The organism is Kitasatospora sp. NPDC054939, assembly GCF_053610105.1.
This window is the reverse complement of sequence record NZ_JBSGXP010000015.1, coordinates 1-56,008: the sequence shown is the minus strand read 5'-3', so window position 1 is coordinate 56,008 and position 56,008 is coordinate 1. Positions and strand designations below refer to the sequence as shown.

Genomic DNA, 56,008 nt, shown 5'->3' with positions numbered 1-56,008 from the left:
GGCCAGGCCGCCGCCGACGATCACGGTGGACGGGTCGAGCAGGCTCTGGGCGAGCACGATGCCGTCCGCGAGGGCGTCCACCGCGCCCTGCCAGACCGCGGCCGCGCGGGGGTCCCCGGCGTCCACCGCGGCGGCGCAGGATGCCGCGTCGGCGTCGGGGTCCCCGCAGGCCGCGGCCCAGGCGCGGGAGACGGCGGAGGCGGAGGCCAGGGTCTCCAGACAGCCCCGGGCGCCGCAGCCGCACTGCGGGCCGCCGGGGCGGACCACGACGTGGCCGATCTCGCCGCCGTAGCCGTGGGCGCCGGCCTCGATCCGGCCGTCGATGCCGATGGCGCCGGCGATGCCGGTGCCCAGGGCGATGAACAGGAAGCGCCCGACACCGCGCCCGGCCCCGATCCGGCCCTCGGCGAGGCCGCCGGACCGGACGTCGTGGCCCAGCGCGACCGGCATCGCGCTGCCGTCCGCCCGGGCCAGGCGCGCGCCCAGCAGCGCGCGCAGCGGCAGGTCCCGCCAGCCCAGGTTGGCCGAGAAGACCGCGACGCCGTTCCTCTCGTCGATCGTCCCCGGCACGGCGACGCCCGCCGCCACGGGGGCGGCGCCGAAGCGGGCGCGGCCCTCGTCCGCCAGGTCGGCGGCGAAGTCGAGGATGGCGGCGACGACGGCGTCCGTGCCGTGCTCCCGCCCGGTCGGTCGGCGTGCTTCGAACAGCACGGAGCCGTCCTGGGCGAGCAGCGCGGCCTTCATGCCGGTGCCGCCTACATCGAGTGCGATGACGTGCTTCACGGAGGACAGTTTCCCTTGGTCGTTCGGAGAGGTCTAGTCCAGTTGCTCGATTGGTCTGGTCCAAATGGGGTGAGCTTTGTCGCAGAAGCTTGCGGTAGGTGGCCATTTGTGCGGTGCACTTCCATTGCGCATCGTGCAACGTCTTCCGCACTTCGATAACTACCCTCCCCGGACGACCCCAGAGGTATGGACCACTGTGCACTGTTTTTGCCAGTGTTGCCGCCTCCCCCGAGCCGGACGCGCCCGTCCGGCCCACCCGACGCTTCACCCCCAGGAAGCACGACGAAGGCGGTACCCGCGTGAAGAGGCGCGCCCAGGCCCCCACCCGGCTGCTCGGCACCGCACTGGCCGGCACCCTGCTGCTCACCGGCTGCAGCGGCCAGGACGGCGACCGCGTCACCCTCCGGTTCGTCGCCGCCGACTACGGCGAGTCCGCGGACACGGGCTCGAAGCCGTACTGGGACGACATCGCCCGGCGCTTCGAGGCCGCCAACCCGGACATCCGGGTCGAGGTCGAGGTCGTCAACTGGACCGACATCGGCAAGCGCGTCGACGACCTGATCCACTCCGGCAAGTCCCCCGACCTGCTGCAGACCGGCGGCTTCGCCGACCACGCCGCGGCCGGCCGGCTCTACACCGCCTCCGACGTCCTCGCGCTCGACACCCAGGCCAACTTCATCGACTACCTCGCGCACGCCGGCCGGGTGCTCGGCACCCAGTACGGAATCCCGTTCGTCTCGTCCTCGCGGGTGCTCTTCTACAACAAGGCGGTCTTCCAGAAGGCCGGCATCGCCCACCCGCCCGCCACCTGGAACGAGCTCAGGCAGGCCGCCGAGAAGATCAAGGCCAAGGTACCCGGCGTCACCCCGTACGGCCTGCCGCTCGGGCCGGAGGAGGCCCAGGCCGAGTCGATGCTGTGGACGATCAGCGGCGGCAGCAGCCTCTCCGACGACGTCGGCAACTACACCATCGACAGCGCGCAGAACCAGACCACCTTCTCCTGGCTCAAGACCAATCTGGTCGACACCCGGCTCACCTACGCCGACCCGGGCAGCGTCAACCGCACCCCGGCCTTCCAGGACTTCGCCTCCGGCAAGGTCGCCATGCTCAACGGCCACCCCACCCTGCTGCGGATGGCTGCCGCCGGGAGGATCGACTTCGGGACGGTGCCGGTCCCGCGCAAGGACGGCCTGGCCAAGGCGGGCAGCCTCGGGGTGGCCGACTGGATGATGGCGTTCAAGGCCAACGGGCACAAGAACGAGATCAAGAAGTTCCTGAGCTTCGTCTACGCCAAGGACAACCAGCTCGCCTTCGACGAGAAGTACAACCTGCTGCCCGTCACCCAGGACACCCTCGACGAGATGACCCGCGGCGGGAAGCACGAGAACCTCAAGCAGTTCGCCGTCGGCCTCGGCAACGCCAGCTTCTACCCCTTCGGCGACCCGGCCTGGGCCGAGGTCAGCAAGCGGATCAAGGCGGACATCGGCAAGGCCGTCACCGGCGACGCCAAGCAGGTGCTCGCGGACCTGCAGACCGCCGCCGGGCAGGAGGCCCAGCGCGCCCGCAAGTGACGGAGAATGGCCGTCTCGGCAGGAGCACTCGGCAGGAGAGGTGGTGGCGTCGGCCGTGGACGGACTCGGCGAGCGCGAGCTGGCGGTGCTGGAGCTGGAGGGCCGGCAGTGGCGGACGGCCGGCGCCAAGGAGCGGGCCATCCGCGAGGAGCTCGGCCTCTCCGGCACGCGGTACTACCAGCTGCTGAACGCCCTGCTGGACCGGCCGGAGGCCCTGGCGCACGCGCCGGTGCTGGTCAACCGCCTGCGCCGGGTGCGGGAGGCCCGGCGGGCGGCACGGTAGGGGCGTACCGGGCCTACCGGGCGGGCCCCGGCGGAGGCGGGGCATCCCGGCGGAGGTTGGTGGGTACGGTCCGGGCATGGGTGACTTGCGTGGGACGGAGCCGTTGACGGAGGCCGGCCGGGCCGGATGGGCGGCGCTGCTCGGTGCGCCCGGGGACGCCGTGGTCGCGCTGGACTTCGACGGGACGCTGGCGCCGATCGTCGCCGATCCGGCGGCGGCGCGGGCGCACCCCGGAGCGGTGGGGGCGCTGCGGGCGCTGGCCCCGCGGGTGGGCGCGGTGGTCGTGGTGACCGGCCGCCCGGCCGCGCTGGCGGCGGAGTACGGCGGCTTCGCGGGGGTGCCGGACCTGTCCGGGCTGGTCGTACTGGGCCACTACGGCGCCGAGCGCTGGGAGGCCGCGACCGGCGCGGTGACCGCCCCGCCGGTGCACCCCGGGGTGGCTGCGGTCCGGGCGGTGCTGCCGGACGCGCTGGCGGCGGCCGGGGCGCCGGAGGGCACCTGGACCGAGGACAAGGGCCGCTCGCTGGCCGTCCACACCCGTCGGGCGGAGCGGCCGCAGGAGGCGCTGGAACTGCTGCGCGGCCCCGTCGGGGAGCTGGCGGCCGAGCACGGGCTGATGGTGGAGCCGGGCCGGCTGGTGCTGGAGCTGCGGCCCCCGGGCGTCGACAAGGGCGCCGCGCTGGAGGGCTTCCTGCGCGAGCGGGGTGCCCGGTCGGTGCTGTACGCCGGGGACGACCTGGGGGACGTCGCGGCCTTCGCGCTGGTCGAGAAGCTGCGGGCGGCGGAGGGCCTGGCCGGGCTGCTGGTGTGCAGCGGCACGGTGGACGGCGACGCCCCGGTGCGCGAACTCGCCGACCGGGCGGACCTGGTGGTGCCCGGCCCGGCCGGCGTGGTGGACCTGCTCGCCCGACTGGCCGCCGAACTCGCGGAGCAGCCCGGAGCAGCGCAGTAGCCAGGAGCGCAGTGGCCCGGAGCCGCGCTCGCGGTCGCCGGCGCGGCCGGGGTCGGCGCGGCTCCGTGGTCGGCGCGGCGCGGGAGGGGCTCAGCCGAGGGCGTCCAGCTGGTCCAGGAACCACTGCTGCGGCGGCAGCGCCGTCGCCGCGTCGGCCAGCCGCTTGGTGCGCCCGGCGCGTTCGTCGGCGGGCATGGTGAGCGCCGCGTGCAGGGCGTCGGCGGTGGCGATCACGTCGAACGGGTTGACCGGCAGCGCGTCCGCGCCGAGCTCCGCGTACGCCCCCGCCTCGCGGGAGAGGACGAGCGCGCAGCCGGCGTCGGAGACCACCGGGACCTCCTTGGCGACCAGGTTCATGCCGTCGCGGATCGGGTTGACCAGGGCGACGTCGGCCAGCCGGTAGGCGGCCAGCGAGCGCGGGAAGTCGTCGTCGACGTGCAGGATCAGGGGCCGCCACCCGTCGGTGGCGAACTCGGCGTCGATCTCCTCGGCGAGCCGCAGCACGGTGTCGGTGTAGTCGCGGTACTCGGCGAGGTCGGTGCGCGAGGGGTAGGCGAAGGCGATGTGGACCACCCGGTCGTGCCATTCGGGCCGGGTCCGCAGCAGGTGCCGGTAGGCGAGCAGGCCGCGGACGATGTTCTTGCTCAGCTCGGTGCGGTCCACCCGGACGATCGTCCTGCGGTCGCCGACGGCCGTGCGCAGGGTGGCGAGCCGTTCGTCGACGTCGGGGCGGTGGGCGCGCTCGCGCAGGAAGCCGGCGTCGGCGCCGAGGGCGTGCACCCCGAGGCGGGTGGTGCGGCCGCCGGGGAGGGTGACGGTCAGTGCCTCGCGGTCCACCTCGGCGCCGAGCAGGGCCTCGCAGCAGTCGGCGAAGGCGAGGGCCCAGCGCCGGGTCAGGAAGCCGGCCCGGTCGGCGCCCAGGATGCCGGTGAGGACGGCCTCGGCGACGTCGTCGGGCAGCAGCCGGTAGTACTCGGGCGGGGCCCACGGGGTGTGCGAGAAGTGGCCGATCCGCAGGTCGGGGCGGGCGGCCCGGAGCAGCGCGGGGACGAGCGAGAGGTGGTAGTCCTGCACCAGGACGGCCGCGCCGGGGGCGGCCTCGGCGGCCAGCGCCTCGGCGAAGGCGGCGTTGTACTCCCGGTAGGCGGCCCATTCGGTGCGGAAGCCGGCGTCGAAGGCGGGCGCGGTCGGGGTGGCGTACAGCAGGTGGTGGACGAACCAGAGGGTGGAGTTGGCGACGCCGTTGTAGGCCCGGGCGAAGGTCTCCGGGGCGATATCCAGCATCCGGACGGCCTGTCCGCCGACGTCGTGCCCGGCCCGGTCGAGCCGGCCGTCGGGGGCCTCCCGGGCGGCTCTGCGGTCGGCGTCGCCGAGGGCGGCGCAGACCCAGACGGCGTTCGGGTCGTCGATGGCGGAGAGCCCGGAGACCAGCCCGCCGCCGCCGCGCCTGAGGGTCAGCCCGCCGTCGTCGGCGAGGCCGAAGGACACCGGTCCCCGATTGGAGGCCACCAGGACGGGGGCGGTGCCGGTCGCACTCGAACGTTCGGTCGTGAGATCGCCCATGGTTGGTACGTTGCCGGGGGCCCGGGTCGGCAAACCCCGCCCCTCAGATCACCGGCCGACGGGCGGCGTACTCCGGCACGGTGTGCATGGGGGGCCGCTCCAGTGCGGTGACCGGATGGGTGTGGGCGGTGAAGGCGCGGCTGTCGGGGTCGCGGGTGAACTGGGTGAGCAGCGGGTGCACCAGGTCGGCGGACGCCTTGAGGCGGTGGGTGCGGTCGAGGCGTTCGAGGGCGGTGCGGTAGATGGTGGCCGCCATCCGGCCGAGCGCCTGGCCGTCCTGGTGGCGGTGGTGGCGGACCCCGACGTCCACCTGGGCCAGCGCGTCCAGGCCGACCGCCTCCAGGGCGTCGACCAGCAGGCCCAGCTCGACGCCGTAGCCGGTCGGGAACGGCAGCCGTTCGAGGAGGGAGCGGCGGGCCGCGTACTCGCCGCCGAGCGGCTGGACGAAACCGGCGAGTTCCGGCCAGTGCAGGTTGAGCAGCGGGCGGGCGACGAGTTCGGTGACCCGGCCGCCGCCGGCCGGGACGACCGCGCCGTCCGTCTCCAGCGGGCGGTCGTACATCGCCTTGACCAGCTGGATGCCGGGGTCGGTCAGCAGCGGGCCGACGGTGCCGGAGACCAGCGCGGGGTCGAACTCGCGCAGGTCGGCGTCCACGAAGCAGACGATCTCCCCGCGGGTGGCCAGCAGCGAGCGCCACAGCACCTCGCCCTTGCCCGGCACGGCCGGCAGCCGGGGCAGCAGGGAGTCCCGGTGCACCACCCGGGCGCCGGCCCGGGCGGCGACGGCGGCGGTGGCGTCGGCCGAGCCGGAGTCGACCACCACCAGTTCGTCGACCAGCGGCAGCCGCTCCATCAGCTCGCGCCGGATCACCTCGACGATCCCGCCGACGGTGGCCTCCTCGTCGAGCGCGGGCAGCACCACGCTGACGGTGCCGGCCCGGCCCGCCGCGCGCTTGGCCTCCAGCAGGGCGCCCACCGGACGGTCGGCCGCGCTCCACGCACGGCGCCGCAGCCAGGACGCCACCTCCGGGAGGAGCTCGGGTGTCGGTTCGTCGGGCAGGGGCACTCTCACTCCTGGGGTCGGGGGGTTCCTCGGATCCGGATCTTTCCTGCCCGGATCCTCGGTGGGACGCGCCATCTCGCGTGGCGGACGGTCCCTTTCGCGGTTGGCGCCTTCGGATACAGTCTTCGTACAGCGGCCGGACCTTCGCACGCCGGGGTCGCCGCTGAGCACGACCACAACTTCACAGAGCTCATCCAGAGGGACTGAGGGAACGGCCCGTTGACGTCCCGGCAACCTTCTCGCGCGGCTGTCGTACAGGCCCCGGCGGGACAGGTGCCAATTCCGGCCCGTGGCGCGCCCGCCTCACGGGGAAGATGAGGAGAGAGGCCTCCGCCATCATGGCTATCGACACCGCCGCACCCACCACCACCGTGGACCTCGGCCCCGCCGCCGCGCTGTCCTGTCGCGAGTGCGGCACCCGCTTCCCGCTCGGTCCCAGCTTCGCCTGTGTGGAGTGCTTCGGCCCGCTGGAGATCGCGTACGAGTTCGGCTCCGCGGCGGCCGAGGAGCTGCGCAAGCGGATCGAAGCCGGTCCGGCCTCCATCTGGCGCTACGCCCCGCTGCTGCCGGTGCCCGCCGACGTCGCCTCCAAGCCCAACCTGAACCCCGGCTGGACCCCGCTGGTCAAGGCCGACAACCTGGGCCGCGAGCTGGGCTTCACCGCCCAGCTGCACATCAAGGACGACTCCGGCAACCCGACCCACTCCTTCAAGGACCGCGTGGTGGCCTGCGCCATCGAGGCCGCGCGGGCCTTCGGCTTCACCACCCTCTCCTGCTCCTCGACCGGCAACCTGGCCGGCGCGGTCGGCGCGGCGGCGGCCCGGGCCGGCTTCAAGTCCTGCGTGTTCATCCCGCACGACCTGGAGCAGGGCAAGGTCGTCATGGCCGGCGTCTACGGCGGCGAGCTGGTCGGCATCGACGGCAACTACGACGACGTGAACCGCTTCTGCTCCGAGCTGATCGGCGACCCGGCCGGCGAGGGCTGGGGCTTCGTCAACGTCAACCTCCGCCCGTACTACGGCGAGGGCTCCAAGACCCTGGCGTACGAGATCTGCGAGCAGCTCGGCTGGCGGCTGCCCGAGCAGATCGTCATCCCGATCGCGTCCGGCTCCCAGCTGACGAAGATCGACAAGGGCCTGCAGGAGCTGATCAAGCTCGGGCTGGTCGAGGACCGCCCGTACAAGATCTTCGGCGCCCAGGCGGCCGGCTGCTCCCCGGTGTCGGCGGCGTACAAGGCCGGCCATGACGTGATCCGCCCGGTCAAGCCGGACACCATCGCCAAGTCGCTGGCCATCGGCAACCCGGCCGACGGCCCGTACGTGCTGGACATCGCCCGCCGCACCGGCGGCGCCGTCGAGGACGTCACCGACGCCGAGGTGGTGGCCGCGATCAAGCTGCTGGCCCGCACCGAGGGCATCTTCGCCGAGACCGCCGGCGGGGTGACCGTCGGCGTGCTGAAGAAGCTGGTCGAGACCGGTCAGCTGGACCCGGCCAAGGAGACCGTCGCGATCAACACCGGCGACGGCCTGAAGACCCTGGACGCCGTCTCCGACGCCGGGATGACCGCCGTCATCCGGCCCACCCTGGACGCCTTCCGCGCGGCCGGCCTCGCCTCCGCCTGACCCGCCCCCCACCCGCCGCTCAGCCCCGCTAGGAGAGCCACGTCATGAGCGCCAACGTCCGCATCCCCACCATCCTGCGCACCTACACCGGCGGTGCCGCCGAGGTCACCGCCGAGGGCGCCACCCTCGCCGAGGTCGTCGCCGACCTGGAGAAGAACCACGCGGGCATCGCCGCCCGCCTCCTGGACGACACCGGCAAGCTGCGCCGCTTCGTGAACGTGTACGTCAACGACGACGACGTGCGCTTCGCCGAGGGCCTGGCCACGGAGATCAAGGACGGCGCGAACGTGTCGATCATCCCGGCGGTGGCCGGCGGCTGCTGAGCCCCGGCGCGCCCGCGCGCTTCCGCGCGCCGGCCCTTGTATGCGCACCGGCCCTTGCATGCGCACCGGCTTCCGTGCCGCGGCGCGGAAGGCCACTTCGGCGGCGAGCCGCCTCACCCGTTCGGAATTCGGTTCTGTGCGGGGGAGGCGGCTCGCCGCCGTATTGCGGCGGGAATATTTGTCGCCCGAGTCGGAGTAGAGTTTCGCTCAACGGGGAACGGGGTGCGCCCGCCGCCGTCCGGCGACTGAGACCGCAGTCCTCGCGGGCGGTGAAACATGTCAGGCGGATGTCAGAATTCCCGAGGAGATTTTGGGTAATTCGTCCGCCATGTCCGGCGTGGAATGCCGACTTCCTTCCCTTTTGGTCCGACCTGTCCCTTGCGGGGGCGAGGGAATTCCCGTCCGTTGGCCCTGTTGCAGAGGGCGTCTATCCGGATACATTCAGCCGCGGTCGACGCAATCGCCCGTTCATCGGAGTCCGTCCGGGGGTCCGGTTGGGGGATTGCGGCGCGCACGGCTGCGCCCAGGGGGGGTCCCCGGGCAGGCCGCAACCAGACCCGGGCCCGCAGACCTGCGGGCGCGTGAAGGGCCAGCACAGCACTAGGGGAGTTCGGAATGGCTCAGGGCACCGTCAAGTGGTTCAACGCGGAGAAGGGCTACGGCTTCATCGCGGTCGACGGTGGTGCGGACGTCTTCGTCCACTACAGCGCGATCCAGATGGATGGCTACCGCACCCTTGAGGAGGGCCAGCGGGTCGAGTTCGAGATCTCCCAGGGACAGAAGGGCCCGCAGGCGGACATGGTCCGCGCGGCGGTCTGACCCTTCCGGCTCCCGGGAGTCCGGCTCGGCCTTCGGCTGGTGGACCTCTCGCTTGCAACGGGCCCGCACGCATCGGCGTGCGGGCCCGTCGGCGTGTCCGGGGCCGGCGGGTGCGTTCCGCCCCGCAGGCGCGGCCGGTGCCGTCGGTGCCCGGCGCGGCTCGCGGGATGCCCGGTTGGGCTTGCACTCACCCACCCAGAGTGCTAATCATTGGCGTTAGCACTCACAGCGTGAGAGTGACAGCGGACCGGGTCGGTGAGGCCCCCGGGAGCGGTAGGGGAAGGGACCCCCGCACACCAGGGCCGTCCGTCGCGGGCACCCCTTGGTCCGAGCAGTCGACCGTGTCCCGGAGGACCACTTCAGATGGCCAAGATCATCGCCTTTGATGAGGAAGCTCGCCGCGGCCTTGAGCGTGGCATGAACCAGCTCGCCGACGCAGTGAAGGTCACGCTCGGCCCCAAGGGTCGCAACGTCGTTCTGGAGAAGAAGTGGGGCGCCCCCACGATCACCAACGACGGTGTCTCCATCGCCAAGGAGATCGAGCTGGAGGACCCGTACGAGAAGATCGGTGCGGAGCTCGTCAAGGAGGTCGCCAAGAAGACGGACGACGTCGCGGGTGACGGCACCACCACCGCCACCGTGCTCGCCCAGGCGCTCGTCCGCGAGGGTCTGCGCAACGTCGCCGCCGGCGCCAACCCGATGGCCCTGAAGCGCGGCATCGAGAAGGCCGTCTCCGCGGTCTCCGACCAGCTGCTGGCCCAGGCCAAGGACGTGGAGACCAAGGAGCAGATCGCCTCCACCGCCTCCATCTCGGCCGCCGACACCCAGATCGGCGAGCTCATCGCCGAGGCCATGGACAAGGTCGGCAAGGAAGGCGTCATCACCGTCGAGGAGAGCAACACCTTCGGTCTGGAGCTTGAGCTCACCGAGGGCATGCGCTTCGACAAGGGCTACATCTCCGCCTACTTCGCGACCGACCTGGAGCGCATGGAGGCGACCTTCGAGGACCCGTACATCCTCATCGCCAACTCCAAGATCGGCTCGGTCAAGGACCTGCTCCCGCTGCTGGAGAAGGTCATGCAGAGCGGCAAGCCGCTCGTCATCATCGCCGAGGACGTCGAGGGCGAGGCCCTGTCGACCCTGGTCGTGAACAAGATCCGCGGCACCTTCAAGTCCGTCGCCGTCAAGGCCCCGGGCTTCGGCGACCGCCGCAAGGCCATGCTCGGCGACATCGCCATCCTCACCGGTGGCACCGTGATCTCCGAGGAGGTCGGCCTCAAGCTGGAGAACGCCGGCATCGACCTGCTGGGCACCGCCCGCAAGGTGGTCATCACCAAGGACGAGACCACCATCGTCGACGGTGGCGGTGACAGCGAGCAGGTCGCCGGCCGCGTGAACCAGATCCGTGCCGAGATCGAGAACAGCGACTCGGACTACGACCGCGAGAAGCTCCAGGAGCGCCTCGCCAAGCTGGCCGGCGGCGTGGCCGTCATCAAGGCCGGCGCGGCCACCGAGGTGGAGCTCAAGGAGCGCAAGCACCGCATCGAGGACGCCGTCCGCAACGCCAAGGCCGCCGTCGAGGAGGGCATCGTCGCCGGTGGTGGCGTCGCGCTGCTGCAGGCCGCTGTCGCCTTCGACAAGCTGGAGCTGGAGGGCGACGAGGCCACCGGTGCCAACATCGTCAAGGTCGCGCTGGAGGCCCCGATCAAGCAGATCGCGACCAACGCCGGCCTGGAGGGTGGCGTCGTGGTGGAGAAGGTGCGCAACCTCCCCGCCGGTCACGGCCTGAACGCCGCCACCAACGAGTACGTCGACCTGGTCGCCGAGGGCATCATCGACCCGGCCAAGGTCACCCGCTCCGCGCTGCAGAACGCCGCCTCCATCGCGGCGCTGTTCCTCACCACCGAGGCCGTCATCGCCGACAAGCCGGAGAAGGCCGCTGCGGCCGCCGGCGGCGGCATGCCGGGCGGTGACATGGACTTCTGATCCCTCGCCGGATCGGGCAGTCTTTCGCTCGCACGGGCGGTTCCCTTCGGGGAGCCGCCCGTGCGGCGTTTCCGGGTGCGGCGTAACGGGCGGGTTCGGGGGTCACAGGCGGGTGGGTGCGCGGGTGCGCGGGGCTCACGGGCTCAGGGGCTCAGGGGCTCGCCGGTGGGTGCGCGGGGCGGCCGGGTGCGGCGGCGGGGTTTGGGACAATGGGCGGATGGCTTCCCCTGACGACACCCCCGGCGGCGGCACGCCGTCCGGAGACACCCCCGCCGACGGCATCGAGGCCGCGCTGCACCACGCGCGGGCGCTGATCCTGGCCGACCTGACCGCCCGGGACGTGGCGGACGCCGCCGTGGTGTCCCTCGTGGAGCAGGCCGTGACGCACCGCCGCTGGTGGCTGGAGCAGTGGCCGGACGGCACCGAGTACGTGCTCGGGCTGGTCGCCCAGGACGTCCAGGACGCGCTGCTGGAGGGGTACGGCCGCTGGCCGCTGTGCACCGACTGTGCGGCCGACGGCGACCCGCACGCGCTGGGCGTGGAGCCCGAACTCGGGCCGGATCCGCACTGGGTGTGCGGCAAGGAGGGGCGGGTCGTCGCCCCCGTCGGCGGGCTGGCGTAACCCCGCTTCTCCCTGCGTTCGCGCAGTCCTCGCAGCCGCCGTACCCCTCGGGGTGCGGCGGCTTTCTGCTGCCTCTGCGCGGTGTGCGGGCTGGTCTGGGGCCAGGGTCGGGCGGGGGTCTTCTGCGGGTGTGCGGGCAGGTGCGGAGGCTGTCGTTTTCCAGTATATGTAGTCGAGCGACTTATGTCGTCCACTTGAGTCTCGCCCCGTGCCTCGGTATACATACTCGGTATGCAATGCGATGCGCACGACGTGCACCGCGATCGAGGGGGAGAGCCATGTCCCAGTCACAACCGGCCGCCGGGAGCGGCGCCGAGCCCGCCCTGCACCTGGAGGACGTCTCCCGGGTGCACGGGCAGGGCGCGTCCGAGGTGCACGCGCTGAGCGGGGTCGAACTGGCGGTGCGACCGGGGGAGTTCGTCGCCGTGATGGGGCCCTCCGGCTCCGGCAAGTCCACCCTGCTCGCGCTCGCCGGCGGCCTGGACACCCCGAGCGGGGGCCGGGTCCTGGTCGAGGGCACCCCGCTCGGCGGTCTGAGCCGCGGGCGGCTGGCCGCGGTCCGCCGGCGCGCCGTCGGCTACGTCTTCCAGGACTACAACCTGATCCCGGCGCTCACCGCAGCCGAGAACACCGCCCTGCCGCGCGAACTGGACGGCGTCTCCGGCCGGGTCGCCCGCCGGGAGGCCCTCGCCGCCCTGGAGGAGCTCGGCATCCTCGACCTCGCCGACCGCTTCCCCGACGAGATGTCCGGTGGCCAGCAGCAGCGGGTCGCCATCGCCCGCGCCCTGATCGGCGAGCGGCGGCTCGTCCTCGCCGACGAGCCGACCGGCGCCCTGGACTCGGCGGCCGGCGAGGCCGTCCTCGGGGTGCTGCGGGCCCGCTGCGACGCCGGTGCGGCCGCCATGATGGTCACCCACGAGGCCCGGCACGCCGTCTGGGCCGACCGGGTGGTGTTCCTGCGCGACGGCCGGATGGTCGACGAGGCCGCCGGCCAGCGCGAGGACACCCTGCTGCGGATCGCGGCCCGGCACGGCCGGACGGAGGCGGTCCGATGAGGCGCTCCGGGATGCAGGACGACCGGGCGCGGGGGCGGCGGGGCCTCGGCCTCCTCGGGAGGGTCCCGCTGCGGATCGCCCGTCGGGACGCCCTGCGCGCGAAGGGCCGCAGCGCCCTGATCATCGCCATGGTCGCGCTCCCCGTCCTCGGCGTCGCCGGGGCCGACGTGGTGCACCGCAGCAGCCGGCCCGCCCCCGCCGAACGGGTGGAGCGGCTGATGGGCGGCGCGGACGCGCTGATCAGCGCCCACCTGCCCGGCCGGGCCGTCGAGCAGGCGCCCTTCGCCGACGACGGCGCCGTGGTGCTCCCGCAGGCCGGGGGAGCGGCCACCCCCGAACAGCGCCGGGCCGCCGACACCGAACCGGCCGCCCTGGTCGCCGGGCTGCTGCCGCCCGGCACCGTCCTCACCGCCGCCCGGCCCGGTCCCGACGTCAGCGCCGGATCCCGCGCGGGGCTGCTGCGGACCGGGACGACCGAGGCCGACCTCACCGGGCCGCTCTGGTCCGGCCGGATCGTCCTGGTCGGCGGCCGCGCCCCCGCCGCGCCCCGCGAGATCGCGGCCACCCGGGCGTTCCTGGAGGAGTCCGGACTGCGCCTCGGCGACACCACCGCCCTCAAGGGGCTGGAGGCGACGCCGTTCACGCTGACCGGCGCCGTGGAGTACCCCGGGGACCTGCGCAAGGTCCAGCTGGTCGGCCGGCCCGGCGAACTCCTCGCCCCGCTGGCCGCCGCACTCGCACCCGCACCCGCACCCGACGCGGGCCGGCCGGGCGCGGCGGCCGGTGCCGCGGCGGGCGACCAGGGTCCGCCCAAGGACGCCTGGCTGGTGCGGCTGCCCGCCGGGGCCGCGCTCGACTGGGCCAAGGTCCAGGAGTTCAACCGGTACGGCTACACCGTCACCTCGCGCAACGTCGCCCTCGACCCGCCCGCCCGCGCGGACGTCCCGTACCACCGCAACGCCCACCGGTACGACGGGCCCGACAGCGCCACCACCACGACCGTCGTGCTGGCCACCGTCATCGGCATGGCGCTGCTGGAGGTCGCGCTGCTGGCCGGCCCCGCCTTCGCGGTCGGTGCCCAGCGCTCGCGGCGCCAACTCGCCCTGCTCGCCGCCGCCGGCGGGCACCGCGGCCACGTGCGCGCCGTCGTCCTCGGCTCCGGGCTGGTCCTCGGGACCACCGGAGCGGCCGTCGGCATCCTGCTCGGCACCGGGCTCGTCGCCCTGCTCCGGCCCTGGATCGAGGAGGCCGGCGGCAGCCGCTTCGGCCACTTCGCGATCGTGCCGCTCGACCTGCTCGCCATCGCCGGCGTCGGGATCGCCACCGCGCTGCTCGCGGCGGTGCTGCCCGCCGTCCAGGCCGGCAGGCGCGACGTGGTCGCCGGGCTCAGCGGACGCGACACCGTGGGCACGCCGAGCCGCTGGGTGCCCGTTCTGGGCCTGCTGATGGTGGGCGCCGGTGCCGCCGGGGCGCTGTTCGGCGCGACCACCCAGGAAGGCGGCGGCATGCCCGTCGCCGGAGGGTTCAGCATCCGTACGCTCTCGGTGCTGGCCGGGGCGGTCACCGCCGAACTCGGCCTGCTGCTCCTCACCCCGCTGCTGCTCGTGCTCTGCGGACGGCTCGCCCGCCGGCTCCCGCTCGCGCCGCGGCTCGCCCTGCGCGACGCCGCCCGCCACCGGGCCCGTACCGCGCCGGCCGTCGCCGCCGTGCTCGCCGCCGTCGCGGGAGCCGTCGCCGTCGGGGTGTACACCACCGGCAGCGACGCCCAGGCCCGCGCCTCCTACCGGCCGCTCGCCCCGGTCAACGCGGTCGTGGTCAACGCGTACGTCGACCGGGACAGCAAGCTGCTCCCGCAGCTGCGCGGCGCGGTCGAGCAGGACCTGCCCGGCCTCGGCGAGCGCGCCGACCTGTATGAGGCCAAGTACGTCTTCTGTGACAACTGTTCGAGCACCGTGCGGGTCAAGGGCGGGGCGCCGTCCGGTCCCTCGGAGGGTGGTCCGCAGGGGCCCGGCGGCGGCGGTGGCCGGGACGACGGGCTGCGGCGGGTCGGCTCCGGTGGGCTCGGGCAGCACGGGGACCGGGTGGTGGCCGGCGACGCGGCGGTGCTGCACAACCTGTTCGGCCTGCGCGGGCGGAGCGCCGCGACCGCCCGCGCCGAGAGCGCCCTCGCCGAGGGCCGGGTCGTGGTCTTCGACCCCTCCTACCTCCACGACGGCAAGGCCGTCCTCACCATGCAGGGCGGAGCGGGCGCGCCCGTCCGGCCCGGTGAGGTGCCGCAGGCCGGGACGCGGGAGATCGGCGTCGACGCCGTGCTCGTCGACGACCCCGCGGCCGCCCGCTTCGGCGCCGCGCTGATGAGCACCGACGCGGTGCGGAAGGCGGGCCTCGTGCCCGACCCGGTGGGCTCGGTCTGGCTGCCCGACACCGCGCCGAGCTCCAAGGAGCAGCAGCGCGCCGAGGCGACCGCCGTGCGGATCGTCCCGAGCGCCTCGCTGGAGGTGGAGCGCGGGTACCGGCCGAAGAGCGACGTCGCGAGCCTCTCGCTCAGCGGGTTCGCCGCCGTCGTCGTGCTCGGGGCCGCGGCCGTCGCCACCGGTCTGGCCGCCGCCGACTCCCGCAACGACCGGACCACCCTGGCCGCCATCGGCGCCGCACCGTGGACCCGGCGCCTCCAGGCCGGCCTGCAGTGCACGCTGATCGCGTCCATCGGTGCGGTGCTCGGCACGGTCAGCGGGTTCGTGCCCGCGTTGGCCCTGCTGCGGTCGCGGGCCTCCGGGCAGCCGGGCGCGGAGGCTCCGTTCGCGGCGCCGTGGACGCTGATCGTGCTGATCACCGTGGTGCTGCCGGTGGTCGCCGGGCTGGGGGCGGCGCTGTTCACCCGGAGCGGCGGGCGTCCCGCGCGGCGGGGGGCGGCGTAGCGGGCGGCGTGGTCCGGCGCGGCTCGGCGCGGCTCGGTGCCGCTGCGGTGTCGCTGCGGGTGTCACGGCAGGTGTTCCGTACGGGGTGAGTGAACTCCTCCCGTCGCTCGTTCCCGGAATGCGGCCGGGGCGGGCGGCGGGAGGTTCTGCCGTGTGTCGGCTCGGGTGTGTCGGTCGGCGGGTCGGCGGGCGGGGGCGGGCTGTGCGGTCAGGGGGTGTCCGGGGTGCCGGGGGCCTCCAGGCGGTCGAGTTCGGCGGCCAGGTTGGCACGGGCGGGGCCGTCGAAGCGGTCGCGGGCGGCCGGGGTGCGGTACAGCGCGGGCAGCGCCAGCAGTTGCCGCAGGACCGCCGCCCGTCCGGCCCGGAAGTCCGGCTCGGGGACGAAGGCGTACTCCGCGCGGACCGCCGCCGCGTAGTCCGCGTACTGCTCCGGGGTACCGCCGAGCACGGCGAGGTCCGCGTCGCACAGCACCTCGGCGTCGCGGTCGCCGGGCTCGGGGTGGTGGGTGACGGTGAGCCGGACCAGCCGGGCGACCTCGGCGACCCGCTCCGCGGTGAGCCCGGCCTCGGTGAGCGCCAGGACGGCGAGGGCGGCGCTGCGCTCCTCGTTCTCCGAGCGGTCCGGCCGGTAGACGGCGTCGTGGAACCAGGCGGCGAGGCGGACGGCGTCCGGGTCGGCCGCGTGCGCGGCGAGGGCGTCCACGTGGGCGAGCACCGCCCGCAGGTGGTCGGTGGTGTGGTAGCGGCGCTGCGGTTCGGCCCAACGGCGCAGCAGCTCGCGGCCGGACGGCTCGGGGTCGGCGCTCGCACCGCAGCGGCGGAGCAGGGCGCTCCAGGCGTCGAGGAGGTCGGCGGGGATCGCGGCGGTGTTGGTGGCCTCGGTGGGGTCGGTGGCCTCGGTGGTCGCGGTGAGGTCGGTGGGGTCTTCGGGGTCTTCCGCGGGCGGTTGCGGGGTGGGGCGTTCGGTGGTGGGCATGGGCACATTCTGGCGAGCGGTCGGGTGGGGGCGGGTGCCGGTCGGTGGTTCCTGTGGACGTCATATGCCGGTCGGCGATATATTGCTCGTATGACAGAACGCTCCATGCAGGAGCCGACGCTGCTTCTGCTCACTGCGCTCGCCGATGCCCCCAGACACGGCTACGCGCTCATCCAGGAAATCTCCGTCATCTCCGGCGGTCGCGTGAAGATGCGCACCGGCACCCTCTACGGCGCCCTCGACCGGCTGCTCCAGCAGGAGCTGATCCGGGTCGACAGCGAGGAGGTCGTCGACGGCCGTGCCCGCCGCACCTACGCGCTCACCGACACCGGGCGGGACGCCCTCGCCGGGGAGACGCAGCGCCTGCGCGCCGTCGTCGGCGAGGCCGAGCGGCGGCTCGCACTGCCCACCGTCCGACTGAAGGCCACAGGGGGTCTCGCATGACCGGTCGTACCGAAGCCGTCCCCCTCGGGAAGGGCGACCCGGCCTCCGGTGTCGAGGTCGGCGTCGGTGTCGGCGTCGGCTTCGGGGTTGGGGGCGGGGGCGTCGGTATCGGTGGTGTCGGGGCCGGGGTTGCCGGTGTCGGCGGCGCCGGATTCGGGGCCGGGGCGGGTGGCGAAGGGCCGGACGGAGGGCTGAGCCCGCTGCTGCGGACCGTGCTCTGGGCGTTCCCCGCCGACTACCGGCGCGAGCGCGGCGACGAGCTCGCGGCCGTGCTGATGGACGCCACCGCCGGTGCGAGCAGGCGGGACCTGGCGGCCGAGGTGATCGACACCGTGCGTTACGGCCTGCGCGTGCGGTTCGGCCTGATCTCGCGCTCGCCCGTCGGCCGACTGCTCGCCCGGTCCGCCCCGCTGGCGGCCGGCGGCGTGGCCGGACTCGCGGCCTACCCCTGGCTCTCCGAACCCCGGAGCAACCTCAAGATGTTCGCCGAGGCCCCGGCCGCGTACATCGGCGTGCTCTTCTACGTGATCGTCTTCTGCCAGATCGTGCTGCCCCTGCTGCTGGCCGCGTCCGTCATGCTCGGGCGCTGGGTGGTGGCCCGGCCGATCGCCGCACTGATCGCGTTCGGTGGGATCCTCCCCGCCGCCCAGGCCCTGTGGCGCGACCTCGGCACCTTCAACGTGTGTGTGGCCGCCGTCGACGGCCTGCCGTTCCTCCTGTCGGGCCTGCTCGTGCTGGCGGCGCCCCGCGAGATGCTCGCCGAGCCGAGCTGGCGGATGCGGAGTGCCGTGCTCGCGGCGGGTGTGGGCGGCGTCCTGCTCGCCGCGATTCAGGGCGGCTACGGCAGCGTGCCGTCGGACGTCCGGCCGGCCGCGGGGATGCTGCTCCTGCCGCTGTTCGTCCTGCTCGCCGCGACCCCGGGATGGTCCAGGCCGGCCGCGGTCGCGCTGGCGGTCCTGCCGCTCACCGCGCCCTACGCCGTGCTGGGGTTCTGGGGCGGGCGGCTCTCCGGGGAGACGCTCACGACGCTGACGTTGGCTGCGTGCCTCGTCCTGCTGCTGACGGTGACCGGCCGGATCGGCGGCAAGCTGCCGCCCGAGCTGACCGGGGGCGGCGCGCTCCGGTGACGGTGCGGCGGCCGGGCTGCTGGGTGACCGGGCGGCCGGGCGGTCGGGCCGGTGGTCAGGCGGTCAGGTGGTCGGCCCGATCGCATGCAGGGGGGTCGCCGGGAGGTGGGTCCGTATGGCAAATTGGTCTACATGTCTAGACCAATCTTCGAAGTCATCGCGCTGACCGCCCAGGACGCCCAGGCCGCCGAGTCGGGCGGCGCCGACCGCCTCGAACTGGTCACGGACATGGCCGCCGACGGACTCACCCCGTCCGTCGAGGACTTCGCCAAGATCCGCGCCGCCGTGGACCTCCCGCTGCGCGTCATGCTGCGCATCCGGGACGGCTTCGCGCCCGGCGACCTGGACGACCTGCGCGCCCGTGCCACCGCACTGCGCGCCGAGGGGGCGGACGAGTTCGTCCTCGGCTTCCTCGGCGGCGACGGCCTGGTCGACCTGGCCGCGACCGAGGCGGTGGCGGAGGCCGTGGCCGGTTGCCGCTGGACCTTCCACCGGGCGATCGACCACAGCGCCGACCGCGCCGCGGTCCGGGCCGCCGTCGGAGCCCTTCCCGGCCTGGACACCTTCCTGACCTCCGGGGCGGCCGGTGGCGTGGATGCGGGCCGGGACACCCTGGTCGCCGAACTCGCCCGGGCCGGCGAGCCCGGCTACGGCCAGCAGATCCTGATCGGCGGCGGCCTGCGTGCCGAGCACCTGCCGAGCCTGCGGGCCGCCGGGTTCGACGCGTTCCACGTCGGCGGCGCGGTGCGCGTCGACGGGTGGACGTCACCGGTGGACGCGTCGAAGGTCGCGCACTGGCGGTCGTTGATCGACGGCTGACAGGCGGCGGACGACGGTTGGCCGGTGACGGCTGACGGCTGACGGATAGCGGTTGGCGGCTGACGTTCAACATATAACGGTCGACGGATGGCGGATGACAGATGATGAAATCTGTCATCCGCCATCCGTTGTTCGTCGGCCGTCATCCGCCGTCCGTCATCGGTCATCGGTCGTCCGGCGTCGGCCATCGGTCAGCCGCCGTCCGCCCTCCGTCCTCCGTCCTCCGTCAACCCGCTGCCGTCACCCCAAGCTCCTCCGGCAGCGGTGCCGAGTGCAGCACCGCCAGCCCCGAGACCGCACGGGTGAGCGCCACGTACAGCCGTCGCAGGCCGGTCCGCTCGTCGGGCTCGCCGGCCACCACGGCGGCGGGCTCGTCCAGCACCACGTAGTCGTACTCCAGACCCTTGGCCAGCGAGGCCGGCACCAGGGTCAGCCGGGCCTCGGCGCTGGTCTCCGTCCCCGGTGAGAGGTGTGGGAGCCCGGCTGCGCCGAGCGCCTCGGCGAGCAGCGGGATGCGGTCGTCGGCGGCGATCAGGCCGGTCGAGCCCTCGCGTTCCAGGGCCCGCCGGCAGGCGTCGACCACGGCCGCCACCAGTTCGTCCGTCTCCTCGACACGGGTAACGCTCAGCGAGCCGGGCGCCTCGCGGACGGAACCGGCCGGGGCGAGCCCCGGGGCGATGGACGGCAGCAGCCGCGAGGCGTACGAGATGACCTCCTCGGGCACCCGGAAGCCCTTGGTGAGCTCCTCGATGTGGGCGGCCGGCTTGCCGAGGTGGTGCAGGGCCTCGGGCCAGCTGGCGGTGGCCCACGGCGTGGTGCCCTGGGCGAGGTCGCCGAGGACGGTGGCGGAGCCGGTGGTGCAGCGGCGGCCGACCGCGCGGTACTGCATGGGCGAGAGGTCCTGGGCCTCGTCGAGCACGACGTGGCCGAGCGAGGCGGTGCGCTGTACGAGGTCGGTGGCCTCGTCGACCAGGACGGCGTCGGCGGGCGTCCAGCGGGCGGTCTTCACCGAGCGGCCGGGCTTGGGCCAGAGCACGGCGTGCTGCTCGTCCTCGGTCAGGACGCCGTCGGCGCACTCGGCGAGGAAGGCGGGTTCGGAGAGCAGGCGCAGGACCAGCTTGGCGGGGTCGACCTGCGGCCAGCACTCCTTGACCACGGCCTTGACCGCGGTGTTGCGGGCGACGGCGTCCTGCACCCGGTCGTCGGGGGCCTCGCCGCCCTGCTCCATCTTCAGCAGGACGGCGTGCGCGATCCGCTGCGGCAGGGCCTCCCGGGCGGCGCCGTAGCGGATGTCACGGCCCTTCAGCTCCTCGATGATCTCGACGAGTTCGTACACCGGGACGCGCCAGCGGCGGGAGCCGCGGACGACCACGCAGGGTTCGGTCGGCAGGGTGATGCCGGAGCGGACGGCGCGGCGGAGCACCTCGGCCATCCGCGGGTCGCCCTTGAGCCGTGCGGCTTCGGGGGTGTCCTCGCCGCGGACCTCGACGTGTGCGACGAGCTGCTGGACGGTCGCCTGGGCGACGTCGAGCTCGCCGAGTGCGGGCAGCACCTGCTCGATGTACGAGAGGAAGGCGTTGTTGGGGCCGATGACCAGGGTGCCGGTGCGGGCCAGGCGCTCGCGGTGCGCGTAGAGCAGGTACGCGACGCGGTGGAGTCCGACGGCGGTCTTCCCGGTGCCGGGGGCGCCCTGGACGCAGATGGTGCCCGTGATGTCGGCGCGGACGATCTCGTCCTGTTCGGGCTGGATGGTGGCGACGATGTCGCGCATCGGGCCGACGCGGGGCTTCTCGATCTCGGCGGCGAGCAGGGCGGAGCCGGTCTCCGCCTCGGCGGGGTCGGTGAGGTGCTCGTCCTCGTAGGCGGTCAGTTCGCCGCCGGTGTAGCCGAAGCGGCGGCGGCGTTCGACGTCCATCGGCTCGGTGCGGGAGGCCCGGTAGAAGGGCTGGGCGACGGGCGCGCGCCAGTCGATCACCATGGGGTCGCCGTCGCCGTCGTGGACGTGCCGGCGCCCGATGTAGAAGCTCTCCCCGCCGCTGCCCTCCGACAGTTCCTCGCTGATCGCGTGCAGGTAGTCGAGCCGGCCGAAGAACAGCGGGGTGTGCGAGAGGTCGGCGAGGGCGGCGATCCGGGCCTCGATCTGGTTCCGGAGGACGAGGGCGGTGACCCAGCTGCCGGTCACGTTGCGGATGTCCAGCGACTGGACGTCCTCGCGCATCGCTCTCAGCGCGTTCCGGGAGGCGGCCAGGTGGTCGCGTTCGCGCTGGAGGGGGTCGGTGGTGGAGGTGGCGGGCACAGCGAACCTTCCCGGCCGGCCACTGGACGGGCGCGGCGGATCGTAGGAGCTCACGGTGGAATCGGCCGACCGGTTGCCGTGCGGTCGGCGCCTCCCCCGGCTGCCTGCGCGGATCTCAGCAGGTACCACGGTGCGGGAGGGGGCAGACGGAAGATCCTAATGCCACCGGGCCGCGGGTTCCAGCCCGGTCCCGGGTCCGGGGTCCCGGGGCCTCGGGGTCCTCCGTACACCTGGAGGACGACCTGCGTCCTGTCGGACACGGCCTTTGGGGTGATGTGCTCGGCGCGCCGGGAACCTACCGTTGAAGACATGAGCACCGTACCGATGACGGCGCCCCGGGCAGCGGCCGAGGCCCCCCGGGTGCCGAACCGTGAGTCCATCCCCGACCGACCCGCCGGTGCGACGGCCGCCACCGGGCCGGGTCGGCGTCGCCACAACCCCCTGACGACGGCCGTCCGCAACCTCGGGATCGCCCTCGACACCGCCGCGCGCGTGGTCTTCCTCGGGCGCGACGGCGTCAGGTACTGACGGCGTCACCCACCGGCACCCACCAGCGCCCACCGGACCTGCCGGCGGGCGCCGACCGACGGGTACGCACCCGCCGGCCGGTCCGCAGGACGCCTACAGCACGTCGTCCGCGTCGATGATGCGGTAGGCGTAGCCCTGCTCGGCGAGGAAGCGCTGCCGGTGGGCGGCGAAGTCCTGGTCGACGGTGTCGCGGGCCACCACCGAGTAGAAGTGGGCCGCGTGCCCGTCGGCCTTGGGCCGCAGGACCCGGCCGAGGCGCTGGGCCTCCTCCTGGCGGGAGCCGAAGGTGCCGGAGACCTGGATGGCGACGGTCGCCTCGGGCAGGTCGATGGAGAAGTTGGCGACCTTGGACACCACCAGCACGCCGATCTCCTTGGACCGGAACGCCTCGAACAGCTTCTCCCGCTGGGCGTTGCTGGTCTCGCCCTTGATCACGGGCGCGTCGAGCACCTCGCCGAGTTCGTCGAGCTGGTCGATGTACTGGCCGATGATCAGGGTCTGGTCGTTCTCGTGCTTCTTGACCAGGGCCTCGACGACCCGCCGCTTGGTGGCGGTGGTGGCGCAGAAGCGGTAGCGCTCCTCGGGCTCGGCGGTGGCGTACGCGAGGCGCTCGGAGTCGGTGAGGGTGACCCGGACCTCGCAGCAGTCGGCGGGGGCGATGTACCCCTGGGCCTCGATCTCCTTCCACGGGGCGTCGAAGCGCTTGGGGCCGATGAGGGAGAACACGTCGCCCTCGCGGCCGTCCTCGCGGACCAGGGTGGCGGTCAGCCCGAGCCGGCGGCGGGCCTGGAGGTCCGCGGTGAACTTGAAGACCGGCGCCGGCAGCAGGTGCACCTCGTCGTACACGACCAGGCCCCAGTTGCGGGCGTCGAACAGCTCCAGGTGCGGGTAGACGCCCTTCCGCCGGGTGGTCATCACCTGGTACGTGGCGATGGTGACCGGGCGGATCTCCTTCCTGGTGCCGCTGTACTCGCCGATCTCGTCCTCGGTGAGCGAGGTGCGCTTGACCAGTTCGTGCTTCCACTGGCGCGCGGAGACGGTGTTGGTGACCAGGATGAGCGTGGTCGACTTGGCCTCGGCCATCGCGGCGGCCCCGACCAGGGTCTTGCCGGCGCCGCACGGCAGCACGACGACGCCCGAGCCGCCGTGCCAGAAGCCCTCGACGGCCTGGGCCTGGTACGGGCGCAGCTGCCAGCCGTCCTGCTCCAGGTGGATGGGGTGCGCCTCGCCGTCGACGTACCCGGCGAAGTCCTCGGCGGGCCAGCCGAGTTTGAGCAGGACCTGCTTGATCTGGCCGCGCTCGGACGGGTGGACGACCACGGTGTCGGGGTCGACCCGGGCACCGACCAGCGGGACGATCTTCTTGGAGCGCAGCACCTCCTCCAGCACCGGGCGGTCGGTGGTGGTGAGCACCAGGCCGTGGGTGGGGTGCTTGCTGAGCTTGAGCCGGCCGTAGCGGGCCATGGTGTCGGCGACGTCCACGAGCAGGGCGTGCGGCACGGGGTAGCGCGAGAACGTCACCAGGGCGTCGACCACCTGCTCGGCGTCGTGCCCGGCGGCGCGGGCGTTCCACAGGCCGAGCGGGGTGACCCGGTAGGTGTGGACGTGCTCGGGTGCGCGCTCCAGTTCGGCGAACGGGGCGATGGCGCGCCGGCACTCGGCGGCCCGGGGGTGGTCGATCTCCAGGAGAAGCGTTTTGTCGCTCTGGACGATGAGCGGTCCGTCGTTCACGCGGGGATGCCCTCCACTGGCTCGGCTGGTCGCATCGGTTGGACGCAGACCCTCCAGTGTCGCGCATTCTCCGCCGGACGGGGGCGGCGGTCACCGCCGGGGGCATGGCCGGGGGGCGGCTACGTCCACTCCCACACCTTCCCGGTGGACTTGCCGTCGGCGTCCGTCTCGAACTCGAACAGGCCGACGATGCCGTTGAGCTTCTCGAACTGCGGTGAGGCGGTGGAGAAGAACAGCGCGCCGCGGAAGCTGGTGCCGCCCTCCTCGGTGAAGTGGCCGATACCGGTGCCGTGCCAGCTCAAGGTCTGGCCGTCGGCGGTCATGTCGACGCCCTGGCCCTCGCCGTAGAGCGTGCCGTCGGCGCGCAGTTCCGCCTCGTAGGTGCCGAACTCCTTGACCCCGGTCCCGTAGACGCTGCCGCTGCCCTCGAACGAGACCTCCACCAACGGGTGTCCGTCCCCGGTGGCGATGACGCGGCGCCCGGATTCCTGTCCCTGCAGGTCGCCGATGAGTTCGCCGAGCATGATGACTCCTCCGCTCGTCCCACCCCCCTCCCTGTCCGGACTACGCCGCTGCGCCCGGTACGTCAAACCGGGGAACGCGAGTCGGGCGGCAGCGCGCGGCCCGGCAGGGGTGACCGGGAGGGGCCGGACTCGTTGAGCACGGCATGAACAAGTCGAAGCGTGTCCTCACCGCTCTCGCCCTCGCCGGTACGGCCTTCGCCGCGACCGCCTCCTCCGCCGGTTCGGCGCACGCGATCGCCGGGATCGGCGAGGGCGTCGGCGGGCCGCTCGCGGCGCCCGGCTTCCTGCTGGCCGACGTGGTCACCGGCGGCAGCATGCCGGTGGGCCAGGGCGAGATCGGGACGCTGGCCGACCAGGCGGTCAAGCAGAAGATGGAGCAGGCCAAGCAGGGCGGCTGACCGAGGGAGCCCCCGGTCGCGGGGCCCGGCCCTACTCCTCCACCTCCGCCACCCCGGTGATCCGGTGCAGGGCGAAGGTGCGCAACTCGTCCGCGTGGTGGTCGAAGGCGGTGACGAAGCCGCCCTCGACCTTCACCGGGTCGACGACGCGCTGCGAGGCCAGGCCCTCGGCGTTGATGTAGCCGATCCACATCCGCTCGCCGAGCAGGACGGCGGTCTGCAGCGCGGCCAGGGTGTCGGCCGCCGCGGTGCGCGGGAGCCGGCGGGTGTCGACGCCGGCCGGTCCGCTCTGCTGCGGGGTCGCCGCAGGCCCGGCCACGGTCTCCCGGCGGACGGCGGTCGCCGCCCGGTCCCCGGCGCGGACGGCCCGGACGGCGGCGCCCAGCAGGGCGTCGTCGGGGGCCGGCGGCCCGTCCGGGACGGGCACCGGCGCACTGTGCGGCGGGGTGCGGTGGCTGTCGGGCCGGGTGACCAGTACGTCGCCCTCGGCGGACTCGGCGGCCGGCGCGTACCCCATCGCGCGCAGGGTGGAGAGCAGCACGTCCGGTGCGGCCTGCGCGGCGAGCACGGTCGGGGCGAGCAGCCGCAGCCGCAGGTCGACCGAGCGGCGGTCGGCGAGCACCTCGGCGAGCAGTGACGGGTCGTCGCAGCGCAGGTACGAGGAGGCGGCGCCGACCCGCAGCACGCCGTGGCGCCGGGCGACGTCGTCGATCAGGTAGGCCAGCGGCTGCGGGACGGGCGTCCGGGAGTGCTGGTCCAGGAAGGCCCGCAGGTCCGCGGCGGTGCGCCCGGCGTCCAGGGCGCGGCGGACCGACGCGGTGGTGAACCGGTAGACGGTGGCGCCGCCCTTGGACTCGACGTCGGCGCAGAGCGCGAGGGCCTGGGCGAGCGGGGTGAGCAGCGGGCCGGGGGCGATCGCGGTGAGGTCCGGCTGCAGGATCACGTGGTCCAGCGGCTGGGGCAGCAGTGGCTCCAGGACCTCGGCCGGGTCGGCCTCGGCCGTCAGCAGGGCGCGGGCCGGGGCGGCGAGGGCGCCGCGGCCGGTGACGCCGAGTAGTTCGGCCTCGGCGAGCGTCCAGGCGACCAGGTCGTCGCGCAGGTCCCGGCCGTCCGGGCCGGTCGGGCCGCCGCGCAGCGGACGCTCCCAGCGCAGGGTGGGCAGCAGGTCGTCCGCGCCGGCCGGGGTGCCGGGCGGCAGTTCGGCGAGCAGCGCGAGGGTGGCCCGGCGGACCGACGGGGCGAGCGTGCGGTCGAGCTCCGGGCCGAGGGCGGCCCGGGCCTTGCCCTTGCCGTCCGGGGTGCCGGTGAGCGCGGAGACCCGGGTGGCGGCGAGCCAGGCGCCGGCCAGCACCGCCCAGCGCTCGGCGGCGCCGCGCTGCAGCCAGGTGTCGTAGGCGGGGGTGGGGGCCCAGCGTTCGTCGGCCTCGCCGTCCGGCGCCAGCAGACCCGCGGTGAAGGCGAGTTCCAGCCAGAACGCGGCCTGCTGCTCGGTGGTCTCCAGGGCCTGCGCGGCGCGCTTGAGGTCGCGGACGCCGAGGCCGCCGGCCCGCAGGGTGGGCGGCGGCTGCAGGCCCCACAGGTCGAGCAGTTCCTCGACCGTCCGGACGGCGGTGTGTGCCTGGCCGGCGGCGGCGCCGTCCACAGCCTGTGGATCGTGCGGCGCACCGGCGGGCGCCGGTTCGGGTGCGGTCGGCTCGACCGTGCGGTGGGTGCGGCCGCCGCGCAGGTGCAGTGCGACCTCACGGGGCAGCACGACGCTCCCCGGACCGGACGGCAGCAGCAGCCCGCGGGCGATCAGCCACTCGACCGGGCTCCGCGCGTCCTCGGCGGTGACCGGGCGGGTGGCGTCCGGGACGGTGCCGGTGGGCGGCCCCCAGACCAGCCGCTCCAGCAGCCGCCGGGCCGGCTCCGGGGCCGCGGCGAGCAGGGCGTCGCAGCGCACCCGGTCGGTGAACAGGGCGGTGAGCGCGGACACGGCGGTCACCGGGTCGGCGGTGGCGGGCAGGCCCGCCGAGGCCAGCAACTGCTGCAGCCGGGCCGGGGACATGCCCAGTGTGGCGTCGGCCAGGGTCGGGCCCAGACCGGTACGGCCCGGATTCGCCGCGGTCGGGGCCAGCGCCTCCCGTACCGCGATGACCAGGCGCAGGTCGGAGTCCGGCCCCCACAGCAGGGCGCGGTCGCGCAGGGTGGCGAGCGCGCCCGGCAGCGCGGCGGTCACCGCGGCCCGGTCGGCGGCGGTGAGCGGGGTCGCACCCGGATGCGGCTTGACCTTCGCCGGCCCGCACAGCAGGGACTTCACGGTGGCGGGCGAGGTGCCGTCCGGTGCGGCGGCGAGGGCCTCGGCGACCTGCAGGGTGAAGCGGTCCAGGCGCTCCAGGGCGCGCAGTGCGGAGGCGCGCGAGGAGAGCCGGGCGGCGAGCTGGGTGAGGTCGCTCGGCACCGGGTTCAGCAGGTCCGGACGGGACCGCAGCAGGACGGCCAGGGCGTCGTCGGAGCGGCTGCGCAGCTCCTCGGCGAGGGTGCGCGGGGCGGCGGCGGACTTGCCGGAGCCGCGCGCGGCACCCGCTCCCTCGGCGCCGCGGGCGCCGCTCGTGCGTCGGGGGCCCTGCTGTGTGGTCATTCGACCTAGGTTAGTCGGCGGTGGTGACGGTGGTCACCGGTCGCGTGGGCGGGGTCGGGGTGGGTAGCGTCCTGATCGGCGGAGCGGGGCCGGGTACGGCGAGGCGGGGTGTGCGGGCATGGTGGACGGTGAGTGGTGGCGCAAGCGGGGCCCGTGGAGCGGACGGCCGGGAGCCGGGGGCGGTGCTGCGGGGGGCGCGGGTACGCCGGAGACGTCGGGCGCGGGCGCGGGGGACGAGGAGAGCGTGTACGCGCCGACCGAGGCGGGCGCGGGCGCGGGGGCGGCGGCGGACGCCGGGGGTGAGGGTGCGGCGTCCTCGGGTGCGGTTGGCTCGGGTTCGCCGACGGGTCCGGGTTCGCCGACGGGTCCGGCGGGCTCGGGGCCGGGTTCGGCGGACCGGAAACGGACGGGGGCGGCCGGCGCGGAACGGTCCACCGGAGCTGCCCCCGAGGGGGACTCCGGACGTGACGCCGAGCGGGATTCCGGGCGGGACTCCGAGCCGGTGGCAGCGCCGGTGTTCGTGCCGCCGCCGGAGGGTGGCGGCTGGCAGCTGGTCATGACGGACTTCTCGGACGCCCCCCGGCCGGCGACGACGTCGATCCCGGAGCAGCGAGCGGCGGGGGACGAGGGCGGCGCGGGCCGTGCGGACGACGCGGTCGGCGGGTCCGGCGGGTCCGGTGTCTCCGGCGCAGGGGTGCCGGGTCCGGCGTCCGGTGGTCGGAAGTCCGGTCGGGCCCCGAAGGGTGCGGCGAAGGGGAGCGGCGCGGCGAGGTCCGGGAAGCCGCCGCGGCCCGGACTCCTGGCGGGCCGTCGGCCGTCGCCGCTGCTGCTGCTCGCCGCCGGGGTGTTGGCCGGTGGCGCGGTCAGTGGGCTGATGCTGGTGATGCTGGCCGGTTGGGGACTCGGCTACATGTCGCACCGGCTCTCCGACCTGATGCGGAAGTTCGCGGTGCTCGGCATCCCGCTGGGTGCGCTGGGCGCGACCACGGCCTGGTTCTGGGGCCGGGCCGAGGGCCGCTGGGGCGAGCCGCTGCAGCCGGGGCAGCAGGTGGGCCCCGAGGTGTGGGCGGCGGTGCCGGGGGTGCTGCGGGCGGCGGCGGTGCTGTCGGCGCTGTTCCTGCTGGTGGTGACGATGCGGCGGCGCGGGGAGGCGGCGGCCGGGTAGGACCGGGCGGGTGCCGGACGCCGCCCTCCCCGTGCCGCGCACTACGACCGGTCGGCCGCGCGGTAGGTGCAGACGAGTACGCCCGTGGGGCTGGTGACCGAGGCGGCCAGTTCGAGGGTGTGCAGGCCGCCGTCCTCGGGGAAGATCGACTTACCGCCGCCGACCAGTACCGGCATGATCATCAGTCGGAGTTCGTCGACCAGGCCCTCGGCGATCAGGGTGCGCACCAGGCTGGGGCTGCCCATCACCAGCAGGCTGCCGCCCTCGGCGCCGCGCAGTTCGCGGATCCGGCCGATCGCCCCGGCGCCGGGGATCAGCGTGGTGTTGTTCCAGGTGAGGTCGGCCTCGCCGAGCGTGTCGGACACGACGTACTTGGGGATCGCGTTCATCCGGTCGGCGAACGGGTCGCCGGCCCGCTCCGGCCAGGCCGCCGCCATGTTCTGCCAGGTGCGCCGCCCGTACAGCAGCGCGTCCGCCCCGTTCAGGGCCTCGTCGAACGCGCCGCCCACGACCTCCGGGTCGAAGAAGGGGTGCGTCCAACCGCCGTTGACGAAGCCGCCGTCGGTGTCCTCCTCCTTGCCGCCCGGGGCCTGCACGACACCGTCGAGGCTGATGAACTCGCTGATCACGATGCGCATGGCGCTGCTCCTGTCTCCGGCGCTCGGGCGCTCGGGGTGTTCGGGTGTTCTGGTGTTCGGGTTCTTCCGGTGTCCGGGTGTTCCGGCCCGCTGCCGGCCCGAACCCCCTGCGGTGTTCCGGTCCTGCGGTGTTCCGTGTCGTCCGGTGCTGTTGCGTTCCTACGTGAGTGAAGACCGCCGTCCGGCCGCGCACTCATCGGCCCGCCGGAGTGATGTGCGTCACATCGCCCGTGCGGCCGTGCGGGAGGCGAATTCGCGGGCGCCCGGGAGGGTGGCCCGGCTAGGGTGATCGCGTCCCGAGGCGGCCGTCTACCGCCTCTCCTTGGCGCGAACAACGCGCCGGCAACAGGGAGTTGCACATCATGACGCGTACCCTCGTCGCAGACCTCCGCGCCCGCCTCGACGAGACGGTCACCGTCTTCGGCTGGGTGAACACCCTGCGGCTCCAGCGGCGCATGCAGTTCGTCCTCGTCCGTGACCACACCGGGCTGGTGCAGGTCACCCATCCGCGCGGCGGGGAGGGCGACGTCATCGAGGCGGCCTTCGACCGGGTGACGGCCGAGTCGGCGGTGAAGATCACCGGCAAGGTGGTCGCCAACCCCCAGGTGAAACTCGGCGGCCTGGAGATCGTGCCGCAGCGGGTCGAGATCGTCGCGCAGGCCGAACCGAAACTGCCGATCGACGAGCGCACCGGCCTCGACCAGCGCCTGGACTGGCGCTTCCTCGACCTCCGGCGACCCGCCCAGCACCTGGTGTTCGACGTGCAGACCACCGTCGAGCGGGCGATGCGCGAGGTCGCGGCCGGCGAGGGGTTCACTGAGCTGCACACGCCCAAACTCATGGGTACCGCCTCGGAATCGGGCGCAGAGGTGTTCGAGGTCGGCTACTTCGACCGGACCGCCTACCTCGCCCAGTCCCCGCAGTTCTACAAGCAGATGGCGATCGCCGGCGGCATCGACCGGGTCTTCGAGATCGGCCCGGTCTTCCGGGCCGAGCCGTCCTTCACCGCCCGGCACGCCACCGAGTTCACCGGCGTGGACGTCGAGATCGCCTGGATCGACGGGGTCGAGGACGTCATGGCCTTCGAGGAGCGCCTGCTGCGCCGCGTCCTGGCCGCGGTGTCGGAACGCCACGGGCGGGCCGTGGCCGAGCACTTCGGCTCCTCGGTCGTCGTGCCGTCGCTGCCGTTCCCGCGCCTCACCATGGCCGAGGCCGTGGCCCGGCTGCGGGCGCACGGCTGGGACCCGGAGCGGGTGAAGCAGGACCTGGACCCCGAGGGCGAGCGGATGCTGTGCGCGCTGGTCGCGGAGGAGACCGGGCACGAGTTCGTCTTCGTCACCCGCTTCCCGGCCGCCGTCCGCCCGTTCTACCACCTGCGGCCCGAGCGGGACCCGGATGTCACCGAGTCCTTCGACCTGCTGTGGAAGGGCGTCGAGATCACCACTGGCGCCCAGCGCGAGCACCGGTACGAGAGGCTCGTCGCCCAGGCCCGGGAGAAGGGCCTGGACCCCGGACCGCTGGCCGGCTACCTCGACTGCTTCCGCTTCGGCACCCCGCCGCACGGCGGATTCGGTCTCGGACTCGCCCGCCTCCTCATGGTCGCCCTCGGTCTCCCGTCGATCCGTGAAGCCACCTTCCTGTTCCGCGGGCCCCACCGCCTCGAACCCTGAGCCCGAGCCCGAGCCGTCCTGACGGGGCGGGGCGCTTGCGCAGGAAGTCGGCGGGTCCGACTTCCTGCGCGCCGGGGCGGTCGGCGGCGCGGCGCGGCAGGGCCGACCGGTGGGCGTCGGCCGCGGCGCTCAGGCGTCCAGGGCTGCGAACTCCGCGTTGGCGCGTTCGGCGACCAGGGAGAGGACGCGGCCGGCGGCGGCCAGGTCCTCGGCGGGTATCCCGCCCCAGATGCGGGCGCTGACCGGCGCGGTCTCGGCGGCCGCGGCGGCGAGCAGTTCGCGCCCTGCGTCGGTCGGGCGCAGGTGCTCGCCGTCCGCGACGAGGAGGTCCTTGGCGAGGAGTTCGTCGAGGGTGGTGCGGACGGCGTCCGGATCGGCCTTGAGGGTGCTCCGGACCTGGGCGACGACGCCCTCCGGCGTCTGCGGGCTCTCGGCGGTGACCACGGTGCGCAGGGCGATCTGCTGCTGGAAGGTGACGCCGTGCCGGGCGAGGACGAGCTCCAAGACGCCGCGGGCGGCGTAGTGGGCCAGGCCGAGGGCGCGGGCGTCGGCGAGCGGGGCGGTGCCCGTGGCGGCGGTGCTGGTGCTGGTCATGGTGGTGTCCCCTGAGTGCTCTCGTTGTTCGTCACGGATGGAGCGAGAGGTGCGTCGAGCAGGGTCAGCAGTTCGTCGGTCAGCAGGCGCGTCCGCGGGGCGTCCGGGCCGCCGAGCGGTTCCAGCAACTGCTGGTGCAGGTCCTGGACCACCGCGACGGCCTTGCGCGTGACGGCCGCACCCTCCTCGGTGAGGGCGAGCTGTACGGCGCGGGGGTCGCGGGGATCGCGGGTGCGCTCGATCAGTCCGGCCGACTCCAGGGCGCGCGCCAGCTTCGAGACGTACAGCGCCTCCATGCCGGTGTGGTCGGCGAGTCGGCGCTGACTCGGCCGTTCGCCCGTGCGCTGCATGCCGTACAGCGAGGCGACCAGCGAGTACTGCGCGTGGGTGAGGCTCAGCGGCGCCACCGCACGGTCGACCGCGACGCGCCACTTGTTGGCGAGTCGCCACACCAGGAAGCCGGGGGTGGGGCCCGGGGAACCCTTGCTCATGGCAATAGAGTACATGGCTACTATGTCCATGGCTACTGTTCTGGGGGTGCGAGGGGGCGGCCGCAGCGCCCCGGAGGCCGCGGCCGCCCCCGGTGGAGGCCGGACTTCCGTCCGGGTCAGCGGGTGATCAGGTCGAGCGCCTCGTCGAGCACGCCGATCTCCTCCGCGCTGAGCATCGGATTGGCAGCCCGACGGGCCCTGGCCACTGCCAGGTCCTCGGCTGCGACGGCGTCGAGCCGTTCGAGCATCGCGGCGAGGATGACGGGCGCCCGCTCCCGTGCGGCGGGGATGGTCAGGGCGGCCTGCGCGAGGATGAGCGCGGCCATCGCGGCGTCCAGGCCGGGCGGCCCCTCCGCCGCGGTCGCCCAGTCGATCACGATCGGCCCCTGCGGGGTCAGTACGACGTTGTCCGGGTGCAGGTCCAGGTGCAGGATGCGGTGCGAAGGGTCGGCGGCGTGGCGCGCGGGTACCGTCCGCAGCCGTCGCAGCAGTTCGGCCAGCATCGCGCCGGCGTCCTCGGGCGTGATCTCGCCACGGCCCAGGGCCTCCAGCATGGTCGTCCCGGAGAGCCGTTCCATCACCAGGTCGCCCGGTTCCGTCCCCGGCCAGACGGCCGGCACCGGGTAGCCGTGTGCCGCGAGGTGGGCCATGACGGCGACCTCGCCCGACGCGTCCGAACCGTCGCGGTACCGCCGCAGCACCCGGCCGTCGTCCAACGCGAACACGTCCGCGGTCCGGCCCGCCCCCACCAACTCCCCGATGTTCATTCGGCCGAACCTAGCACCGAGTTCGAGGCGCCGAGTTCGGGATGCCGGGGCCGGGGTGCCGAGTCCGGGGCGCCGGGCCGTCGGCGGGGAGACCCCGCCGGGGCCGGCGCCGTTCAGGGCCGGGGACGCCGGGTCAGGCGGACGCGGCGAACCAGGCGCTCCGGTTGCGGCCGCCACCGCCACGGACGAGCCGGGTGAGGTCGGCGGCGGCCTCCGGCCAGTGCGGGTACCGGAAGTCGAACCCGGCCTCCAGCAGCCGTCCCGGGACGACGCGGCGGCTCTTCAGCAGCAGCTCGGTGTCCGAGCGGAGGGCGAACGCGCCGATCTCGGCCATCCAGCGAGTCGCGGGCAGGCCCACCGGGACACCGCCCCAGGCCGTCCGCAGGTTCCGCATGAAGTCGCGGTAGGGCAGCGGGTTCGGGGTGGCGAGGTTCACCAGGCCGGTGATGTCGTCCCGGGCCGCGAGGAGGTCGAGGGCACGGACGAAGTCGCGCTCGTGGATCCACGACACGTACTGGGACCCGCCGGCCACCGGCCCGCCGAGCCCCAGCCGGACCATCCGCAGCAGCGACTCGAAGGCGCCGCCGCGCTCCGGGCCCATCACCATCGCCGTACGGAGCGCCACCTTGCGGGTCTCCGGGGTGTCCGCCTCCGCCTGGACCTGCTCCCAGGCCTCGGCGATCCGGATGCTGTTCGCCCAGTAGCCGGGGACGCCCGGTTCGCTGCCGCCGAGCACGCCGGTCGCCTCGTCGTTCGGGGCGTCGAAGCGGTGGGCGTAGACGGTGGCCGTGCTCATCTGCAGCCAGACGCGCGGCGGCCGGGCGGAGGCGCGGATCGCCTCGCCGACGACGCGGGCGGAGTGCACGCGGGAGTCCATCATCTCCTGGAGGTTCGCCGGCGTGTAGCGGCAGTTGACGCTCCGTCCGGCCAGGTTCACCACCAGGTCGCTGCCGTCGATCTCCTCGGCCCAGGGCCCCAGGGTGCGGCCGTCCCAATGCACCTCGCGCCCCCGGCCCGGCCCCCGCGTCAGCACCACCACCTCGTGCCCCGCCGCACTCCACGCCCGCTCCAGCGCCCGCCCCAGATGCCCGGAACCCCCGGGCAGCACGATCTTCACCGCAATCCCCCCTCGATGCCGTCGATGCGAGTCTAGCCGCAATGTGAACGTGTTCAAAAGTGGGCCGCCCCCACCTCGGCGGGCAGTCCGTGCGGTGCGTCCGGCGGAGGCGGGGCCGTCCTTGAGCATCGGCACGCGGACGACGGTCCACACGGTGTCGGAGTGTTCGAGCACCTCCTCCATCCGGGCCAGGTCGCGGTGGATCTCCCGGTAGACGCGGTCGGCGACCAGCCGGGTCACCACCCGCTGGGCGAAGGGCAGGTGGTCGCTCTCCAGGCCGGCCGACGACATTGCCACCAGGTGTCCGACGCCGCCGGCCCGGGCGGCCGAGACCAGTTCGCGGGCGCCGCCCGAGAAGACGGTGGTGGCGTCCCGGCCGGCGGTGCCGAGGGTGGAGACGACGGCGTCCTGGCCGGTCAGCGGGCCGTGCAGGGCGCCGGGCTGGTGCACGTCGGCGCGGGCGGGGATCGGGGTGCCGTGCTCGAAGGCGGGCAGTCGGGCCGGGTCGCGGACGACGGCGGTGACGGTGTGTCCGGCGGCGAGCGCGAGGTCGACGACCGTCGAGACCTTCGACGCGCTGGCGGGCGAGGCGGGTACCGGCGACCTGTGGGCGGCGGTCCCGGCCGTGACCGGTCTGCTCCGGGCGGCCCGGCCGGCTGACGGGACGCCCGCGGGGCCCGGGCCCGGCCGCCGCCCCGGTCTCCCGCCGTGCGATCAGTGCGGCAGGCGGAGTGCCAGCCCGTCGATCAGGACCTCCAGGCCGTACGCGAACTTGGTCTCGCGGATGCCCACCGGGTCGATGATCGTGGCTTCGGCGTACGCGCCCGCGAGGTGCTCGTGCTCGTTCGCCGCCACCTGTGCGGCGGGCATCAGGCGGGCGATGAAGTCGCCCTCGCTCTCGCCCGAGCGTGCGACCGTGGTCAGCCAGGCCGCCTCGGTGGTGCTCATCCCGATGACGTAGGCCATGACGGTGTCGATCGCCCGGCTCGGCTCGGGGAAGCCCACCGCGGTGAACAGGGCGGCCAGCCGCTCGGCGTACGCCATGAGGTTGGGGCCCAGGTAGGCGAGGCCCGCGTGGCCGAGGACCGCGGACATCCACGGGTGGCGCAGGGCCGTCGCGCGGAAGGAGGCGGCGGCCTCGGTGACGGCGGCGCGCCAGTCCGGGTCGCCGGCCGGCGGGACGCTGATCTCGGCGACCACTTCGTCCACCGCGAGCTCCATCAGCTCGTCCTTGGTGGCGACGTGCCGGTAGAGCGAGGTCGCGCCCGCGTTCAGGCGGGCGGCGAGCTTGCGCATGCTGAGCGCCTCGACGCCGTCGGCGTCCAGCATCGCGATCGCCTCGCGGACGATCGCGTCCCTGCTCAGCGCCGGCTGGTCGGTCTCGCGCTGTTGGCGGGCCCAGACGGACGGGATCGGGTTGGTCTTGGCGGCCACGGGGTCCTCCCTTTCAGTGCGCACACCGTTCGCATCCAGCGTACAGGAGTCGCCTATTGCGCACACTGTTCCTCTCTGCGTACAGTGTGCGCATCGACGGAACAGTGTGCGCAACCGAAAGGAATCGTCATGGAAGACCGCAACCCACGCCGCTGGTGGATCCTGATCGTGCTCTGCCTCAGCTCGCTCGTCCTGGTCGTGGACAGCATGGCGCTGACGGTGGCGGTGCCCTCGATGGCGGCCGAACTCGGTGCGAGCGCCGGCGACATCCAGTGGATCCTGGACTCCTACATCCTCGTCTTCGCCGGGCTCCTGCTCACCTCCGGCAGCCTCGGTGACCGGTACGGGCGCCGCAAGGTGATGATCATCGGCCTGGTGCTCTTCGGGGCCGCCTCACTGGCCGCGAACTTCTGCACCGACCCCGGCGAGGTGATCGCCGCCCGGATCGCGATGGGCGTCGGCGGCGCGCTGATCATGCCCTCCACCCTCTCCATCCTCATCACCGTCTTCGAGGAGGACGAGCGCGGCAAGGCGATGGCGGCCTGGGGCTCGGTCTCCATGCTCGGCCTGGTCGGCAGCCCGGTGCTCGGCGGTGTGCTCATCGACCACTTCTCGTGGCAGTCGATCTTCCTGATCAACGTCCCCGTCGTCGTGCTCGCCGTCATCGCCGGCCTCGTCCTGATGCCCGAGTCCAAGGCCCCCTGGCAGAAGCCCGACCCGCTCGGCGCGGTGCTCTCCGCGACCGGCATGACCGCCCTGATCTGGTGGATCATCGAGATCCCGCAGCACGGTGCCTTCGAGGGCCGCTCGCTCGTCACCCTGGCCGTCGCGGTCGTCGCCCTCGTCGGGTTCGTGGTCTGGGAGAACGTCACCAAGTCGCCGATGGTCCCGCTGGTCCTCTTCAAGCATCGCAACTTCACCGGCGGCTCGGTCTCGCTCGCCCTCGTCCAGATCGGCAACGGCGGCCTGCTGCTCGTCCTCACCCAGTACCTGCAGTTCGTCCTCGGCTGGTCGCCGATCAAGGCCGGCGTCGCGTTCGTCCCGCTGGCCGTCGCCGCCCTGATCGGCAACGGCGCCGGCGCCGGGCTCGCCGCGAAGATCGGCAACCGCCCGCTGGTGCTCGCCGGAATGCTCTCCATGGCCGGCTCGTTCGCCCTCCTCACCACCGTCACCGCCGAGACCGGGTTCGCGGTCCCCGCCACCGCGCTCGCCCTGCTCGGCCTCGGCGCCGGCCTCGCGATGCCGGCCGCGGTCGGCGCCCTGATGGGCACCATCCCGGAGGAGAAGGCGGGCGTCGGCTCCGCGCTGAACGACACCATCCAGCAGGCCGGTACCGCCCTCGGCATCGCCATTCTCGGCTCGCTGCTCTCCAGCGGCTTCGCCGACCGGATGCCCGCCGACACCCCGGCCCAGGCCAAGCAGTCGATCGGCGGCGCCCTGGCCGCGGCGAACGGCGACGCCGGCCTGATCGCCGCCGCCCGGGAGGCCTTCACCTCCTCGATGTCCACCACCTTCACCGTCAGCGCGATCGGCGTCCTCGCCGCCGCGGTCCTGGCCACCCTGGTGATGCGCGACAAGAAGACCGCGCCCGCCGTGGAGGCGGAGCAGGAGGCCGAACTGGCTGCTTGATCCACCTGCTCTGTCGAGAGGCCGGCACCCCCACGGGGGTGCCGGCCTTCGGCGTCGGCCGACGGCACGGAGGCCGAGCTGCACGGGGCAAGCTGTACGCGGGCGGGCCCGCACGGGGCCGGCCCGCGCCGGTCAGGCGCCGAGGAAGTGCTGGAGCTCGGCGAGGACGGCGTTGGCGCCGGTGTACCCGATGCCCTGGAACCAGAGGCGGTCGTCGACCGGGAAGGCGCGGTGGGCGCGGACGGCGGCGAGGGCCTGCCAGGCGGGGCCGGACCGGACGGCGGCGGCGGCGGTGCGGCCGGGGTCGCCCTGGGCGGCGTACAGGAGGAGGTCGCCGTCGGCGGCGGCGAGCTGGTCGGGCGGGACCTCGACGAAGGGCCGGTCGGTGTTCTGGGCGTCGGGCCGGGGGAGCCCGAGGTCGGTGAGCAGGGTGCCGGGGAAGCTCTGCCGCCCGTACAGGTGGATCGCCCCGCCCTCGGTGAAGCGGACCAGGCTGATCCGGCGGCCGTCGGCGTGGACCGCGGACAGCGCCTGGGCGACCTGCGCGACGTGGCGCTGGTAGGAGCCGACGAAGGCGGCGGCCGCGGCCTGGCGGCCGAGTGCCTGGGCGTGCAGCTGGAAGTCGGCCTTCCAACCGGGGCCGGTGCTCTGGGTGAGGACGGTCGGGGCGATCTCGCGCAGCCGGTCGTAGCGGGCGCCGTCGCGTTCCCGGTTGCCGAGGACCAGGTCCGGCCGCAGGGCGCGGATCGCGGCGAGGTGGGGTTCGCCGACGGTGCCGACGGGGGCGATCGGTGCGAGCCGGGAGGCGGGCCAGTACGAGGGGAAGGCCGGGTCGGCGGTGGTGCGGGCGGCGCCGACGGGGGTGATGCCGAGGGTGAGTGCGGAGTCGAGTTCGGCGGTGTCCAGGGTGACGACGCGCAGCGGGGTGCCGGGGACGGTGACCGGGCCCATAGCGGTGCCGACGGTGGTCGCGGGCGCGGCCCCCGGGGCGGTCGCGGAGCCGTCGGCGTCCGCGGTGTCCGGGCCGATGGGCGGCAGGCCGGGCCGGGCGGTGCAGCCGGTGAGGGCGAGGGCCCCGAGGGCGGCGAACAGGGCGCGGCGGGGGATCGGGGGCATCGGCGGTCCTCGGACGGCGGGGCGGGGGCGGGGGCGGCACCGGACTCGAACGGCGCCGGACCCGAACGGCGTCGAACCGCACCGCTCCGCCTCTGCAGGATGACCGGATATGTGCGGAACAGCGTCGATTATGGCGAATTCACGGCCCGCCCCGGCCGATCCCGGCCCGTTCCCGCATCTCGGCGCGCCCGGTCGGCCCGGTCGGCCCGGTGCGGCCCGGGGAGCGCGGAGGGTCGGGGCGTCGGGAATCCCGTTCGGCCGGGACGGGGCCGTTGGATAGCCTGGCGCCATGCCAGCCACCCCGGACACCACCCCGCACACCGCTCGGCTCACCGTCGGCTTCGACCTCGACATGACCCTGCTCGACACCCGCCCCGGCATCCGGGCCACCTACCTGGCGCTCACCGCCGAGACCGGCACCTGGGTGGACGCCGACCTGGTCGTCACCCGGCTCGGTCCGCCGCTGCTGGACGAGCTGCGCAACTGGTTCCCGGCCGAGGGGCTGGAGGCGGTCGCCGACCGCTACCGCGCGCTGTACCGGGACCACGCCTTCGGGCCCACGGTGGCCCTGCCGGGCGCGCACGAGGCGGTGGCGGCGGTCCGGGCCCACGGCGGCCGGGTCGCGGTGATCACCGGCAAGTACGAGCCCAACGCCCGCCTCCACCTGGAGCACGCCGGTCTGCACGCGGACGCGCTGGTCGGCGACCTGTGGGCGGAGACCAAGGGCGACGCGCTGCGCGAGCACGGCGCCGGCATCTACGTCGGCGACCACCTCGGCGACATCCGGGGCGCCCGGCACGCGGGGGCGGTCGCGGTCGGCGTGGCGACCGGCCCGTACTCGGCCGAGGAACTGCTGGCGGCCGGCGCCGACGTGGTGCTGCCGGACCTGACGGCCTTCCCGGCCTGGCTCACCGCGCACCTGGCGGCGGCGGTCAGGCCCTAGGCCCGGGTGCCCGCCGGCCTCAGCCCGCGGCGTTCGCCCGGACCCGGCGGCGCTGGGCGCGGGCGTTCAGCAGCAGGCCGGCCAGGGCGAGCAGGAAGCCCAGCGGCATCATCATGCTCAGCCAGTACGCGGCCGACGGCAGCGGCGTCCGGTTCAGGAAGAGCGGGACGAAGGTGATCAGGGTGGCGAGGGCGCCCAGACCGAAGACGATCGCGCCCGCCTTGACGTAGGCGTCGCCGGGGTCGGTGGTCTGGCTGCTCACGGGGTCGCTCCTGTCTGGCGGGGGCCTGGCCGGGCACCAGTCTGGCAGAGGCGGCGGCCCGGTCGGTCGGGCGTGCGCATCGTCACGTTGCGCAGTTTTCCGGGAGCTGGGAGTTTTGATCCCTGCTGGGCGGGGGTATGCACGCTGTGCCGAGGGGTGCGACAGGTGCGCCCCGCTCTCTGCGACCGGGGGTGTGAGCCTGTGGACAGCGCCGTGCCGCGCCCCGGCCGTACCGAACCCGGTTCGCCCGCGGCCGCCAGAGCCGCGTACGGATCTTTCGCGGAACGCGGATGAGCCGGTGACGGACCGTTAGTCTGCTCTCCACAGCGTGCTGACCACGAGCGCCCTCCGGCGCGGACCGAGGGTCGGCCCGCTCTCCCCACCACCCAGTGATCCCCGGCCGCGGTCGGGGATCCCTCACACCCACATCGAGGACTGTTCGAGATGCCCACCGGCCAGGTCAAGTGGTTCAACGAGACGAAGGGTTTCGGCTTCCTGTCGCGTGACGACGGCGGCGACGTCTTCGTGCACACCAAGGCGCTGCCCGCCGGTGTCACCGCGCTGAAGCCGGGCCAGCGGGTCGAGTTCGGCGTCGTCGCGGGCCACCGGGGCGACCAGGCGATGGCGGTGCAGCTGCTGGACGCCCTGCCGTCGGTGGCCGCCGCGCAGCGCAAGAGCCCGGACGACATGGCCGCCCTCGTCCAGGACCTGATCACGATGATGGACGCCGTCCTGCCCGGGCTGCAGCACGGCCGCTACCCGGCGAAGCCGACCGGTCAGAAGCTCGCCGGAGTGCTGCGCGCGGTGGCCGACCAGTTCGACGTGTAGGCGAACGGCGGGCCACCCCGGGCGGGCGGCCCCACCGCGTGCGTGGTCGGGCGGGCCTCAGAAGTCGAGCGCACCCGGGTCGAGCGGGGGCACCAGCCCCTCCGCGGCGGCCCGGGTGAGCAGCGCGCGGACGGCTGCGTAGCCCTCCTCGCCGAGGTCGGCGGTGAACTCGTTGACGTACAGCGCGATGTGCTGGTCGGCGACGGCCGGGTCCATCTCCTGGGCGTGCGCCAGCACGTAGTCGCGGGAGGCCGCGGGGTCGGCCCACGCCTGCCGGACGGAGCCGCGGATCGCCGCGGTCAGCGCGTTAAGCCGCTCGGCGCCCAGCGAGCGCCGGGCCACGATCGCGCCGAGCGGGATCGGCAGGCCGGTCTCGCGCTCCCAGACCTCGCCCATGTCGGCGAGGCTGCGCAGCCCGTACTGCCCGTACGTGAAGCGGGCCTCGTGGATGACCAGGCCGGCGTCGACCCGGCCGTCCCGGACGGCGGGCATGATCTCGTGGAACGGCAGCACCACGATCCGGCCGAAGCCGCCGGGTACCGCCTTCGCGGCCCACAGCCGGAACAGCAGGTAGGCGGTGGAGCGCTCGGAGGGGACGGCGACGGTCTTGCCGGTGAGGTCCTCGGGCGTCTCCGGGCGGGTCAGCACCAGCGGGCCGCAGCCGCGGCCGAGCGCCCCGCCGCAGGGCAGCAGGGTGTACTCGTCCAGCACCCAGGGGAGCGCGCCGTAGCTGATCTTGAGGACGTCCAGCTCGCCGCGCTCGGCCAGGCCGTTGGTGACGTCGATGTCGGCGAAGGTGACCTCGGGGGCGTCCGCGCCGGGCACCCGGCCGTGCGCCCAGGCGTGGAACACGAAGGTGTCGTTCGGGCAGGGCGAGTAGGCGATGCTCAGCCGCTCAGCCACGGCCGGCCTCCTTCAGCAGTTCGGGGTACGGGAGCAGCCCGAAGGCCCGTTCCAGGGCGGCCAGCGCCTCGCCGATCCGCCAGGCGGCGCGGTCGCGGGGGCCGACGGGGTTGGAGACCGTCCGCAGTTCCAGGACGGGGAGGCCGTGCCGGGCGGCGGCCTCGGCCACGCCGAAGCCCTCCATCGCCTCGGCCGCGGCGCCGGGGTGGCGGGCGGCCAGTGCGGCGGCCCGTTCGGCGCTGCCGGTCACGGTGGAGACGGTCAGGACGGGGCCGGTCAGGACGGGGCCGGCCGGTGCCGGGTCGGCGCCGCGGCCGGCTTCCAGCGCCCGCGCGGCCAGGGCGACGGCGGCGGGCGCGGGGGTGTGCCGGACGGTGCCGAAGCCCAGGTCGGTGACGGACGCGAAGCCGTCGGGGGTCTCGGCGCCCAGGTCCGCGGCGACGATCAGGTCGGCGACCACGGTCGCGCCGACCGGCGCGTGCGGGGCGAAGCCGCCGGCGATCCCGGCGGAGACCACCAGGTCGTAGCGGTGGGCGGCCAGTGCGGCGGAGGCCGCGGCGGCGGAGGCGGCCGGGCCGACCCCGCCGGCCAGCACGTCGACGTCCACCCCGGAGGAGTGCGCGCTGCGGTGCAGCAGCCCGCCGGGCAGGGGCAGTGCGGAGGGTTCGCCGCGCAGGCCGCGCAGCACGGCGTCGGCCTCGGGCTGCACCGCCACGACGACGAGCAGCCGGGCCCGCTCGGGGCCCGACCGCTCGGTCGCGTGCCGTGCCTGCGGCTCGTGCTGCGGCGCGTGCTGGGGCGCGGTCACCGGGACCGTCAGACGCCCTTGTTGTTCAGCTTGAAGTACCAGACGCCGTAGATGTCGCCCGAGGTCTTGTCCCGCTCGATGACGGTGACCAGGGTCTCCTTGCCGGAGCTCATCACCGTGCCGGCCGAGACCGAGCCGGAGTAGGTGGAGTCCTTGCGGACCGAGGCCAGCACGGACTTGCCCTGCGGGCCGCCGTTGGTGAAGGAGTACCAGCCGCGTTCGGCCACGTCGGGGCTCACGCCGACGCCGACCTGGTCGCTCGGGGTGACGTCGAGGGTCGGCAGCTCGCCCTTGGCGATGGCGGCCTCGATGGCCTGGTCGCACGCGTCCGTGTCGATCGGGGCCTTGCCGTGGTCGGTGGAGCACAGCGGCTCCCGCTCGATGGACGAGCGGCCGACGGTGAGGGTGGCGCGGTGGTCGCTCGGGTGCTCCTGGTCGGAGGCGACGGCGATGGAGGCGCCCACCGTGGCCGCGCCGATCACGACGACGGCGCCGAGGGCGGCGATGGCACGGGTGTTGAGGCTCATGGGATGAGAATCTACCGGGCTTGCCCGATCACGCGACGCGGGGGTGCGCCACAGCGTGTTGCCCGGGCGTCACCCCCGGGCCGCCCCGGGCCGGTCGCCGATCCGCGGCGGCCCGGTCGTCGATCCGCGCCGGACGTGCCGCTACGCCACCCGGGGTGCGGCCGGGCGGTGCCGCACCCCTGTCCGGAACAGCGAGCGCAGGGTGAGCAGCAGCACCACGCCCACCACCCCGGCCGCCAGCCACAGGCCGAGCGCGCCGTCCAGCGGCAGCAGGATGCCCACCATGCCGCCCGCCACCCAGGACAGCTGCAGCACCGTCTCCGAGCGGGCGAACGCCGAGGTCCGTACGGACTCCGGGACGTCCCGCTGGATCAGCGCGTCCAGGGCCAGCTTGCCCAGCGAGGCCGCCGTCCCGGCGCTGGCGGCGACCACCAGCACCGTCACCAGGCCGTACCAGAGGGCCGCCGCGGTCGCCGCGCAGGTGGCCAGCAGCAGCATCGCGGTCACCGTCGCCTCGGAGCCGCGGGTGCGCAGCCAGGAGCCGAGCACCGAGCCCAGCGCGTTGCCGAGCCCGGCGGCCAGGGCCACCAGGCCGAGCGCCACGGTCGGCTGGAGCCCGCCGATCGGGTCCTCGCGCAGCAGGAAGGCCAGGAACATCACCAGGAAGCCGACCAGCCAGCGCAGCGCCGACATCGCCCGCAACGCCATGATCACCGAGGGGCCGACCGTCCGGAGGTTGGCCTTGGGCCGATCCGGTCGGGGCGGCGGCGGCGGGGGCGGGGCGTGGCCGGGCAGGTGCAGGCCGTGGTGCGGGTGCTCCTCGGCGTGCAGGACGGCCCGCTGCTCGCCCTTGGCGGAGTCCACCTTGTGCGGCAGGTGGAAGGCCATCAGGGTGCCGACCACGAACACCAGGAACGCCCCGCGCAGCGGCCAGCCCGGCCCGACCAGGTGCAGCAGGCCGCCCACCCCGGCGGCCACCATGGTGGCCAGCAGGCCCGCCAGGGTGACCCGGGAATTCGCCTTCACGAGTGACAGCCGGCTCGGCAGCAGCCGGGGCACCACCACGCTGCGCACCACCCCGTACGCCTTGGACGCCACCAGGACGCCCAGCGCCTCCGGATAGAGGGCGAGGCTGCCGGTGGTCACCGTGCCGGCCATCGTCCAGGCGAGGACGGCGCGGGTCAGCATCGACATCGCCATGGCGGCCCGGCGGCCGTGCGGCAGCCGGTCCAGCAGCGGGCCGATCACCGGGGCGAGCAGGGCGAACGGCGCCATGGTGATCAGCAGGTAGAGCGCGACCCGGTCGCGGGCCTCGCCGGTCGGTACCGAGAAGAAGATGGTCGACGCGAGGGCGACGGTGATCAGCATGTCGCCGAAGGAGTTCAGCGCGTGCAGCTCGATCAGCTTGGCGAGGCCGGACTCCCCGGCGCCCTCGGCGGAGGTGGCCCGGCGGATCCGGCGGCCGGTGCCGTGCACCACCTTGCCGGTGCGGGAGCCGGCGGCGGAGGCGGTGCGGACCAGGAAGTTGCGGGACGTCGATTCCTCGGCGCCGTCGTCGAGGAGGCCGTCGGATCGGTCGATTACACCGGGTCCGTCGCCCCCCTCCGGCCTGTCGCCCCCCTCCGGCCTGTCGACCCCGTCCGGTCCGCCGTGCCCGTCCGGACGCCCTCCGCCGTGTCCGTCCGGCTGCCCGCCGGGGTGCTTGACGAGGTCCACCGGGACGCCGGGCCGGCCGGTCGCGGGCGGCCCGGAACCGTCCACCGCCTGCGGTTCTTCCGCGGCCGGGACCGGGGGCTGCTGTCGCGGCGCCGCGCCCGCCTCGTCGGGGCTGCCGGCCTGCGAGGCGTGCCGTGCGTGCGACGGTTCTTCGTCCGCCACACTGCCCATCCTGCCCCAGAAACCGGAGTGCGACGCGGGATTCCGCTCTGCTCGGCGCGGTCGCGGCCGGAGTGCCCGGGGGGCCGCGCGACGACGATCCGCCGCCCCCGGACTGTGTCCGACGGCCGACCGACGGGTAGCCTGCCCACGGTCGCCCGTTGTCCCGGGGTACGTCCCCACCGGATCCGGACGGGCTCCGCTCAGCCGCCGACCCGGCCGTCACCGGACCGGGAGAGCGGCGCGGCCGGTACCCGCAGCGGCCCCGGGTCGCGCAGAATGGTCAAGGGACACCGCGCCGCGACGGACAGGCAACACGCCGTGGGCAACAGAAGAACTGGGAGAGAATCGACGCCGTGAGTGCTGCGATGCGAAGCCGTACCCCCGATCGGCTCTGTGCCGAGGCCGTCGAACTCGCCCGCCAGGCCGCGGTGGAGGCAGTCGGACCGGAGACCGTCGGCGCCCACCTCGGCGCCCAGGCGGAGGCCGACCGCGTCGTCACCCACACCTTCGAGTGCCTGGACGCGGCCTACCGCGGCTGGCACTGGGCCGTCACCGTCGCCCGGGCCGCCCGCGCCAAGAACGTCACGCTGGACGAGGTCGTGCTGCTGCCCGGCCCCGACGCCGTCCTCGCGCCGCAGTGGGTGCCGTGGAGCGAGCGGCTGCGCCCCGGCGACATGGGCCCCGGCGACCTGCTGCCCACCGACGCCGACGACCTGCGCCTGGAGCCCGGCTGGAGCGGCGAGGACGAGCCCGCGCCGAACTCCGCGGTGGCCCTGGCCGCGCAGGAGGACGTCGTGGTCACCGACCCGCACATCCAGCCGGCCCCGGCCCGCGCCCAGATCGGCGCGGTCGCCGAGGAGCTCGGCATGGGCCGCTCCCGGGTGCTCTCCCGGCTCGGCCTGCATTTGGCCGCGGACCGCTGGGAGAAGTCGCACGGCCCGCAGACCCCGATGGCGCAGGCCGCGCCCGCGTCCTGCATCAGCTGCGGGTTCCTGGTCCCGATCGGCGGCTCGCTCGGCCAGGCGTTCGGTGTGTGCGGCAATGAGTTCGGCCCGGCCGACGGCCAGATCGTCTCCTTCGCGTACGGCTGCGGCGGGCACTCCGAGGCGGCCGTCATCCCGGCCCCGCCGGCGCCGTCCGAGCTGATCCTGGACGAGCTGGTGGTCGAGCCGCTGCAGCTGCACCCGGACCGCTCCTCCGGCTCCGTCGAGCCGGATGCCCCCGCCGAGGAGCTCGGCCACTCCTGACCCGCCGCCCGAGGGCCCGCCGCACCGTCCGCGGCGGGCCCTCGGCGTTCCCGGCGACCGGCCCCCGGCGTCCCCCGCGGCGCCCGGGGCGGCCCGGCGGCCGGGGCCCGGCGCGTCGCCCCCGTGTCCGAAGCAGCCTGCGCGGCAAGGGAGAATGCCCCTCGTAGCGGACGACAGGGCGGCGGAAGGCGGCAGTTCCAGTGGAACCCCGGATCATCGGCAGCGGCACGGACGAGCACCTCGCGGACCCCTTCGACAGCGCCGGACTGCGGCGCCGGGTGCTCGACGCCTGGGCGGCCTCCCCGGCCCGCTTCCGCGAGGACGCCAACGCCGAGGAGGAGCTCGCCCTCGGCGGCTACCGCGACCGGCTGGTGGTCGAGCTGGCGCAGAACGCCGCCGACGCCGCCGCCCGGGCCGGTCGCGGCCCCGGCCGGCTGCGGCTGACGCTGGCCGACGGCGTCCTGGCCGCGGCCAACACCGGTGCGCCGCTGGACGCCGCGGCCGTCGAGTCGCTGTCCACCCTGCGCGCCTCCTCCAAGCGCGCCGACGAGCAGCCCACCGTCGGCCGGTTCGGCGTCGGCTTCGCGGCCGTCCTCGCCGTCACCGACGAACCGGCCGTGCTCGGTGCGGCCGGGGGCGTGCGCTGGTCGCTCGCCGAGGCCCGCGCCCTCGCCGAGGAGCGCGCGCAGCAGCTCGGCCACCCGGAGCTGGCCGAGGAGCTGCGCCGCCGGGACGGCCACCTCCCGCTGCTGCGGCTGCCGTTCGCGGCCGAGGGCCCGGCGCCGGACGGCTACGACACCGTGGTGGTGCTGCCGCTGCGCGACGCCGCCGCGGAGGACCTCACCCGCCGGCTGCTGGCGGGCGTCGACGACGCGCTGCTGCTCACCCTGCCCGGCCTCGCCGAGGTGGTGGTGGAGACCCCGGAGGGGGTGCGCACCCTCACCCGCAGCGCCGAGGAGCCCCGGCCGGACGGCGTCACCGTCGTCACCGTCACCGACGACGCGGACGGGCAGCCGCGGCGCACCGTCTGGCAGACCGTCGGCGCCTCCGGGGCGCTGGACGCCGTGCTGCTCGCCGACCGCCCCACCGAGGAACGCGCCCGCCCGTACTGGACGGTGACCTGGGCCGTCCCGGTGCACGCCGACGGCAGCCCGCAGGAGCCCGCCGTCGCCCCGGTGCTGCACGCCCCCACCCCCAGCGACGAGCCGCTCGGCGTGCCCGCGCTGCTGATCGCCTCGTACCCGCTGGACTCCACCCGCCGGCACGTCGCCCCCGGCCCGCTCGCCGACTTCCTCACCGAGCGGGCCGCCGACGCCTACGCCGAGCTGCTGCGCGCCCGCGGCGGCGACCTGGGCTCGCTCGGGCTCGTCCCGGCGCCGCTCGGCGGGGGCGCCCTGGACAACGCGCTGCGCGCCGCGATCCTCGGCCGACTGCCCGGCACGCCGTTCCTGCCGCACCCGGCGCCCGTCGAGGAGGGCACGCCCGCGCTGCGGCCCCGGGACGCCACGCTGCTGGAGGGCGCCGACCGCTCGGTGGTCGAGGCGCTCGCGCCGATCTTCCCCGGCCTGCTGCCGGCCGGTCTGGAGCGCCGCAGCGAACTGCGGGTGCTGAACGTGCGCCGGGTGCCGCTCGCCGAGGTGGTCGACCAGCTCGGCGGCCTCGACCGCGAGCCGGCCTGGTGGCGCAATCTGTACGCGGCGCTCGGGGCGGCCGACCCGGAGGCGCTCGGCGCGCTGCCCGTCCCGCTCGCCGACGGCCGTACGGTGACCGGGCCGCGCCGGGTGCTGCTGCCCTCGGAGGACGCCGACTGGGCCGGCTTCCCCGGCTACCCCGAGGCGCTGGCCGACGCGCTCGCGCTGCTCGACCTGCGGCTCGCCCACCCGGAGGCGGCCCACCCGCTGCTGGCCAAGCTCGGCGCCGGCACCGCCACGCCGACCGGGGTGCTGGACACCCCCGAGGTGCGGGCCGCCGTCGCCCGCTCCTACGAGGTCGCCGAGGACGACCTCGACACCGCCGCCGACCTCGCCGACGCGGTGCTGGCCCTGGTCGGGGCCGCCGCCCCGGCCGTCGGGGAGCACCCCTGGCTGGCCAGGCTCGCGCTGCTCGACGACGAGGGCGAGCCGGCCCGGGCGGGGGAGCTGATCCTGCCCGGCAGTCCGCTGGCCGCGCTGGCCCGCGAGGACGACGCCGGCTGGGTCGACGACGAGCTGCTGGAGCGCTGGGGCCCGGAGGTGCTCACCGCGGTCGGCGTGCTGGCCGACTTCGTGCTGGTCCGTGCCGAGGACGTGGTGCTCGACCCGGACGACCTGGAGCGGCTCGACCCCACCGCCCCCGCCGACCGCGCGGCCGGCGGCCGGCCGACCGGACTGATCGACGAGGCGCCGGACGGCCTCGCCGACTGGGCCGAGGACGCCCTGGAGGCCCTGCACGCGGACGACGCGGACGCGGTCGGGGTGCCGCCGGTCGCCGCCGAGCTGCTCGCGGTGCGCGACCTCGACCTGGTCGACGACGACGCCTGGCCGCAGGCGCTCGCCGCGCTGGCCCGCCCGCCGTACCGCGAGGCCGTGGTCAACCCGGTGCGCACCCTGCTGCCGGACGGCTCCTACGCCGACCTGCCGCCGTACACCGCCTGGTGGCTGCGCGACCACCCGGTGCTGGACGGCCGCGAGCCGGCCGGACTGCGCGCCGCGGGGGCCGACCCGCTGCTGCGCGGCCTCTACGACGAGGCCCGCACCGCCCTGGACGAGCAGTTCCTGCACGCGCTGGGGGTGCGCACCACGCTGGCCGCGCTGCTGTCCGAGCCGCACGGCCCGGACGAGGTGCTGGACCGCCTCACCGACCCGGCCTCCGAGGTGGGCCACCGCCAGCTGCACGGCATCCACACCGCACTGGCGGGCGTCCCGGCCGAGCGGATCGAAGCGCTGGACGTGGTGCGGGCGCTGCCCCCGCTCGACCCGGAGACCGGCCGCCGCCCCGCGCACACGGTGATCGTGGACGCCACCGAGGCGGTCGTCGCCGACGCCCCCGACCTGGTCCAGCTGCTGCACCCGTACCCGCTGCTGCCGGTCGCCCCGGCGCTCGCCGCGGAGCTGGCCGAGCGGCTGCACGTCTCGCTCGCCAGCGAGGTGGCCGGCGGCCGGGTGCTCTCCGAGGGCGCCCTGCACCGGGTGCCCGCGGTGGTGCGCGAGCTGCTGCCCGGCTGCCCGGTCGCCTACGAGGAGCACGAGGAACTGCTCGTGGTCGGGCCGGACGGCAACGAGGCCGCCGTGGACTGGCGCTGGGACACCGGCGCGCAGACCCCGGAGGCCCCGTACGACCCCGGTGCGGCCGAGGAGGCCGACGAGGACGACGAGTTCGAGCTGCCCGCGGTGCCCGGCCTGCTGCACGCCGCCACCCCGGAGGGGCTCGCGGCCGGCCTCGCCTGGTCGGTCGGCCAGTGGCACCGGCGCTTCGAGGTGCTGGCGGCGCTCACCGAGCCGGACCGCGCCTACGAGCTCTCCGCCGCCCGCGACTTCGAGGGCTGAGCGCCCCGGGGGGTCCCACCGCCGGCGTCGGCGGTGGGGCCGTGCCCGGGCCGCGCCCGGTCGTCGTCGTCCGCCCGGCGGCGCACCACGCGCCAGGTGATCTCCAGCAGGACGCCGGCGACCACGGCGATCGCCACGCCGATCCAGGGGCCGCGGGTGCCGGCCAGCGAGAGCTGGAAGAAGTCCGAGAGCCAGGGCACCACCAGCACCAGCGCGAACGCCCCGGCCATCGTGCCGATCAGCAGCAGCCGCCACCAGGAGTAGGGGCGCGCCACGATCGCCAGCACCCAGATCGCCACCAGGAACAGCGTCAGGGTGGCGACGCTGGTGTCGGCCTTGAGGTCGGTGGCGTGGTTGGCCCGGGCCAGCGCGTACGCGGTGAAGGTCGCCGTGCCGGCGATGATGCCGCCGGGGATCGCCAGCCGCAGTACGCGCTTCACGAAGCCGGGGCGGGCCCGCTCGTTGTTGGGCGCCAGGGCGAGGAAGAAGGCCGGTACGCCGATGGTGAGGGTGGAGAGCACCGTGGAGTGCCGGGGCAGGAACGGGTACGGCGAGTGCGAGAACACGACCAGCAGGGCGAGCAGCACCGAGTACACGGTCTTCACCAGGAACAGCCCGGCCACCCGCTCGATGTTGCCGATCACCCGGCGGCCCTCGGCGACCACCGACGGCAGCACCGCGAAGCTGTTGTTCAGCAGCACGATCTGGGCGACCGCCCGGGTCGCGTCGCTGCCCGAGCCCATCGCCACCCCGATGTCGGCGTCCTTCAGCGCCAGCACGTCGTTGACGCCGTCGCCGGTCATCGCCAGGGTGTGCCCGCGCGACTGCAGAGCGCCGACCAGGTCCCGCTTCTGCTGCGGGGTGACCCGCCCGAACACCGAGGTCCGCTCGGCGAGGTCGGCCAGCGGCTCGCGCTCGGCGGGCAGCGTGCGGGCGTCCACCGGGTGGTCGGCGCCGGGCAGGCCCAGGTGGGCGGCGACCGCGCCGACCGAGACCGCCGCGTCGCCGGAGATCACCTTGGCCTCGACGTCCTGGCCGGCGAAGTAGCGCAGGGTCTCGGCCGCGTCGTGGCGCAGCCGCTGCTCCAGCACCACCAGGGCGAGCGGCTGCAGCCCGGCGGCCGGGTCGGGCGAGTCCAGCGGGACGGGCGTGCGCCCGAGCAGCAGCACCCGCAGGCCCCGGGCGCCGAGCTCGTCCACCTCGGCCAGCGCCGGGTGGCCGTCCGGCAGCAGCACGTCGGGGGCGCCGAGCAGCCAGCTCGCCTCGCTGCCCTGCGGCTCCAGCAACTGCACCCCGCTCCACTTGCGGGCCGAGGAGAACGGCACCGCCTCGATCACCCGCCAGCCGCTGCCCGCGCCGTCGCCGCTGCCGTACGCGTCGATGACGGCCTGCATGGAGGGGTTGGGGCGGGCGTCGGCGCCGGCCATCACCCCGAGCGCCTGCTGCAGGACGGCAGGGTCGGAGAGCAGGTGCCGGGCGAGCGGCGCGCCGGGGCGCAGGTGCCCGTCGGTGCTCTCCGGGCCGTCCTCCTCGGGCCGGTCGGCGGCGGGCGCGATCGGGCGCAGGTCGACCACGTCCATGCCGCCCTCGGTGAGGGTGCCGGTCTTGTCCAGGCAGACGGTGTCCACCCGGGCCAGGCCCTCGATCGCGGGCAGCTCCTGCACCAGGCACTTCTTGCGGCCCAGCCGGATCACCCCGATCGCGAAGGCGACCGAGGTCAGCAGCACCAGGCCCTCGGGCACCATCGGCACGATGCCCGCCACCATCCGGCGCACCGCCTCCTGCCAGTCCCGGCCCTCCACCGCGAGCTGGCTGATGATCAGGCCGATCGCGGTGGGCACCAGCAGCCAGGTGATGAAGCGCAGGATGCTGTCGATGCCGCTGCGCAGCTCCGAGCGGACCAGGGTGAACCGGCTGGCCTCCTCGGCGAGCTGGGCGGCGTAGGCGGCCCGGCCGACCTTGGTGGCGGTGAAGGCGCCCGCCCCGGCGACCACGAAGCTGCCCGACATCACCTGGTCGCCGGGCTGCTTGAGGACGGGGTCGGGTTCGCCGGTGAGCAGCGACTCGTCGATCTCCAGGCCGTCCGCCTCGGTGACCTCGCCGTCGACGACCACCTTGTCGCCGATGCCGAGCAGCACGGTGTCGTCCAGCACGATCCGCCCGGTCGGGACCTGCTGCACGGTGCCGTCCCGGCGGACCTGCGGTCTGGCCTCGCCGATCAGCGCGAGGCCGTCGAGGGTCTTCTTGGCGCGCAGCTCCTGGACGATGCCGATCGCCGTGTTGGCGACGATGACCAGGCCGAACAGGCCGTCCTGGATCGGGCCGACGACCAGGATGATGCCGAACATCACGCCGATGATCGCGTTGAACCGGGTGAAGACGTTGGCCCGGACGATCTCCGAGGCGGAGCGGCTGGAGCGCACCGGGACGTCGTTGACGTCGCCGCGGGCGACCCGCTCCGCCACCTCGGCGGCGGTGAGTCCGCCGCGCCGTCCGGGCAGCAGCCCGAGCGGGTGGGCGCCGTCGTGGTGGTGCTCACCGGACGTCTCTTCCGCGGGGTGCGTCATGGCACCGACTCTAAGGGCGGCCCCTGTCCGGTGCGTCCCGCTGTGGGGGGATTCAGTCCGACCGGGTGGCGGGGTCCTGGCCGGCGCCGTCCGGCCCGTTGCCGCCCGCTCCACCGGGCCCCGGCGCGGGCTCCGCGGCGGCCCGGCTGCGGTTGATCGCGTCGCGGCGGGCGCGGCAGTACCAGAGGCCGATCAGGCCGAGTCCGGCGCCGGCCAGGCAGATCCACGGCCAGTTGCCGTACCCGTGGTCGTCGAGGCTGCCGCGGAAGGGCAGCAGCACCAGGAAGGCCACGAACCACAGCACCGTGCCGCCGCCGACGATGGCGACGTCGTTGGCCTCCAGGGGAGGGGGCGAGGGGTGCAGCGGGCTCTTCGGCATGGGGCCAAGCGTACGGCTCGGGTCCGCCGGGCCCGCCGTCCGGCCCGCCGCTCGCCGTGGCGGGGTGTCTACGCGCGAAGATAGCGCGTGCACGATCCGGGAATTCATACTGATGATTCCGGTTGGCCGTGCCATGCCCATGGCTTCCGTGCCGCCGGGCCCCGCCCGGCCCGCCGCCGCTCCGGGCGCCACCCCTCCTCAGCCCCCACCAGAGGACGCACGCATGCCTACGGCCCAGCCGACCGTCGAGTCGCCCGAGCCCTCCCGGACCCCGCCACCCCCCGCCGGCGGACTGGACCGCTTCTTCCGGATCAGCGAGCGGGGCTCCACCTTCGCGCGCGAGGTCCGCGGCGGTGTCGCCACCTTCTTCACCATGGCGTACATCCTGGTGCTCAACCCGATCATCCTGAGCAACGCCGTCGACATGACCGGCGCCAAGCTCGACTCCGCCCAGCTGGCCACCGCCACCGCCCTCACCGCGGGCCTCACCACCCTGCTGATGGGCGTGATCGGCAACGTCCCGATCGGCCTGGCCGCGGGCCTGGGCGTCAACACCATCGTGGCCCTCCAGCTCGCCCCCCGGATGACCTGGGCCGACGCCATGGGCATGGTGGTGCTGGCCGGCATCGCGATCATGCTGCTGGTCGCCACCGGCCTGCGCGAACGGGTCATGAGCGCGGTACCGCTCGGCCTGCGCAAGGCCATCGCGATCGGGATCGGCCTCTTCATCACCCTGGTCGGCCTGGTCGACGCCGGCTTCGTCAGCCGCATCCCGGACGCCGCGCACACCACCGTCCCGCTGCAGCTCGGCGCCAACGGCCACCTGCAGACCTGGCCGGTGCTGGTCTTCGTGCTCGGCCTGGTGCTGACCCTGGTGCTCATCGTCCGCAAGGTGCCGGGCGCCATCCTGCTCAGCATCGTCGCGATGACCGGACTCGCGCTGCTGATCCAGCAGCTCGCCGACCTGCCCGCGCAGGCCTGGGGCCTGACCGTCCCCGCCTGGCCGGACCGCCCGGTCGACCTGCCCGACTTCGGCCTGGTCGGCGAGGTCAGCCTGTTCGGCGGCTTCGGGAAGGTCGGCGTCCTCACCGGCTGCCTGTTCGTCTTCACCGTGCTGATGTCCTGCTTCTTCGACGCGATGGGCACCATCCTGGGCGTCGCCGACGAGGCGAAGCTGCTGGACGCCAAGGGCGACCTGCCGGGCATCAACAAGGTCCTCATGGTCGACGGCATCGCCACCGCCGCGGGCGGCGCCACCTCCTGCTCCGCCAACACCTGCTACGTCGAGTCCACCGCGGGCGTCGGCGAGGGCGCCCGGACGGGCTTCGCCTCGCTGGTCACCGGCGCGCTCTTCCTGGTCGCGCTGCTGCTCACCCCGCTGGCGGGCATGGTGCCCGCCCAGGCGGCCACCCCGGCCCTGGTCGCGGTCGGCTTCCTGATCCTGGCCAACTCGGTGCGCGACATCGACTGGACGGACTACACCATCGCGATCCCGGCCTTCCTCACGATCGTGATGATGCCGTTCACCTACTCCATCACCAACGGCATCGGCTTCGGCTTCATCACCTTCTGCATCCTGCGCCTGGCCGTCGGCCGGGGCCGCGAGGTGCCGCCGGCGCTGTACGCGGTGTCCGCGGTGTTCGCCTTCTACTACCTGATGCCGGCCCTCGGCCTCGGCTGACGCCCTTCGGTGCCCCTGCGGCCCCGCGCTCCGACCGGAGCGCGGGGCCGTTCGGCTTGCCGGGGGCGGTTCACTGCACGCAGAACTCGTTGCCCTCGGGGTCGGCCATCACCAGGTGGTCGGTGCCGGGCTCCTGGACGTGGCGCAGGACGGTGGCGCCGAGTTCGCGCAGCCGCTCGGCCTCGGCGTCCCGGGTGCCGGGCTCGGTGTGCAGGTCCATGTGGAGCCGGTTCTTGCCCTGCTTGGGCTCGGGGACGGCCTGGAAGAGCAGTCGGCGGCCGAGCCCGATCCCGGTGGCCCGCTCGTACGGGTCGTCGGGGTGGCGGACGGCGGCCAGGGTGCGCCAGGCGGCGTGCCCGTCGACCTCGGTGACGGCGTCGGCGGGCACCTGGTCCGCGGCGCGCAGGCGGCCGATCAGCTCGCTGTGGTCCTCGACGGTGTAGCCGAGGGCGGCGGCCCAGAAGGCGGTCTGGGCGATCGGGTCGGTGCAGTCGATGACGAGCTTCCAGTGCAGGGGCATGTAACCCTTTATAGCGGTTACGGAGATGATGGGCAATCAGCCACGCAACCTCCGGGTCGTGTAGGCCAGTTGGGCGATGGGCATACTCCTCTGACGGGAGACGAGGAGGGGGCTCGGTCGATGGTGCAACTGGATCCGCCAGGGGGAGACGAGGCGAAGCTGCTCCCGGAGCTCTTCTGGACGGCCGACAAGGCCTCGCTCGACGGCCAGCGGCGCACCCTACGCTGGTACCGGGGGCTGATCGCCATGCTGGTGCTCGCCGCCGCGATCGGCACGCTGCCGGGGCCGGACCAGAAGGGGGACGCCGACGTCACCCCGCTGTTCTCGGTCGCGGCCTTCCTGGTCGCCGGCTACTTCTGGTGGCGGCTGCGCGGCAGCAACCCGCAGGGGCGCTGGTACGAGGCGCGGGCGGCGGCCGAGTCGGTGAAGACGCTGGCCTGGAAGTACACCGTGCGGGCCCGGCCGTTCGACGGGGAGGCCGAGTCGGAGGAGGTCGACCGCGGCTACCTGCTCCAGGTCGCCGACGTCCTGCGGGCCTTCGAGGACCCGGAGATCGTGCCGCCCGGCACCGAACCGGAGATCACCCCGGAGATGCGCCGGGTGCGGGCCGGCAGCCTGACCTCCCGCCGCACGCTCTACCTGCGCACCCGGGTCGAGGGGCAGCGCACCTGGTACCGCGCCAGGGCGGACGCCTGCGACTCGCAGGCCGTCTCGTGGGGCCTCGGGATCGCCGCGCTGATCATCGTCGGCGGGGCGGCCGCGGTCGCCCAGGCGGCGGGCGCGCTGGAGGTCCACGTCTTCGGCGCCAGCTCGGCCGCGGCGGCCTCGATCATCGCCTGGACCCAGCTCAAGCAGCTGCGCCCGCTCGCCACCGCGTACCAGCTGGCGGCCCGGGAGCTGGAGAACGTCGGGAACCAGCTCACCGACCTCGATGCGAAGGCGCCGGACGCCGAGGCGCGCTGGGCGCGGCTCGCCGCCGAGGCCGAGGATGCGGTCTCCCGCGAGCACACCACCTGGGCGCGGCGGGCGTTCCCGCGCTGACCGGACGGCCCGCCCCGCGGCCGTCCGGGCCCTCCCGGACGGCGGCCGGGCGGGCTCGGCGCGCGGGGACGGCGGCCGGGTCCGCGGGGGCGGGACCGGGTCAGGCATCCAGCGGCGCTAGCCCGAACGGGTGGCCGGCCGGGTCGATCAGCACCTTGAGCATGCGGCCGTGCTGGTACTGCGGCTCGGTGGCGCCCAGGGCGAGCGCCCGGGTGGTGGCCTCGTCGAGGTCGTCGACGTAGAAGTCCAGGTGGAAGTGCTTGCTGCCGTCCGGCTCGGTCCACGGCTCGGGGTGGTAGCCCTGGACGCGGCCGAAGCCGAGCGGACTGCCGCCCTCGGGGTTGTCGAGGATGGCGAAGTGCTCGTCGACGTGCCGCGTCTCCCAGCCGAGCAGCTCACCGTAGAAGGCGGCCAGGGCGACCGGGTCGGCGCAGTCGATGGTGACCATGGCGAGCCGGGCGAAGCCGGCGCCGTTGGGCTCGGGGGCTAGGTCGGACATTTCTGGTCGGCCCTTCTGCTGAGTCGGATCATGTCCAGCATCCCGCCGCACGCCCCGCGCGGCGCGTCCGCGGGGTCGGAGGGGTTGCCGGGGCGCCCGGGGCCTCGGTTAACGATTTTCCTTAGCGAAAGTAATGACGTAGTCTAAGGACATGCCCGAGATGTCCGAGCAGGACCTCGCAGCGGTCAGTCAGCTGCGATCGTCCGCCATGCGCCTCTCCCGACGCCTGCGCCACCAGCGGGTCGAGGAGTCGCTCAGCCCCACCGAGATCGGGGTGCTGGGCACCCTCGCCCGCTGCGGCAGGGCCACCCCCGGCGAGCTCGCCCGGCGCGAGCACGTCCAGCCGCCGTCCATGACCCGGATCGTGGCCATGCTGGAGGAGAAGGGGCTGGTCCGGCGCGAGCCGCACCCGGAGGACCGCCGCCAGGTGGTCGTCAGCAGCACCGAGCAGGCCGAGGAGATCCTCGCGGAGAGCCGGAAGCGCCGGAACGCCTGGCTGGCGGAGCTGGCGCAGGGGCTCAGCGAGGAGGAGTGGGCCACCCTCAGGGAGGCCGCGCCCGTCCTCTACAAGCTCGCACATCTGTAACCACGGCACGCACGAACCACGAAGGAGTACTGCATCACCGCAGGACCCAGCACCGACACCAGGAGCGCGACGGCCCGCCCGCGGGCCCGCCCCCCCCGCCGGGGGGGCACCAGCGAAACCCCCCCCCCGCCCCCCGCCCCCCCCCGCCCCAACCACCAAACCCCCCCCCCC

The 56,008-nt window shown here is 74.5% G+C and carries 49 protein-coding genes, 1 pseudogene and 1 riboswitch (1 of these 51 cut by a window edge); of the genes and pseudogenes, 25 read left to right on the top strand and 25 right to left on the bottom strand.

Annotation, left to right across the window (positions count from 1 at the left end):
* Positions 1-783, bottom strand: partial view of an ROK family protein gene (locus tag ACWGB8_RS06880; protein WP_452210978.1) — the 5' portion only. Its footprint begins 165 nt before the window's first position; only the first 783 of its 948 coding nucleotides appear in the window; it begins with the start codon at positions 781-783; its stop codon lies off the left edge, out of view.
* Between the two features lie 299 nt (positions 784-1,082).
* On the opposite strand from ACWGB8_RS06880, the gene ACWGB8_RS06875 reads away from it, so the two are divergent.
* From ACWGB8_RS06875 to otsB, 3 genes are all read left to right on the top strand, one after another.
* Positions 1,083-2,354, top strand: coding sequence for an extracellular solute-binding protein (locus ACWGB8_RS06875; RefSeq protein ID WP_452210976.1), 1,272 nt, complete (start codon positions 1,083-1,085; stop codon positions 2,352-2,354).
* 43 nt (positions 2,355-2,397) lie between these two features.
* The gene (locus tag ACWGB8_RS06870; protein ID WP_452210974.1) at positions 2,398-2,637 is read left to right on the top strand and encodes a DUF3263 domain-containing protein; all 240 of its coding nucleotides are present in this window, start codon (positions 2,398-2,400) and stop codon (positions 2,635-2,637) included.
* Positions 2,638-2,713: 76 nt separating this feature from the next.
* Positions 2,714-3,589, top strand: a complete 876-nt coding sequence (gene otsB / locus ACWGB8_RS06865) for a trehalose-phosphatase (protein WP_452210973.1) — start codon at positions 2,714-2,716, stop codon at positions 3,587-3,589.
* A gap of 90 nt (positions 3,590-3,679) precedes the next feature.
* Here the strand turns inward: otsB and ACWGB8_RS06860 are convergent, their stop codons facing one another.
* Entirely contained in the window at positions 3,680-5,152 is a 1,473-nt protein-coding gene (locus ACWGB8_RS06860; RefSeq protein WP_452210971.1) for an alpha,alpha-trehalose-phosphate synthase (UDP-forming), read from the bottom strand.
* 43 nt (positions 5,153-5,195) lie between these two features.
* Positions 5,196-6,218 (bottom strand): glucosyl-3-phosphoglycerate synthase, encoded by a 1,023-nt coding sequence (locus tag ACWGB8_RS06855; protein WP_452210969.1) that lies wholly within the window; start codon positions 6,216-6,218, stop codon positions 5,196-5,198.
* 184 nt (positions 6,219-6,402) lie between these two features.
* Positions 6,403-6,536, top strand: a riboswitch (SAM riboswitch).
* A 17-nt stretch (positions 6,537-6,553) separates the two neighbouring features.
* Here ACWGB8_RS06855 and thrC point away from each other — a divergent pair.
* The 7 genes from thrC to ACWGB8_RS06820 all read left to right on the top strand — a co-directional run bounded on the left by thrC (position 6,554) and on the right by ACWGB8_RS06820 (position 15,560).
* Entirely contained in the window at positions 6,554-7,837 is a 1,284-nt protein-coding gene (gene thrC / locus ACWGB8_RS06850) for a threonine synthase (protein ID WP_452210967.1), read from the top strand.
* 44 nt (positions 7,838-7,881) lie between these two features.
* Positions 7,882-8,160 (top strand): MoaD/ThiS family protein, encoded by a 279-nt coding sequence (locus ACWGB8_RS06845; protein WP_452210965.1) that lies wholly within the window; start codon positions 7,882-7,884, stop codon positions 8,158-8,160.
* Between the two features lie 615 nt (positions 8,161-8,775).
* Positions 8,776-8,979, top strand: coding sequence for a cold-shock protein (locus ACWGB8_RS06840; protein WP_030289665.1), 204 nt, complete (start codon positions 8,776-8,778; stop codon positions 8,977-8,979).
* 363 nt (positions 8,980-9,342) lie between these two features.
* On the top strand, positions 9,343-10,965 hold the full coding sequence (groL, locus tag ACWGB8_RS06835) for a chaperonin GroEL (protein WP_452210964.1): 1,623 nt from the start codon (positions 9,343-9,345) through the stop codon (positions 10,963-10,965).
* A 217-nt stretch (positions 10,966-11,182) separates the two neighbouring features.
* Entirely contained in the window at positions 11,183-11,587 is a 405-nt protein-coding gene (locus tag ACWGB8_RS06830; protein WP_452210962.1) for a hypothetical protein, read from the top strand.
* 278 nt (positions 11,588-11,865) lie between these two features.
* Positions 11,866-12,642, top strand: a complete 777-nt coding sequence (locus ACWGB8_RS06825) for an ABC transporter ATP-binding protein (protein ID WP_452210961.1) — start codon at positions 11,866-11,868, stop codon at positions 12,640-12,642.
* Positions 12,639-15,560: an FtsX-like permease family protein gene (locus tag ACWGB8_RS06820; RefSeq protein ID WP_452210959.1), complete on the top strand. Its 2,922-nt coding sequence runs from the start codon at positions 12,639-12,641 to the stop codon at positions 15,558-15,560. Before ACWGB8_RS06825 ends, ACWGB8_RS06820 begins: the two co-directional genes overlap by 4 nt.
* 208 nt (positions 15,561-15,768) lie before the next feature.
* On the opposite strand, the gene ACWGB8_RS06815 is transcribed toward ACWGB8_RS06820, so the two are convergent.
* The gene (locus ACWGB8_RS06815; protein WP_452210957.1) at positions 15,769-16,536 is read right to left on the bottom strand and encodes an HD domain-containing protein; all 768 of its coding nucleotides are present in this window, start codon (positions 16,534-16,536) and stop codon (positions 15,769-15,771) included.
* A 90-nt stretch (positions 16,537-16,626) separates the two neighbouring features.
* Between ACWGB8_RS06815 and ACWGB8_RS06810 the strand changes: the two genes are divergently transcribed.
* The 3 genes from ACWGB8_RS06810 (at position 16,627) to ACWGB8_RS06800 (ending at position 18,926) form a co-directional block, all read left to right on the top strand.
* Complete coding sequence (locus tag ACWGB8_RS06810; protein ID WP_452210955.1) at positions 16,627-16,980, top strand: PadR family transcriptional regulator; 354 nt, start codon at positions 16,627-16,629, stop codon at positions 16,978-16,980.
* Complete coding sequence (locus ACWGB8_RS06805; protein WP_452210953.1) at positions 16,977-18,107, top strand: hypothetical protein; 1,131 nt, start codon at positions 16,977-16,979, stop codon at positions 18,105-18,107. Before ACWGB8_RS06810 ends, ACWGB8_RS06805 begins: the two co-directional genes overlap by 4 nt.
* Before the next feature lie 132 nt (positions 18,108-18,239).
* On the top strand, positions 18,240-18,926 hold the full coding sequence (locus ACWGB8_RS06800) for a copper homeostasis protein CutC (RefSeq protein ID WP_452210952.1): 687 nt from the start codon (positions 18,240-18,242) through the stop codon (positions 18,924-18,926).
* 226 nt (positions 18,927-19,152) lie between these two features.
* Here ACWGB8_RS06800 and ACWGB8_RS06795 read toward each other — a convergent pair whose 3' ends face one another.
* A complete protein-coding gene (locus tag ACWGB8_RS06795) occupies positions 19,153-21,222 on the bottom strand; it encodes a HelD family protein (protein WP_452210951.1) in 2,070 nt (689 codons plus the stop codon).
* 309 nt (positions 21,223-21,531) lie between these two features.
* On the opposite strand from ACWGB8_RS06795, the gene ACWGB8_RS06790 reads away from it, so the two are divergent.
* Positions 21,532-21,750, top strand: a complete 219-nt coding sequence (locus ACWGB8_RS06790; protein ID WP_452210950.1) for a hypothetical protein — start codon at positions 21,532-21,534, stop codon at positions 21,748-21,750.
* A 93-nt stretch (positions 21,751-21,843) separates the two neighbouring features.
* On the opposite strand, the gene ACWGB8_RS06785 is transcribed toward ACWGB8_RS06790, so the two are convergent.
* Both ACWGB8_RS06785 and ACWGB8_RS06780 read right to left on the bottom strand, forming a co-directional pair.
* Entirely contained in the window at positions 21,844-23,481 is a 1,638-nt protein-coding gene (locus ACWGB8_RS06785) for a DNA repair helicase XPB (RefSeq protein WP_452210948.1), read from the bottom strand.
* Between the two features lie 119 nt (positions 23,482-23,600).
* Positions 23,601-24,005, bottom strand: a complete 405-nt coding sequence (locus ACWGB8_RS06780) for a hypothetical protein (protein ID WP_452210946.1) — start codon at positions 24,003-24,005, stop codon at positions 23,601-23,603.
* A 143-nt stretch (positions 24,006-24,148) separates the two neighbouring features.
* Here ACWGB8_RS06780 and ACWGB8_RS06775 point away from each other — a divergent pair, with 143 nt between their 5' ends.
* Complete coding sequence (locus ACWGB8_RS06775) at positions 24,149-24,403, top strand: hypothetical protein (RefSeq protein WP_452210945.1); 255 nt, start codon at positions 24,149-24,151, stop codon at positions 24,401-24,403.
* A gap of 31 nt (positions 24,404-24,434) precedes the next feature.
* Here the strand turns inward: ACWGB8_RS06775 and ACWGB8_RS06770 are convergent, their stop codons facing one another.
* Complete coding sequence (locus tag ACWGB8_RS06770) at positions 24,435-27,023, bottom strand: helicase C-terminal domain-containing protein (protein WP_452210943.1); 2,589 nt, start codon at positions 27,021-27,023, stop codon at positions 24,435-24,437.
* A 502-nt stretch (positions 27,024-27,525) separates the two neighbouring features.
* On the opposite strand from ACWGB8_RS06770, the gene ACWGB8_RS06765 reads away from it, so the two are divergent.
* Positions 27,526-28,188: a hypothetical protein gene (locus tag ACWGB8_RS06765; protein WP_452210942.1), complete on the top strand. Its 663-nt coding sequence runs from the start codon at positions 27,526-27,528 to the stop codon at positions 28,186-28,188.
* 41 nt (positions 28,189-28,229) lie between these two features.
* Here the strand turns inward: ACWGB8_RS06765 and ACWGB8_RS06760 are convergent, their stop codons facing one another.
* Positions 28,230-28,826, bottom strand: coding sequence for a dihydrofolate reductase family protein (locus tag ACWGB8_RS06760; protein ID WP_452210940.1), 597 nt, complete (start codon positions 28,824-28,826; stop codon positions 28,230-28,232).
* A gap of 362 nt (positions 28,827-29,188) precedes the next feature.
* Between ACWGB8_RS06760 and aspS the strand changes: the two genes are divergently transcribed.
* Positions 29,189-30,496: an aspartate--tRNA(Asn) ligase gene (gene aspS, locus ACWGB8_RS06755; RefSeq protein ID WP_452210938.1), complete on the top strand. Its 1,308-nt coding sequence runs from the start codon at positions 29,189-29,191 to the stop codon at positions 30,494-30,496.
* Positions 30,497-30,625: 129 nt separating this feature from the next.
* Here aspS and ACWGB8_RS06750 read toward each other — a convergent pair whose 3' ends face one another.
* From ACWGB8_RS06750 to ACWGB8_RS06725, 6 genes and pseudogenes are all read right to left on the bottom strand, one after another.
* Positions 30,626-31,090, bottom strand: a complete 465-nt coding sequence (locus ACWGB8_RS06750; protein WP_452210937.1) for a MarR family transcriptional regulator — start codon at positions 31,088-31,090, stop codon at positions 30,626-30,628.
* Entirely contained in the window at positions 31,087-31,581 is a 495-nt protein-coding gene (locus tag ACWGB8_RS06745) for a MarR family winged helix-turn-helix transcriptional regulator (protein WP_452210935.1), read from the bottom strand. The genes ACWGB8_RS06750 and ACWGB8_RS06745 overlap by 4 nt, the downstream gene beginning before the upstream one ends.
* A gap of 116 nt (positions 31,582-31,697) precedes the next feature.
* A complete protein-coding gene (locus ACWGB8_RS06740) occupies positions 31,698-32,348 on the bottom strand; it encodes a phosphotransferase (protein ID WP_452210933.1) in 651 nt (216 codons plus the stop codon).
* Positions 32,349-32,481: 133 nt separating this feature from the next.
* Positions 32,482-33,465: an epimerase gene (locus tag ACWGB8_RS06735; RefSeq protein ID WP_452211022.1), complete on the bottom strand. Its 984-nt coding sequence runs from the start codon at positions 33,463-33,465 to the stop codon at positions 32,482-32,484.
* A 96-nt stretch (positions 33,466-33,561) separates the two neighbouring features.
* A pseudogene (locus tag ACWGB8_RS06730) lies at positions 33,562-34,014 on the bottom strand (NAD(P)-dependent oxidoreductase); the annotation flags it as partial.
* Between the two features lie 165 nt (positions 34,015-34,179).
* Entirely contained in the window at positions 34,180-34,899 is a 720-nt protein-coding gene (locus ACWGB8_RS06725) for a TetR/AcrR family transcriptional regulator C-terminal domain-containing protein (protein ID WP_452210932.1), read from the bottom strand.
* A gap of 129 nt (positions 34,900-35,028) precedes the next feature.
* Between ACWGB8_RS06725 and ACWGB8_RS06720 the strand changes: the two genes are divergently transcribed.
* Positions 35,029-36,528, top strand: coding sequence for an MFS transporter (locus tag ACWGB8_RS06720; RefSeq protein WP_452210931.1), 1,500 nt, complete (start codon positions 35,029-35,031; stop codon positions 36,526-36,528).
* Positions 36,529-36,660: 132 nt separating this feature from the next.
* Here the strand turns inward: ACWGB8_RS06720 and ACWGB8_RS06715 are convergent, their stop codons facing one another.
* Complete coding sequence (locus tag ACWGB8_RS06715) at positions 36,661-37,644, bottom strand: ABC transporter substrate-binding protein (protein ID WP_452210930.1); 984 nt, start codon at positions 37,642-37,644, stop codon at positions 36,661-36,663.
* Positions 37,645-37,933: 289 nt separating this feature from the next.
* Between ACWGB8_RS06715 and ACWGB8_RS06710 the strand changes: the two genes are divergently transcribed.
* Positions 37,934-38,587: an HAD family hydrolase gene (locus ACWGB8_RS06710; protein ID WP_452210928.1), complete on the top strand. Its 654-nt coding sequence runs from the start codon at positions 37,934-37,936 to the stop codon at positions 38,585-38,587.
* A gap of 19 nt (positions 38,588-38,606) precedes the next feature.
* Here the strand turns inward: ACWGB8_RS06710 and ACWGB8_RS06705 are convergent, their stop codons facing one another.
* Positions 38,607-38,849, bottom strand: coding sequence for a hypothetical protein (locus tag ACWGB8_RS06705; RefSeq protein WP_452210927.1), 243 nt, complete (start codon positions 38,847-38,849; stop codon positions 38,607-38,609).
* 444 nt (positions 38,850-39,293) lie between these two features.
* Here ACWGB8_RS06705 and ACWGB8_RS06700 point away from each other — a divergent pair, with 444 nt between their 5' ends.
* Entirely contained in the window at positions 39,294-39,677 is a 384-nt protein-coding gene (locus tag ACWGB8_RS06700) for a cold-shock protein (RefSeq protein ID WP_452210925.1), read from the top strand.
* Between the two features lie 57 nt (positions 39,678-39,734).
* Here the strand turns inward: ACWGB8_RS06700 and ACWGB8_RS06695 are convergent, their stop codons facing one another.
* The 4 genes from ACWGB8_RS06695 to ACWGB8_RS06680 form a co-directional block, all read right to left on the bottom strand.
* On the bottom strand, positions 39,735-40,580 hold the full coding sequence (locus ACWGB8_RS06695; protein ID WP_452210924.1) for a 1,4-dihydroxy-6-naphthoate synthase: 846 nt from the start codon (positions 40,578-40,580) through the stop codon (positions 39,735-39,737).
* Positions 40,573-41,307: a futalosine hydrolase gene (locus ACWGB8_RS06690; RefSeq protein ID WP_452211020.1), complete on the bottom strand. Its 735-nt coding sequence runs from the start codon at positions 41,305-41,307 to the stop codon at positions 40,573-40,575. Before ACWGB8_RS06690 ends, ACWGB8_RS06695 begins: the two co-directional genes overlap by 8 nt.
* 89 nt (positions 41,308-41,396) lie before the next feature.
* Positions 41,397-41,915, bottom strand: coding sequence for a hypothetical protein (locus ACWGB8_RS06685; protein ID WP_452210923.1), 519 nt, complete (start codon positions 41,913-41,915; stop codon positions 41,397-41,399).
* A gap of 141 nt (positions 41,916-42,056) precedes the next feature.
* The gene (locus tag ACWGB8_RS06680; RefSeq protein ID WP_452211018.1) at positions 42,057-43,496 is read right to left on the bottom strand and encodes an MFS transporter; all 1,440 of its coding nucleotides are present in this window, start codon (positions 43,494-43,496) and stop codon (positions 42,057-42,059) included.
* Between the two features lie 662 nt (positions 43,497-44,158).
* Here ACWGB8_RS06680 and ACWGB8_RS06675 point away from each other — a divergent pair.
* Together ACWGB8_RS06675 and ACWGB8_RS06670 are read left to right on the top strand one after the other, a co-directional pair.
* Positions 44,159-45,040, top strand: coding sequence for a DUF3027 domain-containing protein (locus ACWGB8_RS06675; RefSeq protein WP_452211017.1), 882 nt, complete (start codon positions 44,159-44,161; stop codon positions 45,038-45,040).
* Positions 45,041-45,240: 200 nt separating this feature from the next.
* Positions 45,241-48,564: a sacsin N-terminal ATP-binding-like domain-containing protein gene (locus ACWGB8_RS06670; RefSeq protein ID WP_452210921.1), complete on the top strand. Its 3,324-nt coding sequence runs from the start codon at positions 45,241-45,243 to the stop codon at positions 48,562-48,564.
* Here the strand turns inward: ACWGB8_RS06670 and ACWGB8_RS06665 are convergent.
* Together ACWGB8_RS06665 and ACWGB8_RS06660 are read right to left on the bottom strand one after the other, a co-directional pair.
* Positions 48,528-51,131: an HAD-IC family P-type ATPase gene (locus ACWGB8_RS06665; RefSeq protein WP_452210919.1), complete on the bottom strand. Its 2,604-nt coding sequence runs from the start codon at positions 51,129-51,131 to the stop codon at positions 48,528-48,530. The genes ACWGB8_RS06670 and ACWGB8_RS06665 overlap by 37 nt on opposite strands.
* A 52-nt stretch (positions 51,132-51,183) precedes the next feature.
* Positions 51,184-51,510: a DUF2530 domain-containing protein gene (locus ACWGB8_RS06660; RefSeq protein ID WP_452210917.1), complete on the bottom strand. Its 327-nt coding sequence runs from the start codon at positions 51,508-51,510 to the stop codon at positions 51,184-51,186.
* Between the two features lie 223 nt (positions 51,511-51,733).
* Here ACWGB8_RS06660 and ACWGB8_RS06655 point away from each other — a divergent pair, with 223 nt between their 5' ends.
* Entirely contained in the window at positions 51,734-53,191 is a 1,458-nt protein-coding gene (locus ACWGB8_RS06655; protein ID WP_452210915.1) for an NCS2 family permease, read from the top strand.
* 70 nt (positions 53,192-53,261) lie between these two features.
* Here ACWGB8_RS06655 and ACWGB8_RS06650 read toward each other — a convergent pair whose 3' ends face one another.
* A complete protein-coding gene (locus ACWGB8_RS06650; RefSeq protein WP_452210913.1) occupies positions 53,262-53,711 on the bottom strand; it encodes a VOC family protein in 450 nt (149 codons plus the stop codon).
* Between the two features lie 120 nt (positions 53,712-53,831).
* On the opposite strand from ACWGB8_RS06650, the gene ACWGB8_RS06645 reads away from it, so the two are divergent.
* The gene (locus tag ACWGB8_RS06645) at positions 53,832-54,752 is read left to right on the top strand and encodes a DUF4231 domain-containing protein (RefSeq protein ID WP_452210911.1); all 921 of its coding nucleotides are present in this window, start codon (positions 53,832-53,834) and stop codon (positions 54,750-54,752) included.
* Positions 54,753-54,852: 100 nt separating this feature from the next.
* Here the strand turns inward: ACWGB8_RS06645 and ACWGB8_RS06640 are convergent, their stop codons facing one another.
* On the bottom strand, positions 54,853-55,251 hold the full coding sequence (locus tag ACWGB8_RS06640; protein ID WP_452210909.1) for a VOC family protein: 399 nt from the start codon (positions 55,249-55,251) through the stop codon (positions 54,853-54,855).
* A 151-nt stretch (positions 55,252-55,402) separates the two neighbouring features.
* Between ACWGB8_RS06640 and ACWGB8_RS06635 the strand changes: the two genes are divergently transcribed.
* Complete coding sequence (locus tag ACWGB8_RS06635) at positions 55,403-55,837, top strand: MarR family winged helix-turn-helix transcriptional regulator (protein WP_452210907.1); 435 nt, start codon at positions 55,403-55,405, stop codon at positions 55,835-55,837.
* Positions 55,838-56,008: the final 171 nt, after the last annotated feature.

Bases quoted from the DNA above. Each gene is read 5' to 3' on its own strand.
- ACWGB8_RS06825 (WP_452210961.1), top strand. From the start codon at position 11,866: ATGTCCCAGTCACAACCGGCCGCCGGGAGCGGCGCCGAGCCCGCCCTG.
- ACWGB8_RS06710 (WP_452210928.1), top strand. From the start codon at position 37,934: ATGCCAGCCACCCCGGACACCACCCCGCACACCGCTCGGCTCACCGTC.
- ACWGB8_RS06655 (WP_452210915.1), top strand. From the start codon at position 51,734: ATGCCTACGGCCCAGCCGACCGTCGAGTCGCCCGAGCCCTCCCGGACC.
- ACWGB8_RS06830 (WP_452210962.1), top strand. From the start codon at position 11,183: ATGGCTTCCCCTGACGACACCCCCGGCGGCGGCACGCCGTCCGGAGAC.
- ACWGB8_RS06650 (WP_452210913.1), bottom strand. From the start codon at position 53,711: ATGCCCCTGCACTGGAAGCTCGTCATCGACTGCACCGACCCGATCGCC.
- aspS (WP_452210938.1), top strand. From the start codon at position 29,189: ATGACGCGTACCCTCGTCGCAGACCTCCGCGCCCGCCTCGACGAGACG.
- ACWGB8_RS06740 (WP_452210933.1), bottom strand. From the start codon at position 32,348: ATGAACATCGGGGAGTTGGTGGGGGCGGGCCGGACCGCGGACGTGTTC.
- ACWGB8_RS06685 (WP_452210923.1), bottom strand. From the start codon at position 41,915: ATGAGCCTCAACACCCGTGCCATCGCCGCCCTCGGCGCCGTCGTCGTG.
- ACWGB8_RS06715 (WP_452210930.1), bottom strand. From the start codon at position 37,644: ATGCCCCCGATCCCCCGCCGCGCCCTGTTCGCCGCCCTCGGGGCCCTC.
- ACWGB8_RS06760 (WP_452210940.1), bottom strand. From the start codon at position 28,826: ATGCGCATCGTGATCAGCGAGTTCATCAGCCTCGACGGTGTCGTGCAG.
- ACWGB8_RS06790 (WP_452210950.1), top strand. From the start codon at position 21,532: ATGAGCACCGTACCGATGACGGCGCCCCGGGCAGCGGCCGAGGCCCCC.
- ACWGB8_RS06640 (WP_452210909.1), bottom strand. From the start codon at position 55,251: ATGTCCGACCTAGCCCCCGAGCCCAACGGCGCCGGCTTCGCCCGGCTC.
- ACWGB8_RS06820 (WP_452210959.1), top strand. From the start codon at position 12,639: ATGAGGCGCTCCGGGATGCAGGACGACCGGGCGCGGGGGCGGCGGGGC.
- ACWGB8_RS06775 (WP_452210945.1), top strand. From the start codon at position 24,149: ATGAACAAGTCGAAGCGTGTCCTCACCGCTCTCGCCCTCGCCGGTACG.
- otsB (WP_452210973.1), top strand. From the start codon at position 2,714: ATGGGTGACTTGCGTGGGACGGAGCCGTTGACGGAGGCCGGCCGGGCC.
- ACWGB8_RS06800 (WP_452210952.1), top strand. From the start codon at position 18,240: ATGTCTAGACCAATCTTCGAAGTCATCGCGCTGACCGCCCAGGACGCC.
- ACWGB8_RS06810 (WP_452210955.1), top strand. From the start codon at position 16,627: ATGACAGAACGCTCCATGCAGGAGCCGACGCTGCTTCTGCTCACTGCG.
- ACWGB8_RS06750 (WP_452210937.1), bottom strand. From the start codon at position 31,090: ATGACCAGCACCAGCACCGCCGCCACGGGCACCGCCCCGCTCGCCGAC.
- groL (WP_452210964.1), top strand. From the start codon at position 9,343: ATGGCCAAGATCATCGCCTTTGATGAGGAAGCTCGCCGCGGCCTTGAG.
- ACWGB8_RS06815 (WP_452210957.1), bottom strand. From the start codon at position 16,536: ATGCCCACCACCGAACGCCCCACCCCGCAACCGCCCGCGGAAGACCCC.
- ACWGB8_RS06745 (WP_452210935.1), bottom strand. From the start codon at position 31,581: ATGAGCAAGGGTTCCCCGGGCCCCACCCCCGGCTTCCTGGTGTGGCGA.
- ACWGB8_RS06720 (WP_452210931.1), top strand. From the start codon at position 35,029: ATGGAAGACCGCAACCCACGCCGCTGGTGGATCCTGATCGTGCTCTGC.
- ACWGB8_RS06845 (WP_452210965.1), top strand. From the start codon at position 7,882: ATGAGCGCCAACGTCCGCATCCCCACCATCCTGCGCACCTACACCGGC.
- ACWGB8_RS06660 (WP_452210917.1), bottom strand. From the start codon at position 51,510: ATGCCGAAGAGCCCGCTGCACCCCTCGCCCCCTCCCCTGGAGGCCAAC.
- ACWGB8_RS06635 (WP_452210907.1), top strand. From the start codon at position 55,403: ATGCCCGAGATGTCCGAGCAGGACCTCGCAGCGGTCAGTCAGCTGCGA.
- ACWGB8_RS06665 (WP_452210919.1), bottom strand. From the start codon at position 51,131: ATGACGCACCCCGCGGAAGAGACGTCCGGTGAGCACCACCACGACGGC.
- ACWGB8_RS06860 (WP_452210971.1), bottom strand. From the start codon at position 5,152: ATGGGCGATCTCACGACCGAACGTTCGAGTGCGACCGGCACCGCCCCC.
- ACWGB8_RS06700 (WP_452210925.1), top strand. From the start codon at position 39,294: ATGCCCACCGGCCAGGTCAAGTGGTTCAACGAGACGAAGGGTTTCGGC.
- ACWGB8_RS06645 (WP_452210911.1), top strand. From the start codon at position 53,832: ATGGTGCAACTGGATCCGCCAGGGGGAGACGAGGCGAAGCTGCTCCCG.
- ACWGB8_RS06840 (WP_030289665.1), top strand. From the start codon at position 8,776: ATGGCTCAGGGCACCGTCAAGTGGTTCAACGCGGAGAAGGGCTACGGC.
- ACWGB8_RS06675 (WP_452211017.1), top strand. From the start codon at position 44,159: ATGCGAAGCCGTACCCCCGATCGGCTCTGTGCCGAGGCCGTCGAACTC.
- ACWGB8_RS06770 (WP_452210943.1), bottom strand. From the start codon at position 27,023: ATGACCACACAGCAGGGCCCCCGACGCACGAGCGGCGCCCGCGGCGCC.
- ACWGB8_RS06805 (WP_452210953.1), top strand. From the start codon at position 16,977: ATGACCGGTCGTACCGAAGCCGTCCCCCTCGGGAAGGGCGACCCGGCC.
- ACWGB8_RS06780 (WP_452210946.1), bottom strand. From the start codon at position 24,005: ATGCTCGGCGAACTCATCGGCGACCTGCAGGGACAGGAATCCGGGCGC.
- thrC (WP_452210967.1), top strand. From the start codon at position 6,554: ATGGCTATCGACACCGCCGCACCCACCACCACCGTGGACCTCGGCCCC.